The organism is Iningainema tapete BLCC-T55 (genome assembly GCF_014698965.1).
Classification (GTDB): domain Bacteria; phylum Cyanobacteriota; class Cyanobacteriia; order Cyanobacteriales; family Nostocaceae; genus Iningainema; species Iningainema tapete.
This window is the reverse complement of sequence record NZ_JACXAE010000013.1, coordinates 168759-223310: the sequence shown is the minus strand read 5'-3', so window position 1 is coordinate 223310 and position 54552 is coordinate 168759. Positions and strand designations below refer to the sequence as shown.

General features: G+C 43.0%; 67 protein-coding genes and 1 tRNA gene (1 of these 68 cut by a window edge). 36 read left to right on the top strand and 32 right to left on the bottom strand.

Translation table 11 applies throughout. The features are described from left to right. Positions 1-76 precede the first annotated feature (76 nt). From ICL16_RS03720 to ICL16_RS03705, 4 genes are read right to left on the bottom strand one after another with little or no spacing between them, the layout of a single operon-like run. A complete protein-coding gene (locus ICL16_RS03720) occupies positions 77-349 on the bottom strand; it encodes a response regulator (protein ID WP_190825540.1) in 273 nt (90 codons plus the stop codon). Beyond that, positions 346-1374: a response regulator gene (locus tag ICL16_RS47125; protein ID WP_475578880.1), complete on the bottom strand. Its 1029-nt coding sequence runs from the start codon at positions 1372-1374 to the stop codon at positions 346-348. The genes ICL16_RS03720 and ICL16_RS47125 overlap by 4 nt, the downstream gene beginning before the upstream one ends. Continuing rightward, positions 1371-1823: an MHYT domain-containing protein gene (locus ICL16_RS03710; protein ID WP_190825588.1), complete on the bottom strand. Its 453-nt coding sequence runs from the start codon at positions 1821-1823 to the stop codon at positions 1371-1373. Before ICL16_RS03710 ends, ICL16_RS47125 begins: the two co-directional genes overlap by 4 nt. 3 nt (positions 1824-1826) lie before the next feature. Further along, on the bottom strand, positions 1827-3365 hold the full coding sequence (locus ICL16_RS03705; RefSeq protein ID WP_202895389.1) for an NACHT domain-containing protein: 1539 nt from the start codon (positions 3363-3365) through the stop codon (positions 1827-1829). A 1190-nt stretch (positions 3366-4555) separates the two neighbouring features. On the opposite strand from ICL16_RS03705, the gene ICL16_RS03700 reads away from it, so the two are divergent. The 6 genes from ICL16_RS03700 to ICL16_RS03675 all read left to right on the top strand — a co-directional run bounded on the left by ICL16_RS03700 (position 4556) and on the right by ICL16_RS03675 (position 10528). After that, positions 4556-5620, top strand: coding sequence for an NAD-dependent epimerase/dehydratase family protein (locus ICL16_RS03700; protein WP_190825539.1), 1065 nt, complete (start codon positions 4556-4558; stop codon positions 5618-5620). Next, positions 5581-6126: a dTDP-4-dehydrorhamnose 3,5-epimerase gene (gene rfbC, locus ICL16_RS03695; protein ID WP_190825538.1), complete on the top strand. Its 546-nt coding sequence runs from the start codon at positions 5581-5583 to the stop codon at positions 6124-6126. The genes ICL16_RS03700 and rfbC overlap by 40 nt, the downstream gene beginning before the upstream one ends. 6 nt (positions 6127-6132) lie before the next feature. Next, entirely contained in the window at positions 6133-7413 is a 1281-nt protein-coding gene (locus ICL16_RS03690; RefSeq protein WP_190825537.1) for a class I SAM-dependent methyltransferase, read from the top strand. Between the two features lie 118 nt (positions 7414-7531). Continuing rightward, on the top strand, positions 7532-8371 hold the full coding sequence (locus ICL16_RS03685) for a glucose-1-phosphate cytidylyltransferase (RefSeq protein ID WP_190825536.1): 840 nt from the start codon (positions 7532-7534) through the stop codon (positions 8369-8371). Between the two features lie 89 nt (positions 8372-8460). Continuing rightward, positions 8461-9114: a PIG-L deacetylase family protein gene (locus ICL16_RS03680; protein ID WP_190825535.1), complete on the top strand. Its 654-nt coding sequence runs from the start codon at positions 8461-8463 to the stop codon at positions 9112-9114. 94 nt (positions 9115-9208) lie between these two features. Continuing rightward, positions 9209-10528: a DUF4910 domain-containing protein gene (locus ICL16_RS03675; protein ID WP_337906897.1), complete on the top strand. Its 1320-nt coding sequence runs from the start codon at positions 9209-9211 to the stop codon at positions 10526-10528. Between the two features lie 77 nt (positions 10529-10605). Here ICL16_RS03675 and ICL16_RS03670 read toward each other — a convergent pair whose 3' ends face one another. Together ICL16_RS03670 and coaD are read right to left on the bottom strand one after the other, a co-directional pair. Further along, positions 10606-11265, bottom strand: a complete 660-nt coding sequence (locus tag ICL16_RS03670; protein WP_190825533.1) for a cell envelope integrity TolA family protein — start codon at positions 11263-11265, stop codon at positions 10606-10608. After that, positions 11157-11726 (bottom strand): pantetheine-phosphate adenylyltransferase, encoded by a 570-nt coding sequence (gene coaD, locus ICL16_RS03665; RefSeq protein ID WP_337906899.1) that lies wholly within the window; start codon positions 11724-11726, stop codon positions 11157-11159. The genes ICL16_RS03670 and coaD overlap by 109 nt, the downstream gene beginning before the upstream one ends. 188 nt (positions 11727-11914) lie before the next feature. On the opposite strand from coaD, the gene lgt reads away from it, so the two are divergent. The 4 genes from lgt (at position 11915) to ICL16_RS03645 (ending at position 15280) form a co-directional block, all read left to right on the top strand. Next, a complete protein-coding gene (gene lgt, locus ICL16_RS03660) occupies positions 11915-12787 on the top strand; it encodes a prolipoprotein diacylglyceryl transferase (RefSeq protein ID WP_190825531.1) in 873 nt (290 codons plus the stop codon). Positions 12788-12974: 187 nt separating this feature from the next. Further along, a complete protein-coding gene (gene cobM / locus ICL16_RS03655) occupies positions 12975-13772 on the top strand; it encodes a precorrin-4 C(11)-methyltransferase (RefSeq protein ID WP_238360579.1) in 798 nt (265 codons plus the stop codon). An 80-nt stretch (positions 13773-13852) separates the two neighbouring features. Next, on the top strand, positions 13853-14941 hold the full coding sequence (gene rlmN / locus ICL16_RS03650) for a dual-specificity RNA methyltransferase RlmN (RefSeq protein WP_190825530.1): 1089 nt from the start codon (positions 13853-13855) through the stop codon (positions 14939-14941). Positions 14942-15097: 156 nt separating this feature from the next. Continuing rightward, positions 15098-15280 carry a hypothetical protein gene (locus ICL16_RS03645; protein WP_190825529.1) on the top strand — a complete coding sequence of 61 codons (183 nt, stop codon included), beginning with the start codon at positions 15098-15100 and terminating at the stop codon, positions 15278-15280. A 141-nt stretch (positions 15281-15421) separates the two neighbouring features. Here ICL16_RS03645 and ICL16_RS03640 read toward each other — a convergent pair whose 3' ends face one another. After that, complete coding sequence (locus ICL16_RS03640; protein ID WP_190825528.1) at positions 15422-15601, bottom strand: replication restart DNA helicase PriA; 180 nt, start codon at positions 15599-15601, stop codon at positions 15422-15424. Positions 15602-16419: 818 nt separating this feature from the next. Here ICL16_RS03640 and ICL16_RS03635 point away from each other — a divergent pair. Then, a complete protein-coding gene (locus ICL16_RS03635; RefSeq protein ID WP_190825527.1) occupies positions 16420-16917 on the top strand; it encodes a DUF4168 domain-containing protein in 498 nt (165 codons plus the stop codon). Positions 16918-17003: 86 nt separating this feature from the next. Here the strand turns inward: ICL16_RS03635 and ICL16_RS03630 are convergent, their stop codons facing one another. The 4 genes from ICL16_RS03630 to uvrC form a co-directional block, all read right to left on the bottom strand. Beyond that, positions 17004-17291: a hypothetical protein gene (locus ICL16_RS03630; RefSeq protein ID WP_190825526.1), complete on the bottom strand. Its 288-nt coding sequence runs from the start codon at positions 17289-17291 to the stop codon at positions 17004-17006. Positions 17292-17361: 70 nt separating this feature from the next. Beyond that, positions 17362-18324 carry a 50S ribosomal protein L11 methyltransferase gene (locus ICL16_RS03625; protein WP_190825525.1) on the bottom strand — a complete coding sequence of 321 codons (963 nt, stop codon included), beginning with the start codon at positions 18322-18324 and terminating at the stop codon, positions 17362-17364. A gap of 40 nt (positions 18325-18364) precedes the next feature. Then, on the bottom strand, positions 18365-19312 hold the full coding sequence (locus ICL16_RS03620) for a glycosyltransferase family 2 protein (protein ID WP_190825524.1): 948 nt from the start codon (positions 19310-19312) through the stop codon (positions 18365-18367). 41 nt (positions 19313-19353) lie between these two features. Further along, on the bottom strand, positions 19354-21267 hold the full coding sequence (gene uvrC / locus ICL16_RS03615; RefSeq protein WP_190825523.1) for an excinuclease ABC subunit UvrC: 1914 nt from the start codon (positions 21265-21267) through the stop codon (positions 19354-19356). A 407-nt stretch (positions 21268-21674) separates the two neighbouring features. On the opposite strand from uvrC, the gene ICL16_RS03610 reads away from it, so the two are divergent. Further along, the gene (locus ICL16_RS03610; protein WP_190825522.1) at positions 21675-21854 is read left to right on the top strand and encodes a hypothetical protein; all 180 of its coding nucleotides are present in this window, start codon (positions 21675-21677) and stop codon (positions 21852-21854) included. A gap of 21 nt (positions 21855-21875) precedes the next feature. Here the strand turns inward: ICL16_RS03610 and ICL16_RS03605 are convergent, their stop codons facing one another. The 8 genes from ICL16_RS03605 to ICL16_RS03570 all read right to left on the bottom strand — a co-directional run bounded on the left by ICL16_RS03605 (position 21876) and on the right by ICL16_RS03570 (position 28912). Next, positions 21876-22295: a response regulator gene (locus tag ICL16_RS03605; protein ID WP_190825521.1), complete on the bottom strand. Its 420-nt coding sequence runs from the start codon at positions 22293-22295 to the stop codon at positions 21876-21878. Positions 22296-22601: 306 nt separating this feature from the next. Continuing rightward, positions 22602-23510: an NF038130 family PEP-CTERM protein gene (locus ICL16_RS03600; protein WP_238360578.1), complete on the bottom strand. Its 909-nt coding sequence runs from the start codon at positions 23508-23510 to the stop codon at positions 22602-22604. A 267-nt stretch (positions 23511-23777) separates the two neighbouring features. Continuing rightward, entirely contained in the window at positions 23778-24185 is a 408-nt protein-coding gene (locus ICL16_RS03595; protein ID WP_190825519.1) for a hypothetical protein, read from the bottom strand. A gap of 129 nt (positions 24186-24314) precedes the next feature. After that, complete coding sequence (locus tag ICL16_RS03590; protein ID WP_190825586.1) at positions 24315-25517, bottom strand: LL-diaminopimelate aminotransferase; 1203 nt, start codon at positions 25515-25517, stop codon at positions 24315-24317. Between the two features lie 73 nt (positions 25518-25590). Then, on the bottom strand, positions 25591-25926 hold the full coding sequence (locus ICL16_RS03585) for a thioredoxin family protein (RefSeq protein WP_190825518.1): 336 nt from the start codon (positions 25924-25926) through the stop codon (positions 25591-25593). Positions 25927-26057: 131 nt separating this feature from the next. Next, complete coding sequence (locus ICL16_RS03580; protein WP_190825517.1) at positions 26058-26828, bottom strand: PspA/IM30 family protein; 771 nt, start codon at positions 26826-26828, stop codon at positions 26058-26060. Between the two features lie 176 nt (positions 26829-27004). Beyond that, positions 27005-27685 (bottom strand): PspA/IM30 family protein, encoded by a 681-nt coding sequence (locus tag ICL16_RS03575; protein ID WP_190825516.1) that lies wholly within the window; start codon positions 27683-27685, stop codon positions 27005-27007. A 102-nt stretch (positions 27686-27787) separates the two neighbouring features. Next, positions 27788-28912: a hypothetical protein gene (locus tag ICL16_RS03570; protein ID WP_190825515.1), complete on the bottom strand. Its 1125-nt coding sequence runs from the start codon at positions 28910-28912 to the stop codon at positions 27788-27790. Between the two features lie 123 nt (positions 28913-29035). On the opposite strand from ICL16_RS03570, the gene ICL16_RS03565 reads away from it, so the two are divergent. Then, positions 29036-29587 carry a DciA family protein gene (locus ICL16_RS03565; RefSeq protein WP_190825514.1) on the top strand — a complete coding sequence of 184 codons (552 nt, stop codon included), beginning with the start codon at positions 29036-29038 and terminating at the stop codon, positions 29585-29587. A gap of 41 nt (positions 29588-29628) precedes the next feature. On the opposite strand, the gene ICL16_RS03560 is transcribed toward ICL16_RS03565, so the two are convergent. From ICL16_RS03560 to ICL16_RS03550, 3 genes are all read right to left on the bottom strand, one after another. Beyond that, on the bottom strand, positions 29629-31245 hold the full coding sequence (locus ICL16_RS03560) for a tetratricopeptide repeat protein (RefSeq protein ID WP_190825513.1): 1617 nt from the start codon (positions 31243-31245) through the stop codon (positions 29629-29631). A gap of 109 nt (positions 31246-31354) precedes the next feature. After that, the gene (locus ICL16_RS03555; protein ID WP_420485249.1) at positions 31355-32659 is read right to left on the bottom strand and encodes a glutamate-5-semialdehyde dehydrogenase; all 1305 of its coding nucleotides are present in this window, start codon (positions 32657-32659) and stop codon (positions 31355-31357) included. A 19-nt stretch (positions 32660-32678) separates the two neighbouring features. After that, complete coding sequence (locus ICL16_RS03550; RefSeq protein WP_190825511.1) at positions 32679-32942, bottom strand: DUF433 domain-containing protein; 264 nt, start codon at positions 32940-32942, stop codon at positions 32679-32681. A 208-nt stretch (positions 32943-33150) separates the two neighbouring features. On the opposite strand from ICL16_RS03550, the gene ICL16_RS45265 reads away from it, so the two are divergent. Beyond that, the gene (locus tag ICL16_RS45265) at positions 33151-33660 is read left to right on the top strand and encodes a tetratricopeptide repeat protein (protein ID WP_238360577.1); all 510 of its coding nucleotides are present in this window, start codon (positions 33151-33153) and stop codon (positions 33658-33660) included. Between the two features lie 5 nt (positions 33661-33665). Further along, positions 33666-34049: a hypothetical protein gene (locus tag ICL16_RS45260; protein ID WP_238360576.1), complete on the top strand. Its 384-nt coding sequence runs from the start codon at positions 33666-33668 to the stop codon at positions 34047-34049. Between the two features lie 51 nt (positions 34050-34100). Here ICL16_RS45260 and ICL16_RS03540 read toward each other — a convergent pair whose 3' ends face one another. From ICL16_RS03540 to ICL16_RS03530, 3 genes are read right to left on the bottom strand one after another with little or no spacing between them, the layout of a single operon-like run. After that, positions 34101-34295 (bottom strand): hypothetical protein, encoded by a 195-nt coding sequence (locus ICL16_RS03540; RefSeq protein ID WP_190825510.1) that lies wholly within the window; start codon positions 34293-34295, stop codon positions 34101-34103. 14 nt (positions 34296-34309) lie between these two features. Next, positions 34310-35116 carry a nucleoside triphosphate pyrophosphohydrolase gene (gene mazG, locus ICL16_RS03535; protein ID WP_420485248.1) on the bottom strand — a complete coding sequence of 269 codons (807 nt, stop codon included), beginning with the start codon at positions 35114-35116 and terminating at the stop codon, positions 34310-34312. A gap of 15 nt (positions 35117-35131) precedes the next feature. After that, positions 35132-35734, bottom strand: coding sequence for a metal-binding protein (locus ICL16_RS03530; RefSeq protein ID WP_190825508.1), 603 nt, complete (start codon positions 35732-35734; stop codon positions 35132-35134). Positions 35735-35838: 104 nt separating this feature from the next. Between ICL16_RS03530 and ICL16_RS03525 the strand changes: the two genes are divergently transcribed. Both ICL16_RS03525 and ICL16_RS03520 read left to right on the top strand, forming a co-directional pair. Continuing rightward, a tRNA-Val gene (locus ICL16_RS03525) sits at positions 35839-35911 on the top strand. A 152-nt stretch (positions 35912-36063) separates the two neighbouring features. Then, a complete protein-coding gene (locus tag ICL16_RS03520; protein ID WP_190825507.1) occupies positions 36064-37152 on the top strand; it encodes a site-specific integrase in 1089 nt (362 codons plus the stop codon). Between the two features lie 287 nt (positions 37153-37439). Here the strand turns inward: ICL16_RS03520 and ICL16_RS03515 are convergent, their stop codons facing one another. The 6 genes from ICL16_RS03515 to ICL16_RS47120 all read right to left on the bottom strand — a co-directional run bounded on the left by ICL16_RS03515 (position 37440) and on the right by ICL16_RS47120 (position 41779). After that, entirely contained in the window at positions 37440-37760 is a 321-nt protein-coding gene (locus ICL16_RS03515) for a sigma-70 region 4 domain-containing protein (protein ID WP_190825506.1), read from the bottom strand. A gap of 3 nt (positions 37761-37763) precedes the next feature. After that, positions 37764-38081 (bottom strand): helix-turn-helix domain-containing protein, encoded by a 318-nt coding sequence (locus ICL16_RS03510; RefSeq protein WP_190825505.1) that lies wholly within the window; start codon positions 38079-38081, stop codon positions 37764-37766. Between the two features lie 83 nt (positions 38082-38164). Then, positions 38165-38827, bottom strand: coding sequence for a hypothetical protein (locus tag ICL16_RS03505; protein WP_190825504.1), 663 nt, complete (start codon positions 38825-38827; stop codon positions 38165-38167). Beyond that, complete coding sequence (locus tag ICL16_RS03500; protein ID WP_190825503.1) at positions 38824-39774, bottom strand: hypothetical protein; 951 nt, start codon at positions 39772-39774, stop codon at positions 38824-38826. Before ICL16_RS03500 ends, ICL16_RS03505 begins: the two co-directional genes overlap by 4 nt. Continuing rightward, positions 39771-40415, bottom strand: coding sequence for a diguanylate cyclase domain-containing protein (locus ICL16_RS03495; protein WP_190825502.1), 645 nt, complete (start codon positions 40413-40415; stop codon positions 39771-39773). Before ICL16_RS03495 ends, ICL16_RS03500 begins: the two co-directional genes overlap by 4 nt. Further along, the gene (locus ICL16_RS47120; RefSeq protein WP_190825501.1) at positions 40364-41779 is read right to left on the bottom strand and encodes a hypothetical protein; all 1416 of its coding nucleotides are present in this window, start codon (positions 41777-41779) and stop codon (positions 40364-40366) included. Before ICL16_RS47120 ends, ICL16_RS03495 begins: the two co-directional genes overlap by 52 nt. A gap of 288 nt (positions 41780-42067) precedes the next feature. On the opposite strand from ICL16_RS47120, the gene ICL16_RS03485 reads away from it, so the two are divergent. From ICL16_RS03485 to ICL16_RS03445, 8 genes are all read left to right on the top strand, one after another. After that, entirely contained in the window at positions 42068-42382 is a 315-nt protein-coding gene (locus ICL16_RS03485; RefSeq protein WP_190825500.1) for a hypothetical protein, read from the top strand. Between the two features lie 314 nt (positions 42383-42696). Next, the gene (locus ICL16_RS03475) at positions 42697-43020 is read left to right on the top strand and encodes a hypothetical protein (RefSeq protein ID WP_190825498.1); all 324 of its coding nucleotides are present in this window, start codon (positions 42697-42699) and stop codon (positions 43018-43020) included. A gap of 396 nt (positions 43021-43416) precedes the next feature. Continuing rightward, positions 43417-43671, top strand: a complete 255-nt coding sequence (locus tag ICL16_RS03470; protein ID WP_190825497.1) for a hypothetical protein — start codon at positions 43417-43419, stop codon at positions 43669-43671. 309 nt (positions 43672-43980) lie between these two features. Next, positions 43981-44310, top strand: coding sequence for a hypothetical protein (locus ICL16_RS03465; RefSeq protein ID WP_238360575.1), 330 nt, complete (start codon positions 43981-43983; stop codon positions 44308-44310). 170 nt (positions 44311-44480) lie between these two features. Beyond that, complete coding sequence (locus ICL16_RS03460; protein WP_190825495.1) at positions 44481-45800, top strand: RNA-guided endonuclease InsQ/TnpB family protein; 1320 nt, start codon at positions 44481-44483, stop codon at positions 45798-45800. A 78-nt stretch (positions 45801-45878) separates the two neighbouring features. Next, a complete protein-coding gene (locus tag ICL16_RS03455) occupies positions 45879-46064 on the top strand; it encodes a hypothetical protein (RefSeq protein ID WP_190825494.1) in 186 nt (61 codons plus the stop codon). A gap of 92 nt (positions 46065-46156) precedes the next feature. Continuing rightward, positions 46157-46735 (top strand): alpha-ketoglutarate-dependent dioxygenase AlkB family protein, encoded by a 579-nt coding sequence (locus ICL16_RS03450; RefSeq protein WP_238360574.1) that lies wholly within the window; start codon positions 46157-46159, stop codon positions 46733-46735. A gap of 212 nt (positions 46736-46947) precedes the next feature. Then, positions 46948-47145 carry a hypothetical protein gene (locus ICL16_RS03445; RefSeq protein WP_190825492.1) on the top strand — a complete coding sequence of 66 codons (198 nt, stop codon included), beginning with the start codon at positions 46948-46950 and terminating at the stop codon, positions 47143-47145. Here ICL16_RS03445 and ICL16_RS03440 read toward each other — a convergent pair. Further along, positions 47134-47499 carry a hypothetical protein gene (locus tag ICL16_RS03440; RefSeq protein ID WP_190825491.1) on the bottom strand — a complete coding sequence of 122 codons (366 nt, stop codon included), beginning with the start codon at positions 47497-47499 and terminating at the stop codon, positions 47134-47136. The two genes, ICL16_RS03445 and ICL16_RS03440, sit on opposite strands and share 12 nt — an antisense overlap. Positions 47500-47628: 129 nt before the next feature. Here ICL16_RS03440 and ICL16_RS03435 point away from each other — a divergent pair, with 129 nt between their 5' ends. From ICL16_RS03435 to ICL16_RS03385, 11 genes are all read left to right on the top strand, one after another. Continuing rightward, complete coding sequence (locus ICL16_RS03435) at positions 47629-47874, top strand: hypothetical protein (protein WP_190825490.1); 246 nt, start codon at positions 47629-47631, stop codon at positions 47872-47874. 2 nt (positions 47875-47876) lie between these two features. Beyond that, a complete protein-coding gene (locus ICL16_RS03430) occupies positions 47877-48149 on the top strand; it encodes a hypothetical protein (RefSeq protein WP_190825489.1) in 273 nt (90 codons plus the stop codon). A gap of 90 nt (positions 48150-48239) precedes the next feature. After that, positions 48240-49679 carry a ParB/RepB/Spo0J family partition protein gene (locus tag ICL16_RS03425; protein WP_190825488.1) on the top strand — a complete coding sequence of 480 codons (1440 nt, stop codon included), beginning with the start codon at positions 48240-48242 and terminating at the stop codon, positions 49677-49679. After that, positions 49676-50266 carry a hypothetical protein gene (locus ICL16_RS03420; protein ID WP_190825487.1) on the top strand — a complete coding sequence of 197 codons (591 nt, stop codon included), beginning with the start codon at positions 49676-49678 and terminating at the stop codon, positions 50264-50266. The genes ICL16_RS03425 and ICL16_RS03420 overlap by 4 nt, the downstream gene beginning before the upstream one ends. Then, entirely contained in the window at positions 50253-50471 is a 219-nt protein-coding gene (locus ICL16_RS03415; protein ID WP_190825486.1) for a hypothetical protein, read from the top strand. Before ICL16_RS03420 ends, ICL16_RS03415 begins: the two co-directional genes overlap by 14 nt. A gap of 130 nt (positions 50472-50601) precedes the next feature. Continuing rightward, positions 50602-51255, top strand: a complete 654-nt coding sequence (locus ICL16_RS03410) for a BRO family protein (RefSeq protein WP_190825485.1) — start codon at positions 50602-50604, stop codon at positions 51253-51255. Further along, positions 51245-52312, top strand: coding sequence for a Rossmann-fold NAD(P)-binding domain-containing protein (locus ICL16_RS03405; protein WP_190825484.1), 1068 nt, complete (start codon positions 51245-51247; stop codon positions 52310-52312). Before ICL16_RS03410 ends, ICL16_RS03405 begins: the two co-directional genes overlap by 11 nt. After that, positions 52309-52503, top strand: coding sequence for a hypothetical protein (locus ICL16_RS03400; RefSeq protein WP_190825483.1), 195 nt, complete (start codon positions 52309-52311; stop codon positions 52501-52503). The genes ICL16_RS03405 and ICL16_RS03400 overlap by 4 nt, the downstream gene beginning before the upstream one ends. Then, positions 52500-52991 carry an ASCH domain-containing protein gene (locus ICL16_RS03395; RefSeq protein WP_190825482.1) on the top strand — a complete coding sequence of 164 codons (492 nt, stop codon included), beginning with the start codon at positions 52500-52502 and terminating at the stop codon, positions 52989-52991. Before ICL16_RS03400 ends, ICL16_RS03395 begins: the two co-directional genes overlap by 4 nt. A 48-nt stretch (positions 52992-53039) precedes the next feature. Further along, positions 53040-53423 (top strand): hypothetical protein, encoded by a 384-nt coding sequence (locus tag ICL16_RS03390; RefSeq protein WP_190825481.1) that lies wholly within the window; start codon positions 53040-53042, stop codon positions 53421-53423. Continuing rightward, positions 53420-54552 carry the 5' portion of a hypothetical protein gene (locus ICL16_RS03385; RefSeq protein WP_190825480.1) on the top strand. The gene runs 160 nt beyond the window's last position, so 1133 of the gene's 1293 nt are visible here — the first part of the coding sequence; its start codon is at positions 53420-53422; the stop codon falls past the right edge of the window. Before ICL16_RS03390 ends, ICL16_RS03385 begins: the two co-directional genes overlap by 4 nt.

The following is a 54552-nucleotide window of genomic DNA, read 5'->3' as shown; positions in this document are numbered from 1 at the left end:
ATCCTATCTTGAATCACTCGGATGAGCCAAAAGCAGCCTTCAAGTATTGCAGCAGCACGAGGTTTTTAACACGTAGTTACACTTGAGCGAAGACAGTGCAACTACGTACCTTTACGCTATGATTTATTTTTAGCTTCATAATCAGGTCCATCCCAGGCATTACAGCATCTAGCAAGATCGCGTCGGGTAAGTGATTTTCATAGGCGGCAAGAGCAGCTGCACCATCTTGCGCTTCCAGCACTTGGTAGCCTTCTTGTTCGAGTGCTACACGCAGCAGCAACCGCATGGACTTGTCGTCATCGACAACAAAAATTAAAGGGGAGTTTTCCTTTTTAGGATTGGTAGTCATGTGTAAACCCGGTGTAGTTCAATTTGCAAGGCTGCTTTGACTGTTTTGTATGCCGCCTCAATTTGCAACACACCAGCTAGTGCCCCTTTTGTGTTACCAGTGTTACCCATGACTTCCACAGCCTGACAACGCTTAGATAGAGCTAGAGCACCCAAAGAAGCACTTGCCGATCTGAGCTTGTGAGCCGCCTGTTGCAGTGCTGCTGCATCTTGTGTTGCAACAGCGGTATGCATTGCTTGTAATAGTTGCGGCGCTTCTGCTAAATAATTATTAATAATTTGCGCCAGAACTTCATTGGCTCTAGCACCTGCCATCTTGCGTAAAGATTGCAGCGTCTTAGCGTCAAGAGGAGGTGATTGACACTGCTTCATAGCCTCAACAAGTTTTTCGATTTGAATCGGTTTAATGATATAATCATCCATACCCGCTTCTAAACACTGCCGCCAAATATCCTCAGTGGCATAAGCTGTCATGGCAATAATCCGGGGACGCTGCTGTTGTGACCATTCCTGGCAGATTCGACGGGTGGCAGTTAATCCATCCATTTCGGGCATTTGTACGTCCATCAACACCACGTCATAAGGCTGATGGCGCAGCGCTTGCAATACCTCTATTCCATTATCGACTGCATCAGCTTGATACCCAAGCTGCGCCAAGATCAGCAAGGCAACTTCCTGGTTCACTTGATTGTCTTCGGCTAACAAAATCCGTAGAGGTAACGTGAGCGCGATTTGAGGTATTGCAAGTCTTGACTCCAGCGAATAGGTATCCAATTGGATGGAACTAGATTGGGCAACTATCGTGAAATAAAAAGTGGAACCCAAACCCTGGGTACTCTCCACCGAGATGCGTCCGGACATGATTTCCGTTAACTGTTTACAGATGGCAAGTCCCAGCCCCGTTCCTCCATAGCGACGGCTGATTGAAGCATCGACTTGGGTAAACGACTCGAACAGATGCTCGATCTGCTCTTGGGGAATACCGATGCCTGTGTCTTTAACAGCAAATTGAACTTCGTAATCTATGCAAAGATTGCAATTACAATAGACAGAGCAACAAGCTTTGGATCGTACCTTGCTTTCGCCTGTAGTTGCATCGCCGCCATAGCTGTGTAGTGCATAGCAGCAATTCCTAATCCCATGACAATCCCCCCAAAGAGCAACCCAAGCGTACCTAGTTGCTGGCGGCTGACGATGTAGAGCGTTCCTCCTGAGGTAACAATTGCCACCCCCATTGAGACTAAAACCATTGAGATGTCGTGGGTTATGGGGATCGGCAGCTTATAAGCTAACATACCGATGAAGTGCATCGACCAGATGCCAATTCCCATGACAATCGCGCCTAGCAAGAGCCACTTACGCCCACGCCCAGAGGCTACCTTCACCGCTCCTGCCAGATCCAGTGCAGTGTAACAGGCGATCAATGCCATCGCCACCGAAAATACAACAAGGGGTACATCATAATGTGCTTCCATAACTTATACACAACAACCCATGTGGCTTTCTATACATTTTACAGGTTCTGATATTCTCGTAATGGGTAACAACAACGTTTCCTCAATGTGCGATCGCACACTGGGAGTTACTTCACAACCGCTTTTGAGGCAATCCACTAGCAACTGGTTGGCAGTGTAGTACTGTAGTAGTAATTCCTTTTGCTTGTCGTTGAACTGCCATTGATGACCGATATTGCGACACCGAAGCAACAAAGACCTCAATTTCTCAACCCAGATTTTACCGTTAGTGTTCCACCATTTATTCAATTTTTCCTTACCGCGCTCTAGGGTAGGTAGTTGTTTTTTGAGTTGTTGCAGCAAGCGTTGAAAGTCACAGTCACAGACAACATCCGCGTCATAAGTAAGGGCAAAACTCAGAGCCAGGATTCGCTCCATCGGATCGCAATTGGCTTCACTTAGGGATAGCGCACGGTTAAGAGCTAGATCTACGGTAAAATCAGTGGCAAGATTACCAGCAAGGCGAGGATCGATGGCAAGGCATAGAGCCAAATCGCGGGACAAGTTAAGATCGCGGGGAAGGACAAGTGTCAGGTAAAAGGCACGAATAGCTGCTGCTTTGTAAGGAGACTTGACGGAAAGAGACTTTTGGTTGAGCCAGATGAGGAACTGCTGCAATTGCTCATCAAAAGCCACGATCCCATCAATGTGTTGCTTCATTAACACTAGCAGGTCAGCGAACCACTTATGCACAAAAGCTTCAATTTGGCAAGAGTCAAAATCGGCAATCTCAATCTCGGTGAATCCCTCAAATTGATACTGCTGGGTTCCAATCCGACAGGTAATAATAAACTGATTTTTGTAATACTCAGATGACAACTTGCGAATTTTTTTGACGATTTCAGCACAATTGTCTTCGGGAATTTCATCTAAACCATCTAGTAGAAATAATACTCTGCCATGAGCGAGTATGGTTTGGATTTGCTCGGACGTTATGCCGTAGGCAAGCTCTTGACTGATATAGTTCAATAAATTGAAATTCCCCGTTTCTGTTGCATCCTCGGCAAAGTTGTTTAGTTTAATAAAAAGCGGAATTCGCTCTGGTTGTAACTTGCCTTGATTACATTGCGTGGCGATATGTTGCAAAAATGTGGTTTTTCCAGAGCCTGGTTTACCTAGCACCATCAGCTTGGGATAGGTTGCAACTGCTTGCATTGCTGGCACTCGTTCGTGACCGATTAGATTTGAATCAAAGCGGTTGAATTTTTCTGAAACCTCGCCTTGCAATTCAAAGATATCTAACCATGCCTGACTTGTAATATTATTCAGAATATCGACACTGACATAAATGTCTTCTAGCCCAATTGGTTGAGCAATATCTAACAACTGTACAGTGGCACACTGGGCTTGAATCTTATCACCCCTTTGCTTTCGCACTCTTTCTACCAAGGCATCGATATCTTGGCAGTTGTTTACATCCTGCTCATCTTCCTTTGGTAGTATTTCAGATGGTAGCTCGGCAATCTCTTGCCAATCCAATCCGAGTTGAAAACAAATCTCCATGAAGCTGTGACGCTCAATCGGCTTGCCTGTAAAAAACTTCTAAATTGGCTGGCGAGTTTCCAGCCCTACCTCACTAGCTAGATATTCTTGCGTCCATTCCCTGACTTTAAAAGCCCTTTTTGCTTTCTCTATCCCTAGAGTAGATGCTTTGAGCGATCATCGTGCCATAATCCAAAAATTGAACCTCCAAAATTGTCAACTTAAGGCAGCAAGGAGAAAATTAAGGACAATAACTCTGTCTTCGCGTACCCGTCTTGACTTGTTTTGTATTTTTATTTAGAAAAAAAATATTTTTTTATTACTTACAAATAATACATTGAATTTGATTACATTTTATTTTTTTTTACCGATTTTAGTAAACAGTATGACAATGATTATTTTTCCTACATTTTTTATGTTTTGTAATCTCAAAATAATTATAGTTAATGTTTTTTATTTTTTATTTTTTAGTACCTATTAGTATCATCTAGCAGTTATTTGAATGTTAGTTTAAGGTTACTAAGAAAGCAGATTTTTAGGCATTAATAAGTAATGCAAGGTAAAACTTCCCTCACACCCGTTGCAGTATGAATTCCTGACGGGTGATGAGACTATCGTAGCTGCCTGTATTTTGTTGAATGGCTATTTATTAACTTGATGCTTGTATTTATGTAAATTAAACTACTATTGTTTACCTCAACTTCTATCTTTAGACTGACTTAATGTTTTGTTAACCTATAATTTTAATTAACAAAAAGCCTATGGTGAAGTACTGTATAAATTTCCATATTTTCAGATTGTTTCTTGTTGATCATGAATTTCAGAAGACATATATTTACTAATGAATAAATTGATGATATGGTTGAAATATTTAAATTATTTAACTAACACAATAAATGACATAGCAAGATTGGATCGGGATCTAGAAAGTTAGTTGCAAAGTAGGAACCCGAGTAGCAATGTGCTGAGTGGGAAGTATCAAGCTGTGCAAATTGGTGCAGTAAGCCTATTGCCCAGCAGAGGTATAAACGTACCTAAATTATACATCTCATACATTAAATCATACATTTTCCTAGACGCGATCGCAATCAAGTTAGTTGCACATTGTTACTTGAGCGAGGATTGCGCCTTGATGGCAACAGGGGTAAACAGTCAAAGCACTCTTTTGAAACGATTTTGCCGAACAGCCGTGCATATAGGATTTGACACCTATGAAAATACTGGTAACTGGAACAGAAGGTTATATTGGCTCGTTATTAGCACCAATCTTGATCCAACTTGGACATGAAGTCATCGGGGTTGACACAGGATTTTATAAAGTAGGTTGGCTATATAATGGTACTGAATCAACAGCCAATACCCTGAACAAAGACATCCGTTACATTACCGCGCTTGATTTACAAGGTGTCGAGGCAGTAGTTCATCTGGCTGAACTTTCCAACGATCCTGCAGGGCAGCTATCTCCCAAAGTTACTTATGATATTAACCATCAAGGTTCGCTTCACCTTGCCAAACTAGCTAAAGAAGTGGGTGTGCGGCGCTTTGTCTACACTTCTTCGTGCAGTGTCTACGGCGTTGCGAGTGAAGACTATGTTACCGAAGAGTCACTCGTCAATCCGCAAACAGCTTATGCAGAATGTAAAACTTTGGTAGAGCGAGATGTCAAGTTACTAGCAAGTGATAGTTTCTCTCCCACCTTTTTGCGCAATGCTACAGCTTATGGTGCATCTCCCAGAATGCGTTTTGATATAGTTTTAAATAACCTGGCTGGGCTAGCGTGGACTACTAAAGAAATCAAGATGACAAGCGATGGTACTCCGTGGCGTCCATTAGTTCATCTGCTTGACATATGTAAGGCAATTGTATGTACACTTGAAGCAGAGCGCAGTATTGTTCACAACCAAATTTTCAACGTAGGTGACACGAACAGCAACTATCAAGTTAAAGAAATTGCCCAGATAGTAGCTTCCGTTTTTACCGGATGCCAGCTTTCCTTCGGTGACAGTGGTGGAGACAACCGTAGCTACCGGGTTTCCTTTGAGAAAATTAACACTACACTACCAGGATTTAAGTGTGAGTGGAATGCTGCTGATGGTGCCAAACAGCTTTTTGACGTGTTTACTTCTATTGATATGTCAGAATCCACTTTTTTATTTAGAGGATTCACTCGCTTAAAGCAGTTGGAGTATCTGATTCGTACTCAGCAAATTGACCAAAATTTCTTCTGGAATAAGTCATGCTATTCACAGAAACCTCTCTCCAAGGCGCATTCCTGATTGACTTAGAGCCAAGGCAAGATATTCGGGGCTTTTTTGCTCGTACTTTCTGCCAACAGGAATTTTTGGCTCACGGCTTAAAGCCAACAGTTGCACAATGTAACGTGGCTTTTAATTACAAAAAGGGTACTCTGCGGGGGATGCACTATCAAGTTGCGTCGGCAACCGAAGTAAAGTTGGTTCGCTGCACTCAAGGTGCCATATACGATGTTATCATCGACTTGCGTGCTGAATCTCCTACGTACAAGTTACACATTGGTGTTGAGTTAACGGCTCAAAACCGTAGGGCGTTGTACGTACCTGAGATGTTCGCTCATGGCTACCAAACACTAACTGATGAGGCTGAGGTTGTGTATCAGATGAGTGAATTTTACGCGCCAGAGCAAGGGCGTGGTTTACGTTACGACGATCCAGCCTTTGCAATTGAATGGCCTCTACCTGTGAGTGAAATATCCGAGAAAGATACCTGTTGGCAGTTGTTTGAATCTGTTGTATTATCACTTTAAGCATAAATGAATAAAACAACTTTAGATCCATTATTACAGAATAGCACAACGGTGAATCGTGGTAAATGTCGATTCTGTGGCACAAAATTGCAGCACACTTTTGTTGACTTGGGAATGTCTCCGCTGTGTGAAAGCTACGTAACATCCGAGCAGTTAAACCAGATGGAGCCGTTTTATCCACTGCATGTTTACGTGTGCTCGCGCTGTAAACTTGTGCAACTTCAAGAATATGTTAGCCCACAAGAAATATTCAGCGAGTATGCCTACTTTTCATCTTACTCTGACTCTTGGCTAAAACACGCTCTTAATTATACCGAAAAAGTAATAGATCGGTTTGAATTAAACTCTTCTACTCACGTAGTGGAAATAGCCAGTAATGACGGTTACCTATTACAATACTTTGCTTCAAAAAGCATACCAGTTTTAGGCATAGAACCAGCAGCTAACGTTGCTGAAGTCGCCATCAAAAAAGGCATTCCTACAGTTGTCAAATTTTTTGGCATCAACACAGCTACCGAATTAGTTGCGCAAGGGCAGCAAGCAGATTTATTAGTAGCTAACAACGTACTTGCTCACGTACCTGACATCAATGATTTTGTCGGCGGCTGCCAAATTATCCTCAAAACAGGAGGCATCATTACTATGGAGTTTCCGCATTTAATGCGACTAATAGAAGGAAACCAATTTGACACCATATATCACGAACACTTCTCCTACTTATCATTGCTAGCAGTCGAGCAGATATTTGCTGCTCACAATTTAACCATCTTTGACGTAGAAGAAGTATCAACCCATGGTGGCTCACTGAGAATATATGCAAAGCATAAAGAAGATAAGTCTAAACCGACAACTCAACGAGTAAAAGAACTCAGAGCTAGAGAAGAAGCAGCAGGATTTAACGAATTAAAAAACTATTTTACATTTGGTGAAAAAGTCAAGCAAACCAAATTCCAACTTTTAGAATTTTTAATTTCCGCCAAACGACAAGGAAAAACAATAGCTGGTTACGGAGCTCCAGGTAAAGGCAACACCCTGCTCAATTATTGTGGCATAAGAGAAGACTTCATTGATTATACAGTAGATCGCAACCCATACAAACAAGGTAAATTCTTACCCGGAACTCACATCCCCATCTTTGCACCCGACAAAATTCAACAAACAAAACCCGACTATTTATTAATCTTACCTTGGAACTTAAAAAACGAAATCATCTCCCAGATGTCATACATACGTGATTGGGGCGGCAAATTTGTCGTACCCATCCCTGAAGTCTCAGTCTATACTTGAGGCGCGATTGAACTTTCTCTTTCTTTACTTGGCGCTCTTCTCCTGGCGGAGACGCTGCGCGTTGGCGAAGCCTCTCGAAGAGAAGGCGGTTCATTTTCTCCTAATCAAAGAAATTACCATGAAAGTAGTATTATTCTGCGGCGGTTTAGGCACAAGACTAAGAGACTCTTTTGCCAACATTCCCAAACCAATGGTAACCATTGGCTACCGACCAATATTGTGGCATGTGATGAAATATTACGCCAACTACGGACACAAAGATTTTATTTTGTGTCTAGGTTATAGAGCCGACGTAGTTAAAAATTATTTTCTCAATTATGACGAATGTGTCTCCAATAACTTCACCTTACAAAACGGAGGGAAAAAGATTCAACTTTTAAATAGTGATATCGAAGATTGGAAAATTACCTTTGTTGATACAGGCTTGCATTCAAATATTGGACAAAGATTCAAAGCTATAGAAGAATACTTAGAAGGAGAGGAAGTATTTTTAGCTAACTACAGTGATGGTTTGACAGATTTACACCTACCCAACTTAATTGAGAACTTTCATAGACATAACAAAATTGCCAGTTTTTTGTGCGTCAAACCCTCCCAAAGTTTCCATTTAGTTTCAACGCAAGAAAATGGTTTAGTAACTCACATTCAAAGTGTCAAAGAAGCTGGTATTCGGATCAATGGAGGTTTTTTTATCTTCAAAAAAGATATCTTTAAGTATATTGAACCAGGAGAGGAATTGGTACTCGAACCATTTCAAAGATTAATTAATTTACAACAGCTAGTTGCTTATAACTACAATGGCTTTTGGGCTTGTATGGATACCTTCAAAGAGCAACAGCAGTTAGATGATATGTATTGTCAAGGTAATGCTCCTTGGGCGGTGTGGAATCATGAAAGAAAGGTTAAATCTTTGGAATACAGTCCAAATCACCATATTTCTCATGCTTCTGTAGGGTAAGTTAACGCAGTGTAACGCAATGTAGAGACGTTACATGTAACGTCTCTACATTAGATTTAGATGTGGTTTTCAATTCAACAATATAGGGTATGCTTAAACTCAATTTTGCTCCTGAAAATGACTCGACTTACAAAGTTTTATGTTTGGGTGCTCATTGTGATGATATAGAGATTGGTTGTGGAGGCACAATTTTAAGATTAATAGAGACTTACCCGGATATTGTGTTTTATTGGGTTGTATTTAGTTCTAACTTAGAAAGGGAAAAGGAAGCTTATAATAGCGCTTGCAAGTTTTTAGAAAATGCTCAAGATAAAAATATAGTTATTCAACAATTTCAAGATGGTTTTTTCCCTTATATTGGAGGAGAAATTAAACATTTTTTTGAGCAATTGAAGAAATCTTTTCATCCTGATTTAATTTTAACTCATTATCGTCACGATTTACATCAGGATCATCGTTTGATTTCGGATTTTACTTGGAATACTTTTAGAAATCATTTGATTTGGGAGTATGAGATACCTAAGTATGATGGAGATTTAGGTAATCCTAATTTTTTTGTGCATTTGGATGAGCAGATTTGTCAAGATAAGGTTAAATATATTGTTGATAGTTTTTCTTCACAACGTGGTAAGCAATGGTTTACAGAAGATACTTTTTTATCAATTCTTAGATTGCGCGGTGTTGAGTCTAATGCGCCAAACAAGTATGCTGAGGCTTTTTATTGTCGTAAGTTAGTTTTTTAGCTGGATTATTTGATTTTTAAACCGCATAGCCAGGGGTTTAAACCCCTCTTAAACGCAGAGGAAGAGAGATATAATTTTACCAACACGAGCAAAGGTGAATACGGTGAAGATAAGTGATTTGAAGTCAGGGCTTAATTTGGATGAAGTTAGCCAAGAGGTGTATGGGTTAATATCAGATTTATATCCGATCTGTCGTAGTATTACTGGTGAGGGTTTTAGGGAAAGTTTGCGGTTGATTAAGCAACATATTGCCTTAATTCAGCATGAAGTTCCCTCTGGTACTCAAGTTTTTGATTGGACGATTCCTAAGGAGTGGAATATTCAGGATGCTTATGTGAAAAATTCTCAAGGAAAAAAAATTATAGACTTTAATAAATCTAATCTGCATGTTGTTAATTATAGTGTGCCTGTTAAGCAAAAGATACCTTTAGATGAATTAAAGCAGCATTTGTTTACGTTACCAGAATATCCTGACTGGATTCCCTATCGAACTTCTTATTACAAAGAAAGTTGGGGCTTTTGTCTCAGTCACAATCAATTTTTGGCGTTAGAGTCGGATGAGTATGAGGTGTGCATTAATTCTTCGTTAGAGGACGGTTATCTAACCTATGGCGAGTATTATCTCAAAGGAGAGAAACCAGACGAAGTGCTAATCTCGTGCCATACTTGTCATCCCTCACTTTGTAATGATAATCTCTCTGGTGTGGCGCTGGCAACTTTTTTGGCAAAATATCTCAGTCTTCTTCAGCTTGAGTATTCTTATAGATTTATTTTTATTCCGGGAACTATCGGTGCGATCGCTTGGCTGTGTTTAAATCAAAATCATGTTCACAATATTAAACACGGTTTGGTTTTAAGTTGTTTGGGTGATGCGGGTAAGTCTACTTATAAAAAAAGTCGTCGTGGTGATGCTCAAATCGATCAAGTTGTTACTTATGTTTTGAAGAATTCTGGTACAGATTTTGAAATTACCGATTTCCAACCTTATGGCTATGATGAAAGGCAGTTTTGTTCTCCTGGGTTTAATTTACCTGTGGGTTGTTTGATGAGAACTCCAAACGGTTGTTTTCCAGAATATCACACATCAGCAGATAATCTTGAGCTTGTCAAACCTCAATACCTTGCAGATTCATTATCCAAAATTTTATCTGTGTTACAAATTATTGAGAATAATAAAAAATATTTGAACCAAAACCCCTTTTGCGAACCACAGTTAGGTAAACGAGGGTTATATAGTGCAATTGGTGGACAAACTAATACAAAAATGAATGAACTAGCAATGTTATGGGTTTTAAATTTGTCAGATGGTAACTACTCTTTGCTAGATATTGCCGAAAAATCAGGTTTAGGATTTGATTTGATTATGAAAACAGCAGATACGTTGTTGCAGTTCAATTTGTTGAAAGAATGGTAGAGACGTTCCGCCGGAACGTCTGTTATTGAGTCAACGCTGCAAAATACTTTGCTCATCGTAGTATGGCATGAGAGATTTTACTTGATATGTTTATTTGGGTGCAATTGTTGGCGTCCATTGCGGACAATGCGCATCATATCTTGTAGCTGCTGCTCAATATTTTCTAAGACATTATCTGCGTATTCATCTGCTCCTTGTTCAATGGCTTGAGCTTGTGCGAGCGCATCCTTTCGCATCTGCTCCAACTCCTGCTGACATTGACGCCGCCGATGATCGATTTCCTCCAGAGTTTCTTGCATCATCGCCTCGCACTCTTGTTGTACTTTCTGCTGGATACTTGCTGCTTCTTGTTCTGCTTCTCTAATTATTTCGCTTTCATCCAAAATTTGTGCTCTTTTGGCTTGAGCTGCGTCAACAATTTGCTGTCCATAATCTTCTGCCTGTAGGAAGATTTCTTCCTTTTGTTCAATAATTGCTACAGCTTCCCCAAAAGCTGCAGGTAAAGAAAGCCGGATGAAATCAAGCTGCTCTAACAGCTTTTCTTCGTCTACCAAGGTGCGCCCAACTAGGGGAATACGGAAGCTGGAGAGAATCAGCTCCTCCAGGCGATTGAGTTCCTGCTGAATATCTACGTTTGTTGTTCGCGCTTCTGTGTAGGAGACTCCATCGGCATCTTCAGGATTGGGATTGCCTCCATTGTGGTTGGGTTCGATACTGGATGGTTTTGAGCGTAGCATTGATAAATTTCCAGGGCAACGTGTGGGGGAACAAGATGATCTACAGAGCCACCAAATCTAGCAACTTCTTTTACCACACTACTACTTAAAAAGCTATACTCGTTCGATGTTGCCAAGAAAACCGTTTCTATTTGGGTAGAAAGGGTTTTATTTGTATGCGCCATCTGAAGCTCTACTTCAAAGTCTGAAATTGCTCTTAGCCCCCGCAGCAGAACTTGCGCTCCCCGCATGTGGGCATAATTAACAGTCAAACCATCAAAAGCGTCTACTTCTACATTGGGTAAATGCGCAGTAGCTCGACGAATTTGTTTTAGCCTTTGTTGCACGGTAAACAGTGGCGTCTTGTTGGGATTGCGCAAAACAGCGACAATTACCTGCTCGAATAAGCGGCTACCACGTTCGATGATATCGAGGTGTCCCAAAGTGACGGGGTCAAAGCTACCTGGATAAATAGCAATCACAATATGAGAGATCTCAAGCTTGTTTACGTGATTATATCGAAACTCGGTCATAGCTAACAGCAATTTTTGATGTAGAAATCAAGAATTTTTATCTACTGCACACACTCTCCTTTTTTACCCATCACGACTTAAAATCAATGCAGTCGCCGCCCTCGTTCACAATACTCAAGCCTTCTAGGTACTTTTGTATGTCATTGAATCAAACCGCCTTGCCTTTGGCGTTTCAATTTACTTCACCAGGACCTATCCTGGTGAAACTAGGACCACTAACGATCCGTTGGTATGGCTTTTTAATTGCCTCCGCTGTATTAATTGGCGTTAGCCTTTCACAGTACCTGGCAAGACGCCGTCATGTTAATCCTGATTTGCTCAGCGATTTGTCAATTTGGCTAGTAATTGGGGCAATACCAGCAGCACGACTATATTACGTTTTATTTCAATGGTCGGAATATGTCCAGAACCCAGAACGCATCATTGCTATTTGGCAAGGAGGAATTGCAATTCATGGCGCGATTATCGGTGGTGTTACAGCAGCGTTAATCTTTGCTAAACTCAAACGGGTTTCTTTCTGGCAACTAGCAGACTTGGTGGCTCCTTCACTAATTTTGGGACAAGCGATTGGACGTTGGGGCAATTTCTTTAACTCTGAAGCTTTTGGTGATCCAACAAATTTACCTTGGAAGTTATATATTCCATTAGAACGTCGTCCCCCAGGGCTAGCTAATTTTGAGTACTTTCATCCCACCTTTCTGTATGAATCTGTGTGGAATTTGATGGTGTTCGCTTTGCTATTAACCTTATTTTTTCGGGGGTTGCAAAATAAGCCACACATTAAAGTGGGTACTTTATCTTTAGTTTACCTTGCCACCTACAGCTTGGGGCGTTTGTGGATTGAAGGTCTACGTACTGATAGCTTAATGTTAGGTCCTCTGCGCATCGCACAAGTAGTCAGTTTAGTCGGAATTACTTTCGGCTTAGGTGGTTTGGCGTGGCTGTATTTGAGTCAACGCCCTTTACCTGATGTAGTCTCTACCCCTGAAAATGGGGAAGTGCGGGAGTAGGAGAGTGGGGCATAAAAAATGCCCCAGAGTTTTCTCTAGGGCTTAACCAGGGTGCATCTACCATTCACATCTACTAGTTAAAGAGGGTCAATCCGGAAAGATACTGAAGAAAATGCCAAAAAAATTTTTTTTCTCAATTACTGAGAGCAAAATCATCGTAAATATACTAATTTAAATTGTATTTATTATGACAAATAAAATGTTATACCCGGCAGTATATATTGTCGGTGCAGGCCCAGGAGATCCTGAATTATTGACTGTTAAGGCGCAAAAACTGCTAGCTGCTGCTGATGTAATTTTATTTGCCGACTCTTTAGTACCTCAACAAATACTAGAATTTTGCCGAGTAGATGCAGAAATTATTCAAACTGCCCATCAGACTCTAGAAGATATATTACCAATTATGATTGAACGAGTGCGATCGCACAAATCTGTCGTTCGTCTCCATTCCGGCGATCCCAGTCTTTACAGTGCCACCAGCGAACAAATGCAACTTTTGGCAGCAGCGCAAATTCCCTTTGAAGTCATACCGGGGATCAGCGCTTTTCAAGCCGCAGCCGCCAAACTTAAAGTAGAACTCACTGTACCTGGATTAGTCCAAACAATTATACTAACTCGGATCAGCGGACGCACAGAAGTTCCCACCAGCGAAGAATTAACATCCTTAGCAGCCCATCAAGCTAGCTTGTGCTTGTATCTTAGTGCGCGTCACGTCGAAGACGCTCAAGCTAAACTTCTGCAACACTACCCACCAGAAACACCAGTCGCGATTTGCTTTCGGCTCGGATGGAGCGATGAAAAAATCAGGGTTGTCTCTCTTGACAAAATGGCAGATTGTACTCACTTTGAAAAGTTGATGCGCACCACACTTTACGTAATCAGCCCTGCATTATCGCAAACAACAGGGCGTTTGCGTAGCATGGGCGAAGCCCGTTCGCGTTTATATCACCCCGAACACAATCATTTATTTCGCCCTACAACGTAGAGACGCTCTGATAGAGCGTCTCCCAGTACAGTAGTAGAAAATTGAAATCGCTATAATAAATTTAGATAGCAAAAATTATTATGTCTGTAAGTGTAGTTTCAACTCCTGACCTTGGTATTGTCCCGCAAATAGCTGTTCCACCACTATTGGGAGGAAGCGAATCAGAGTTGACTGCTTGGGTGCAGCAGCAGGGACAACCAGCATACAGAGGAAAGCAATTGCACGATTGGGTATATCATAAGGGAGTGCGATCGCTTGCTGAGATCTCGGTATTCCCTAAACAATGGCGTCAGGAAGTAGCATCAATTGCGATCGGGCGTTCAACTTTACATTACCGCTCGGTTGCACCTGATGAAACTGTCAAGTATCTTTTAAAATTAGCTGATGGTCAAATTATTGAAACAGTTGGCATCCCAACAGAAAAACGCTTAACTGTTTGCGTCTCTTCCCAAGTCGGTTGTCCGATGGCTTGTGATTTTTGTGCCACAGGTAAAGGAGGCTTTAAGCGTAACTTGGGGCGGCACGAAATTGTCGATCAGGTGTTGACGGTTCAAGAAGATTTTGGGCGGCGGGTTAGCAATGTGGTATTTATGGGTATGGGCGAACCGTTGTTGAACGTGGATCATGTTGTCGGGGCAATCAAATCTCTAAATATTGATGTAGGAATTGGACAGCGATTGATGACAGTCTCAACAGTGGGGATAAGCTCGCGCATACGTCAGCTTGCACAACATAATTTACAGGTAACTCTTGCCGTTAGCCTTCACGCACCGAACCAAGCACTGCGCGAACAACTTATTCCTAGCGCCCACCCCTACAAAATCGAAGATTTGCTTGCTGAATGTCGTGAATATGTGGAAATTACGGGACGGCGTGTTACATTTGAATATATACTCCTAGCTGGGGTGAATGATTTGCCAGAACACGCGATGGAACTAGCACACCGTTTGCGAGGATTCCAAAGTCATGTCAACTTAATTCCTTACAATCCTATACAAGAAGCTGACTACAAACGCCCTAGTCCCCATCGGATTCAAGCCTTCGTCAAAGTCCTTGAGCAGCAAAAAATTGCGGTTAGCGTGCGCTACTCTCGTGGTTTAGAAGCTGATGCGGCTTGCGGACAACTGCGGAGTAGCAAAATAGCAGATATAGGTATAAAAGTCAACTAATTTTTAAACTTCCCAAACTTCTCTAGAGACTTTGCCGGCAACGTCTCTACACAAGGATATAGATTTGCATGAATTTCTGTGATAACAATAAAATAGACCCCTAAAATGCTGAGTGTTTAGCCAATGTATTGCCCAATGGATCTCGACTGTAGGACAATGACTGGGGTAATCTATCAATGCCCCAATGTAGCAGAATGCTTGCGCCATTCTCGCCTCAATAAAATTGAAGCACTAATGCTCTATTTCTTAAATCAAGGGGTCAAACCTGAAGATATGAACATAGACGAACAATCATTACCGATTCGAGAGGCTCTCAACCAATCAAGTCAAATCAGCTAATAGACATCGACCGAATTAAAACGTGCATTCTTCAAAATCCTTGTAGAGACGTTCCATGGAATGTCTCTACATTATTTTTCTCATTATGGTTATTAACTGTATAAATATTGACAGTTAACAACCAAGATAAACATTACTTAATCAGCGACGTGCATGAATACCAGGAGCATAAGCTTCGATAACTTTGCCTGTACGAGTACAATTTACCATCAAGTAGTCGCAAATTGGACATTGAGTTCGAGTTAATTGATTAAGACAATTATAATGTCTTTCTCCTTCGCTACCACAATTTGGGCAGCGAATTTTTTGTACAACATGCATTGTTAAACTCCTAAATGTTATCTTTTTTTAAATTACGATTCCACAACAAGTAAACCTTTATGGTTTACAGAATTAAACAAGCAACAGTATCTAATTGCGTAACTTGATATAAAGTAAAGCGACTAACTTGTTTAGATTTTATTATGCTCTTTGTAATGCATAATCAGCATCTTACCTCAGATACATACTTTAAATTATTATCAATAATTCTGATCCCCAATGCTTAGTTCTTGAGATTAGATAGCTTAAGTATATATAGTTATAGCTTAATGTTGTATCTCCGGCTAGTTTTACTTTTATAAATAAAGAGGTTAAAGCTTAAGATTGTTTAAATTATTACGAGCAATATCAAAATAAAGTAGTCATTGATACAGAATTAATTGAGATGAGATGATATTTTTATTGACTCTGACTGTTTACAGTAATTAGGTTAATTGAACCACAAATTTTCACTTCAGATCTTGCACCCTAATTTTTAACGCCCAAAAAATAAATTTCTTAGCTGAAAGCTCAAGTTTGCGAGGTAAATATTTCACTTAGCGTAACTCTAACTGAAGCTATTAGCCCTTACCTTCGTCAAGGCGTACTTGTTTGTAGTGTATGCACAAAAGATACACCTGTAGATAGAACTTACTTTTGGTAAATATGCACTAATCTGTTCCAAAATAGTGTATACCAGAAGTAACCAACAATTGTTGGCTATTTTCATGCGGCTTTAGCACATGCTATCAGGCATTTACAAAAGCCGATAATCAATAGAAAAAAAGTTCAGTACCTTCGCCATAAGTGGGATAGGTAATTCTAAGGAGGAACTAAAAGTGCTCAAGCGACTTCTGACAGGTAGTTGTGTTTTTGTTATGTTGTTTGTCGGCACCCTGTCGGCTCAAGCACAAGCACCACAACCCTCTCCAAACAAAAAAACTCAAGCACCAGCTGCATCTGCCAAAGTTAGCCAAGAGGAACTCAAGAAATTTGCGCAAACTATGAAACAGCTGCAACCGATTGTAAATAGTCGAAATCAGGAGATGAAGCAAGTAGTCAGTCAATCAGGACTTTCCGAAGAAAGATTTTTAGAAATCTATCAATCGCAAAGAGATGCCTCAGCTAAGCCAACCAAAGCGATTACTCCCCAAGAAAAGCAGCAATACGAGAAAGCCTTACCAAGACTTTCACAGATTCAGGAACAAGCCCAGGTAAAGATGCAGCAGGTATTTCAAAAGGAAGGACTAGAACCTGCACGCTTTAATCAAATTTTAGCAGCAGTAAGACAAGACCCAGCACTTCAGCAAACAGTGCAGAAGATGATTCAAAGTTAATTGCAAAACAATAGCAAAAGAGTTAATGGTGTATTTTCACAGCCATAAACAGAGCAACGCTCTGTGGCTGTGACAATAAGTGCCATTCAACTCCAAGGTGATGGAATAGCAGTCACAGAAAGTATCTTCGCCACCAGTAACTTAACTGCTACCCTGCCACAATGAGGACAAGTTACCTTGAGTTCTTGTTGTGGCTGTGGTTCTCTTTGATGCTCAATCAAAACGCCTTCTTTACAATGCCAGCACTCACATATCACCCGTCCTTGCGGTTTGTCAAGATCTAACATGCGAATGTGCTGCGCAACAGGTTCCGGTAATGGCTCTGGTTGTAATCGTGGTTTAGGAAGGGGTTTGACAGATTCTTCATTAGTCATAATTAAAAAACGCCACAAGTTTTTAGGTAAATTTCAATTCTTCTGATGTTAGCAAGAAGATGCACTATGATTAACTAACTTGCACTTGATGTTTCAAACGATAAGCTTGGGCTACCCATTCGTCTAATCGTTCACAATCTACAGCTTCAAATCCAACATCTGTTAAGGCTGCAGCAACTGCATCCTCATAATCTGTAGTAAAACCAGCTAAAATTAGAACTCCTCCGTTACTATAATTACGCTGCAAGCTCAACCGAAAATCAGCGGCAAGGGCAATATGCATTCTGGCGAGAATATTTGCCACAATTAAGTCAAAGGTTTCTGTTACCTTAATTGTTGGTGCATTGTCTGAAGTTTCTAAACCCATCCAATGTCCCAATTCGCTACCCTGCCCCAAACTCCCTTTCATCACCCTGACTTTCTGCTCTACCCCATTACGACGTACAGCATCTTGGGTTGATTCTACAGCAATACTGTCGTTATCAACAGCTAAAACGTTTGCCCCCAGCTTAGCGCACGCCACACTCAAAATTCCCGATCCCGATCCGAGATCGAGAATATTCATTTGTGGTACAATGTAGCGCTCAAGTAGTTGAAGGCATAGATTGGTAGCTGGATGTAAACCACTACCAAAAGCGAGAGTGTTCTTCAGTCGGATAATTACTTCGTTTGATGAAAATTCATCAGGTAAATCGTTTGTCAGCACCACAAACCGTTTGCCAATCCGATGAACCAGAGGGCTTTTTTCTTCTGTTTGTGTAATCTCTTCAACCACCGCCGTCCTTAAATTATTACATAGCCCTGTTCGCTGCAAAGGTAAAAGCAAATTAGCAATTTTTTCGATACTTGCATTTGTTTGAACATTTTGAGCTAGATATAAAAATATAGTGAACGTCCATTGGTTGTCTACAGTATCCTCATCAAAATATTCCCGAATGTGAACTTCTCCTGTGTAATTAGTCCCACTTAGTAGTGTACAAACCCAATCTATAGCCTCGTTGGTTGTATCGAGGCTCAATTCTATCCACGACATAAATTAATTTTTTGATGGTAAAACTCCCATCTCTGTAATTTTACAAATCTATTGGAGGTTTACCAAGTAATTTCAGCAGTATAGTAGCTTGATTTTTTCCCATTAGAGCTAAAGCTATTCCTGCTAATTTGGGCCAAGTCGGGCGAAATCTAGGTTCTAACTGATACAACCGATGCAAGTTGTCTTTGAACATCTGCTCATTAACTATAAATAGAGAGCGAGCTGTCATGTCGTAAACCTGAATTAATGCACGAATCCGACTTTTTGTCAATCCACCATTGTGTTGCCAAAATGCTTCTACCTGACAAGCATTGCGATAGATATCTTGGAAAAATTCCGGGCGGTTACGTCGAGATAAACTATTAGATTTATGTACTCGATATTGGCACCCCCCTCCCGGTACATAGACAAACTTAGCCCCCATCAACGCTGCATCCAATAAAAAACGAGCATCTTGAATAATCGGCAGCGTTTCATTCCATCCCCCAATTGCTTGGACAATTTCACGAGAGTAGAGAATAGCAGCTGGTGGTGCCCAAAAGTCGGTGAAAAGAGCAATTTGCGGCTCAGGATGCACATCTTCTATTTTCCTTGATATGACAGCACCTGGTTGAAATTCACTCTTTTTCTCTTCCAATCTTTGCCAATCTGAGTAAGCTACATCAGCTTTTTCACTTTGTAATGCATTCACTCTACTAGCAAGAGCATCTGGCATCAACAAATCATCAGCATCAACATACTGAATAAACTTGCCTTGTGCTAACTGTGTACCGCGATTTCGCGCTGCACTTGCTCCTTTGTTAACACCAAACTCAGATCTTACCCTATCACCAAAGGACTTGATTACTTCTGCCGTACCATCCGTTGAACCATCATCAATCAAAATAATTTCGTAATCTGTGAAAGTTTGTCGTAATACACTCTCAACAGTTTCAGCCAGAAACCGTTCGGCATTGTAGCAGGGAATAACAACAGAAATTAGCGGCATAATTAGGAATTGTAGAGACGCCCGGCCGGGGCGTCTCTACATTAGGATGGATGAAAATAATTGTATATTTCTTGGGCTAAACGAGGACCAATTCCGGAAACTTCGCCAAGTTGGGCGGGTGTGGCTTGGCGAATATAATCAACCGAACGAAAATGTGCTAGAAGCTGCTTTTGACGGTGATGCCCTAAACCAGGAATTTCATCTAAACGCGATCGCCTTAATTTATCACTACGTTGTTGGCGGTGAAAAGTTACAGCAAATCTATGGGCTTCATCTCGCAATCGGCGTAACAGTTGCACTCCTGGTTGCTCTGCGTCTGTTTCTAATGATTGAGATTCTCCTGGTAAAAAAATCTCTTCTTGTCGCTTGGCAAGACTAACAACGCGCAACTCCTCTAACAAATTCATTTCTTGCAAAACAGCGACAACTGCCGATAGTTGTCCCTTACCGCCATCAATCATAACTAAGTCAGGCCAATCAGGATTACCTGCTCGTGGTAATTGTGGATCTTCAGCATATTTACGAAAGCGACGCCCAATCACTTCGGCGAGGCTGGCAAAATCATCTGAATGCCCTGTAGTCACTGTAGGATTTTTAATTTTGTAGTGGCGATAGTGCTGCTTGGCTGGGTTAGCGTCGATAAACACAACTTGCGAAGCTACGGCATTCGATCCCTGAATGTGGGAGATGTCATAACCTTCAATTCGGTGGGGTAAGTCGCTTATGTCGAGAATGTCAGCTAAATCTTGCATCGCTTGTTGATTGCGATCGCCTAATTTTTCCATTCTCTGTAATTCATACTGAGCATTGCGCTCCACCATTTCAATTAATTCTGCTTTAGTGGAACGTTGTGGAGTCAAAATTGACACTTTTCTACCTTTACGCCCAGTTAATACATCCGCTAAGATTTCCCCATCTGGTAACTCATGCTGTACGAGGATTTCTGTGGGTATTTCCACTGAGTCTGCTGTTTGATAATGTTCTTCCAGCACTCGTTGTAAGATCGCGCCCATGAACCCCCCCTCGTTCCCCCCCGTTGATGGGGGGGATGAAAGGGGGGGTACGGCAACAAAAGCCAAACGTCCCACCAGTTGCCCTGCACGAATTTGGAACAATTGAATACACGCATGTTGTTCGTTGGCTGCAAGTGCGATCGCATCCCGTGAAACTGTATCATCGGGAAGGGACACTTTTTGATCTGCCGTGAGTGACTTTAATCCAGCAATTTGATCACGAATCCTTGCTGCTGACTCAAAATTCAGCGCCTCGGCTGCAGCTTCCATTTGCGAGTTCAAGGTATCAATCAGTTCTTGAGTTCTACCTTGAAACACCATCGCCACCTTCTGCACTGTTTTGCGGTATTCTTCTGGTGAAGTCAACATTTGACATACACCAGGGCAACGTCCCATATCATAATTCAAACAAGGACGGTCTTTGAACAGTGGTTGAGGTCTTTGGCGGAGGGGAAAAATCCGCTTGCACAAGCGTAAGATCTCCCGCAATAGACGAGAATCAGTATAGGGACCGTAGAATTTATCTTTCTCTTTACCTATTTGACGTTTACGAGTAATAAATATACGTGGATAATCTTCTGACCAAGTAATACAAACGTATGGGTATTTTTTGTCGTCTTTGAGCAGCACGTTGAAGTATGGTTGGTGCTGCTTGATTAAGTTTGCTTCCAGAGCTAAAGCTTCGGCTTCAGTGTCGGTGACAATGAATTCAATGTCTGTCACCTGCTTTACCATCGTCGCAATGCGCTCGCTCAATCTTTGGGAGTCGCGGAAATAAGAACGAACACGCGATCGCAACGAGCGCGATTTGCCTATGTACATGATGCGATCGCTCGCATCCCGCATAAAGTAAACTCCAGGTTCTGGTGGAATTTCTTTGAGACGGTTTTCTAGACGTTCTGGCTCTTTCACCAGTGGTAATGCGGCAATAGATGATGTCATTACCAAATTATCAGCTATTTTATAAATCTACCTACTATATATTTTAAGTAAAATCACTGTTGTTTTACACTTCCAGTTCCCCGACTTCGTAAAAGTTGTCGGGGAACTGGAATTTCCTTCAAAATTTCATTTAACTTTTTATTTAAGCTTTATCAAACAGTCATAACTTCACGCTTCAATTCCGTCTTTATATATTCTTCTTAAAATTATGGTTACTTTCTTATTTATTTGCAGATCTGCTGAACTTATTTACCTTTTCAAGTTACTGTATAAATTTCGGATTAAATGATGAACATTTGATAATATTTACTTCAAGATTAAATTATATAAATTCAACGAATTTATATAATTAAGTTTATTGTTTATGATGATAATAGAAAAAAAGATATTTTAACTCGGCTAAAATTATGAGTATTGAAGAATTTGAGATGAGGTATCGTAACGCGATGGATGAAACATTGAACGAGTTGCAAACAGCAGTTTTGCTGTTTGCACAAGTACAAAACCAAATTACTAGAATTGGCAGTTCTTTACAAACTCTTAGTCATAGTGTTGAAGATTTCATTAGCCAGCAAAAAGCTGAATGAATGTACGCATCACACCAGAGGTTATAGGCTACAAGCAAGCTCTTGTTCAATAGCTATAGTTAACTCTCTTAAATTTATAGGTTTAACAAAGTAACGACAAGCACCTAATTTGGTAGCTCGTTCTCGATCTGATTTAAAAGCAAAGGCTGAGACTACAATGATGGGTATTTCACATACCCCTGGTTTACTTTGAATTTGTTCTAGCAGCGAATAACCATCAATTTCTGGGAGTTTTAAATCTAATAAAATTAGTTTGGGTTGAAATCTATCTATAGTTGTAAAAAAATCTGATGCCTTTGACAAGCTTTCAACCTCATATCCACAGTAACCTAGATAGTCGCTCAGCAACATCCTATTAATATCATGATCTTCAACTAGTAAAATACGCTTAGCTTGAGGTAGATGTAATTGTTGCTCTCTAGAAAGTAGTTGTGCACTCATTATCCCTTTCAACTTAGATCGATTGACCCTGATTGTCGAAATCAATAAAATTGAATTGCTAAATACATTTAATTTCTCTATAACATTTATCCATAGGCATAAAAACTTAATTTTGTATATCTAGTTACTAAGATATAATGATATTAACCCAAAATATAAACTTAAGAAAAAATTAATTTCTACTTAGTTAAATTTTAAAATATGTAGTATAATAGTTTCTGCTCAAGGAGTTAGCTATTGATTCCAAATAACCCGACTTCTTCTGGGAAATCGGGTTTGTGATGTTTCAATAATGATTTTTCACTTTTACTGTGCTTTCTTCAACTGACGTTGGGTAACGAATAGTGCAAAAACACCAACCAAACCAAGCATGACAGAGGGTTCAGGTACTGAAGCTACAGGAGGAGGAGCTATGCCTGCAAATTTAACTTCGTAGTTACCACTGTGGGATACACCATCACTTAGTTCAGTTAACCCAGTTTCTGTAGCCTTAAAGTTGTAGAGTAATTGAGATGGTCCACCATTGTAGGAAACTTTAACGATTTCACTCGCTTGTATTTGTGTGCTGCCCAGAGCTGTTTTTAATATCTTTGCTGTGAGATATTCAGAACTAAAAGGATTTAGACTAGCCATGTACCCATCAATAGACTGTGTTAGCAAACTGGTAGCATTCAAGTGACCGGCTAGTCCTATACTGATTTCTCCTGTTGTGTCATTCTGGTTAACGTAGGAGATGTTAGGATCGCTGAATCTTTGCATCCCGCCATAGTTGACAAAGATATTAGACAGGAAGCCAACTTGGTTGGTAAACTGACCGAAACCATTAGCGTTTAAAGCAGCAGTTAACCATGTGTTAACGAAGTTTGGAGTCCAGTCTGCCGCTGTTAAACTACTCAGGGTGATGTCTTTACCACCAATTTTACCATTTAAGGTAGTGTTCTTTGTGAAATCAAAACCAGCTTTTTCGCTGCTAGCTCTTAACTCGACGTTTCCTGTGGGATTGCTAGCATTACCATCTAAGACTGCTTGCACATTTGCTTGAGTTTTGGCTATTTCCTTGGTATTTTTGCCATCAACACCATAGACTAAGTAATCACTAGCTGCTGAACCGCCAATAGTCGCGTTGGTTAAACTTCCGGCAAATGCTGGGGTAGAGGCGATGGCACTTACGCTTGCTGCGATTGAGGCACCGATCAAAAGTTTTTTGAAAAGCATTTTCAAGTCTCCTTTGGTTTGAGGGCTTTTTATACAATCGCCCCTGTGAAAGTTTGGTTTTTTGAATCTTTGCTGGATACTTTAGTCACTTGGCTTTGTTCGCCTCGTTTCTGCTCCAACCTGTATTCAGTCTACGAAACCGGGAGACTTGATTGGGTAAAGCTACTATGGATTATGTATTAACTCTCACTAAAAAAATAATAAGTGCTTTGAGTTTTTTACCGTTTTTGTACGCAATATTATTTAATTTAGAAGTAATTTATTATACTAATTATGTCGTAAGCGTACAGCGGCAAGACATGCAGCAGCGATTAACCCTATTGCCAATGAGGGTTCTGGCACTTTTCTTCTTCGGGGAGTAGTTTGTCTATCGTTATATGAACCAGCGAATAATTCTGGTGGTACATCGCTGGAGTTGCTAGATCTATATATATAGAAGTTTGTACCGTCGTTCGTTACTTCGGTAACAGTGCTAGCTCGATCTATTTCGGCGATCTCGCTTTGAGCTTCTTGGAGTATACTACCCTCCAGATTAAATTCTTCATTTGTAGTGTTAGTAGCAGTTATTTGTTCGTCGTTGGTGGTATCTTGGACTAATGAGACTGCTTGTGCTGGAGTAGTGCTGATTGCACTAAGAACAGCGATCGCTAATGCATAGCCACTAACTTTCTTCATATAGGTCTTACCAAATATAAAATAACCGTAGGGGTGAAAAACTATTCACCCCCACCATTTGAAAATACTGTAAGTAAAAGCTAAAGTAATAAATTTATCTTTAAGCTTAAGTAAAGAATAGATAAATTTTTACATAAATTCAGCAATTCTCTGCACAGCACTTTGTAGGATATGTGGCTCATGTACTAAGGCAAAACGAACATAACCTTCCCCAGATTTGCCAAAACCAGCACCCGGAGAAGCCGCTACCCCAGTTTTTTCGACTAATTTAGTACAAAAGGCTACAGAATCATGACTCCAAGGTTGGGGCAATTTTGCCCAGACATACATTGTTGCCTTGGGGGTAGAAACGTGCCAACCTATGTTGTGTAAAGCGCCAATAAAGGCATCACGGCGTTGACGGAAAATCGCCACATTAGCTTCCACCCCAGCCTGTGAACCTGTAAGAGCTGCTATTGCTCCATTCAAAATTCCTTGATACTGATTAAAATCGACTGCTGCTTTCACCAAGCGTAAAGCTTCAATTAACTGAGCATTGCCGATCGCAAAGCCAATGCGGAAGCCTCCCATATTATAGGACTTGGAGAGAGTAAAAAATTCTATGGATACACTTTTATCAGGATCAGCTTGGAGAATAGAAGGGACGAGAGATTGTTGAATGTTAACTGTTGATTGTTGATTGTTGAGTCTTTGTTCAAATACTAAATCTACGTAGGGGAAATCGTGAACCAGGACAAGATTGTGTTGTTGACAGAAAGCTACAGCTTCTTGAAAAAAGGAATTTGGTGCGATCGCTGCTGTAGGATTGTGTGGATAACTTAACACCATCATCCGCGACTGTGCTAAGACTGGGGCGGGAATATCTGAGAATACTGGCAAAAAACTGTTTTCTGCTAGTATAGGCATAGGGTATATTTGACCTGAAGCGAGGTACACTCCGCCCATATGAGAGGGGTAGCCTGGGTCGAGTAGCAGAGCAAAATCTCCAGGATTAAGCACTGCTAGGGGTAAATGCGCTGTGCCTTCTTGGGAACCAATTAAAGGTAGTACCTCAGTTTCTGGATTGATAGATATACCAAATTTTTGCTCGTACCAATTTGCTGCTCCCAGGCGAAAAGCTTGAGTACCGTGAAACAGCAAGTAACCGTGGGTACTTTGATCTTCTAGAGATTGTGCTATTGCTTTAATAACATGAGGTTCTACAGGTAAATCAGATGAACCCAGTGATAAATCTATTAACTGTTGTCCACAAGCCTTAGCTTTTGCCTTGGCTTTGTCCATTTCTGCAAATACATTAAATTGTAGAGGTTGTAAACGCTGAGCTAATTGCATCATTGTGAGGAGACAGGAGACAGGAGATAGGGGTTACGTAGAGACGTTCCGGCGGAACGTCTCTACATTTAAATTAATTATTATTTAGATGTGTCTCTAAAATTTCCAGTATTTTTTCTTTGCCGATCACTCCTTCGGTAGATGCTAAGACATGAGCTTTTTGGATTAGCCTCAAAGCGGGTACACCTTCGACTTGGTAATCTTTCACAGTGACAGGATTGGGATCGACTTCCATTTTAACGACTTTGAGGCGATCGCTGTAAGTAGTAGCGGCTTGATTTATCAGTGGCGACATTAATTGACAAGGTCCACACCAAGTAGCCCAAAAGTAAACCAATACTGGCAGTTCAGATTGTAACACTTCTGTTTCAAACTCAGCATCAGTTATGGATATTACACCCTTATTCATCACAAGTCTCCGTGTTTGTGGCATTGAGGAAAGTGGGCATACAAAATACTCTATCTTAGAATGAGCAACTTGAATGCAAAATCCCACAACCTGCAGGCGTGGGACTAGAACAAAGAAATTTGAGAAATATTTTACATTTGATCGAGTTGCTTGCGTAAAGACTCCAATTCAGCGTCAACCACTTCATTGGATTTAGGTGCTGAGGTTTGTTGTGGCAGTTTGGGTTGACTGGCTGAGCCACCGGGTAGGGACATTTGTGCTTTCAAAGCTGCCAATTCATCATCTACATCACTACCAGATTCCAACTTAGCAAATTGAGTTTCTAAGTCTTGCCCTGCCAATTCCCCCAGCGACTGAGCGCGAGCTTCTTGGAGCATGACTTTTTCTTCCATCCGCTCAAAAGCCGCCATAGCACTGCTGGTATTCATCCCCCGCACCATGCCTTGGAGTTGCTCTTGAGCTTTAGCTGCGGTAATCCGAGCTTTAAGCATTTCTTTCTTCGTCTTGGCTTCAGAAATTTTGCTCTCCAGTTGGATTAAGTTGCGCTTGAGGGTTTCTACCTGAGTAGTTTGTTGATCTAAACTACCTTTGAGAGCATTTTCCGTGTCAGTAAAAGTCTTTTTGCGTTCCAGTGCTTGTCGTGCTAGGTTTTCATCACCTTTTTGCAGCGCCAACTGAGCATTACGTTGCCACTTGTTGATTTCATTTTGAGCATCATTGTACTGTTTCTCAGTACGTTTTTGAGCAGCGATCGCCTGAGCAACTCCCTGACGCAGTTGTACCAAATCTTCCTGCATTTCCAGAATAGCTTGTTCGAGCATTTTTTCTGGATCTTCAGCTTTGCTAACTAGATCGTTGAGGTTAGCGCCTACTACTCTTCTGATACGGTCAAATAATCCCATAACTTTGTTTTTCCTTTTGTGATTTACGCGCCTAATTGGGCAGGATCGCTTGAATACTGTTTATCGGCTACCTATTTCAATTTAATCTTTCCTGTTAGATAAAGTCCAACTCAAAAACCCCTATACCTAACATATGCTGCAAAACATGGTATTGCCCAATAGGAGCGCTATTTTACTTAATGAGCGGGTTTAAGATTTTCTTTAATTCCCTCCACGTGCTCTGGTTTGATTGCTGCTACATCAACATCACTATTAAATTCTAGCGAGGCAAAAGATGAATGCTGTTGCTCGGTGTCAGCCAGAGCGATGACTTCTGATTGTGCCTCCAGAAGCACAACTTTTTCTTCCATCCGGGCAAAAGTCTGGTTACTTACGCTACCTGTATAACTAAGCATCTCACGTAATTTATAAGAAGCTTCCGCAGAGCGGGCGCGGGCGATGTACATATCTTTTTGATTTTTTGCCTCACCAACTTTTAATTCTAAAGTACGCATATCTGTTTTCAGCTTAGCTACTAGCGTATTTTGCTCCTCCATTTGATGAGAAAGCTCTGTAGCTGTTTGTTGGTAAGCGCGACGTTTAGTCAAAGCATCCCTTGCCAGAGTTTCATTGCCGCTTTGCAGTGCTATTTGGGCGCGGCGATACCATTCTTCGGCTGTAGATTGGGCTTGAGCTATTTGCCGCTCTGTGCGTTTTTGCATCGCGATGGCTTGAGCTACCAGTTGTCGTAATTGCACCAAATCATCTTGCATCTGGTAAACTACACCTATGAGAATCTTCTCTGGGTCTTCCGCACTCCTCATAAAACTATTCAGGTTGGCACGAAATAAGCTTCCGACACGATCAATTAGTCCCATCTTTTCCACCCCTATACTTATAACTACTCACGCAAAAATGATCGCACAAAATTTTCTCCTGACTCCTGACTCCTGACTCCTGACTCCTGACTCCTGCCTTGATTATGGCTGATGAATGCGTGCCTGAATTCCTTGTGCTTGCAAATCTTGTAGCAATTGCTGTGCTTTTTCTTTATTTTTAACTGCACCAAGAAAAATCAATTTGCCATCTGCTGACAAATAAGCATCACTAACCACCTTTTGTGCCTTAGCAAAGGCGTATTCACTTTTATTTTCGGTAACTATATGGTAAAATCCATCGCTTGATGGTTTAATTTGTGCATTAGCTACTACTGGTTTTGGTTTTGGTGGTGCGGGAGTGTTAGTGGTTAATGGCGCAACTGAACTTTCAGGTGTCTGTTGTGGTGGTACAGCATTAACTGGTGTAGGTTTCGCTTTGGGTTGTAAGCCGACTACATCATTTGGATCTTTGACTTCAGGTAATTCGCTCTTAGCTAAATTAGGATATTTAGGTATGGGGGTAAGTTGTGGCTCTGCCACAGTTTTAGTGTTGCTTTGAATTTCTTTGGCATTGTCATCGCTTGCCACATTATTTGGTGTACGGTTGAATAACCAGCCAAAACTTAACTGCAAGGTTTTAGGATGGAAAGCTATATAGCCCAAGGAAAGACTTGCTAGTAAAAGTAGTAGCATTGAGCCGATGCCTAAGGGGGATAACAGACTATGACGAGAATTTGTTGGTGTTTTGTCTGTTTTAGGTTCTTCTGCTAAACTGCGCAACAGTGCTTCAGATGATTCTAGGTAATCATCTGGTTCTGGAGGAGTTGTTTGTGGCTGTGCATCACTCTTGCCATTGACGACGTTCCCAGGCACAATCTGAGTATTGGCGGATGGTTGAGAAATCTGTTCTTGCTGTTGCGTTTCTGGTGTTGAAATAATCTCCAGTGCCTTGGTTGGCTCAGCCTGTTGTGTGTTAATTTTGATTTCAGGATGTGATTGTCCTGTTGTGACGGCGATTGCCCCAGGGGCACAAGCATTGCTGAGCGCACTTAAGGGTTGTATTTTACTACTACCTTTGAGTGTTTTATACCCAGTTCTTGTGCGTCGATATCGGGCTAATTCTTGATCTAGTTGTACTTCTAAACTAGAGAGTGCTGCAGTTAAAGCAGGCTTTAACACTGTTTGAGAAGATTGTGTATTTGAATTTACTAGGGGGTTTTGACTCATTGCCGATTTGCCTCAAACTTAGACTGAGCGATCAATTAAAGATACATTTGGATCAAACTTCTACGCAAATTATCATAGATATATTGCATACCCAAGCTACAATTTTTACGCTTGTTTACCAGAATGTCGTTGAAATCCGTTAATGATATTTTAGGTGTTTTAGAAGCTCAGGCTAAATGGCAAGAGCAACCTTTACAACTGTTGCTCAAGTGTTGGTCTGAAGTTGTAGGATCTGTTGTAGCTGCTCATACTCAACCATTATCCATCGAACGTGGTGTTTTGCGAGTAGCCACCTCTAGCGCTGTTTGGTCACAAAATTTAACATTTGAACGTCAGCGTTTGCTGTTAAAGTTGAATGAAAAACAGCCTACGACCTTGGTAGATATTCGCTTTTCTACTGCGGGATGGCGTCCCAAGGGTAAACAGACGCAAAAACAGGCAGCGATACAACCGCATCCCAGTTACATAGGTGAGCTTCCCAAGTCTATGGAAAATGTAACGCCTGTGAGCAAAAATGCCCATGCGGCTTTTGATCATTGGGCTAAGACAGTAAAAGCACGCAGTCTTCGCTTACCTCTTTGTCCTCAGTGTCAATGTCCCACTCCTAGTGGCGAACTTCAACGTTGGGGCGTTTGTTCTCTTTGTGCAGCCAAGCAGTTATCTAATCGGGTTTAAGTTGCATGCGCGAAAGGGCTGAAGCCCTTACTACGAAAGTTTTAATTATCTGCACTTGGTAATATGGGAGACTGAGTTGCTGATTTTGACCATACTCTTTTATAGTCCTCAATAGCGCCTTTGTAGTCCTTAAGCTTAGAACGGGCATTACCTCTGCTAATGTATGCTTTACTATGATTGGGATTGAGTCGCAGAAATTGAGTATAATCTTCAATAGCGCCTTTGTAATCTTTGAGCTTAGAACGAGCATTTGCTCGACTCAAATAAGCTTCCATTTGATGAGGACTAATCCGTAATGATTGGGTATAATCTTCTACTGCGCCGCTATAATCTTCAAGCTCATAGCGAGCCTGCGCTCTGCTCAGATAAACTTTGCAGTCGTTAGGATTGAGTCGGATAAATTGGCTGTAATCTTCTACAGCTTCATAGTAATCTTTCAACTTTAAGCGAGCATTTGCTCGGCTCAGATAAGCTTCCGTTTGATGAGGATTAATCCGTAAGGATTCGGTATAGTCTTCTACCGCTCCTGAGTAATCTTCTAGTTCATAGCGGGCTTGCGCTCGATGAAAATAAGCTTGAGCATCATTAAGAATAATTTGCTGAGATTGAGATTGGTTATAATGCTCAATTGCTCCGTTACCATTTTCGACTTCATAGTAACCATTACCCTGAATCAAATAAGCTTCAGTTTCCTTGACGTTAGACCAGTCAGATGGAGGGGTATAATTTACAATGGCTTCCGAAGTTACAACTTCAGGAGTGACAAATCCTAAATCTGTAGGAAAAGCATAGTCAGGATTGATCTCCATTGCTTTGCTATAGTCGGCGATCGCTCCTTTGTAGTCTCCTAGTTGAAAGCGCAGCAGTCCTCGGTTACAATGAGCCTCAGCATCTGTTGGATTGATTCTCAAATAAATATCAAAGTCTGCTATTGCTCCTTTGTAGTCTCCTATCTGACGACGAGCAATGCCTCGCTGATTGTACGCCTTCCCACCATTGGGATTGAGCTGGATATACTGGTTAAAGTCGGCGATCGCTCCTCTTAAGTTACCTTTTTTTGCCTTCTCTATCCCCTGATGATAATATACTTCAATATAATCTTGCTGACGCAGAAGCTGGGCTGCGTTTTCCTGCTTCTGTAAAATAGCTTGTGATAATGTTATGGCATTGCGCCGTAGCTCTAATTGTGATATAATTTGACCGCTTAATACTCGCAGAGATTCTTCCTGCTCTGCACTCAAATCCCGTGGTATTGTATCAATCACGCAAAGTGTTCCAATTGCATATCCTTCGGGTGTAATTAGAGGCGCACCAGCGTAAAATCGAATATTGGGATCGGAAGTTACCAAAGCATTGGTGGCAAATCGATCATCTGCTAGGGCATTCCTAACAATTAATGGTCTTTGTTGCAAGATTGTATAAGCACAAAATGCTAAATCCCGGCTAGTTTCACTTGCCTCCAAACCCACTTTGGATTTAAACCACTGTCGATTTCCATCAAGTAGGCTAATCAGAGCAATGGGTGTGTTGCAAATTTGTGCTGCCAAGAAGGTAAAATCGTCAAATACTTTTTCCCCTGGCGTATCCAGAATTTGATATTGACGAAGTGCATTAAGTCTAGCTATTTCATTATTTGGCAGAGGCGGTCGTAAATCCATCTTGATTGACCCACAATATTTGTAGCAACTGATACATTTTTATACTATTACACTGAAAAAAACGCATCTACTAACAGACAGAGTTTGTCAGATTTGAAACGATTTTACATCATTTCAAATCTTTGTGTATAAAAGACTTGGCATTTGCACCTGTATAACTAGCGACAATATGACCATCGCCAGTCAATTGATACTTATATGTTACCAAACCTTCTAAACCAACGGGACCACGGGGAGGCATTTGTTGGGTACTAATTCCAACTTCTGCACCAAAACCGTAGCGGAAGCCATCAGCAAAGCGAGTGGAGCAGTTGTGGTAAACTCCTGCTGCATTCACTAAAGCGAGGAAAGTTTGGGCAGCTTCTGTATCTTCTGTGACGATCGCATCGGTGTGCTTAGAACCGTATTCGTTGATGTGAGTGATCGCTTCTTCTACTCCATCTACAATTTTAACCGATAAAATTAGATCGCTATATTCTGTCTGCCAATCTTGTTCTTCTGCCACGGCAATTTCTGGTAAAATTTTCCGAGTACGTTCATCTCCTCGTAACTGTAAAGATGCGCCATAGCTAGTCTCTACAAATTTTGGTAAAAATGTTGCGGCAATATCAGAGTGAACTAACAACGTTTCAACAGCATTGCAAGCAGCCGGGTAGTTTGTTTTCCCGTCGATAGTAATGGCAATTGCTTTGTCAATATCTGCGGCTTTATCTATATAAAGATGACAAATTCCATCGGCATGTCCTAATACAGGAATGCGGGTATTTTCCTGCACAAATCTGACAAAAGAGTTAGAACCTCTAGGAATAATTAAATCTACATATTTATCTAATTGTAAAAGTTCGAGAGTTTCCTCTCTAGTTGTTAATAACTGCACCACATCTGGGTTAACTACAGTTTGAGATAATCCTTGTTTAATCGCCTTGACTATTGCTTCACACGAACGAATAGCTTCTTTTCCGCCTTTAAGGATCACGCCATTACCTGATTTGATGGCGAGGGAGACAATTTGAATTGCTGCTTCCGGGCGTGCTTCAAAAATTACGCCTAAAACGCCCAAAGGACAAGTGATGCGCTTGAGGATTAAGCCTGTGTCAAGTTCGCGCTGAATTTGCACTGCACCAACAGGATCGTTTAACTTACCTACATCCCGTACTCCGGCGATCGCATCTCTTAACTTATGTTCATCCAACTGTAAACGCTTGTAAAGAGGTTTAGGAATTACGTCGGCAGCAGCATGACAATCGGCGACATTTGCGCTTAGTATTTCTGCTTGTGCTGATTCTAAAGATTGGGCGATCGCTTCGATTGCTTGATTCTTCGCTTCCGTAGAGAGAACTGCTAACTTGAGAGCAGCTAATCGGGTTTTCTTGGCGATCGTAACTAGGGGAGAAAAATCATCAACGGATGCCATCATACATATGGAGTCAACGCTACTTGTAAGCCCCAGTGTAGCAAAATTCAGGCTGCTCCTCACATTGTACGCCGTAGTGAAGTTCTTCACAAGCAAGTTTCAGAAAAGTCACCGCATCTGCACGATTGACAGATGGGAAATTATCCAAAAACTCCTCTAAAGAAAATCCATCGTCTAAATACTCCAACAGCGATTGGGCTGGAACTCTTGTATTTCTAAATACTAACGTACAACCCATGACTTCGGGATCGGAACTGATGGGACTTTGGACTATGGTAATCATAATCTTTGATTTTGCCGTTTTTTCATTCAGTATATCTTTTTTATCTTGAATAATGTAATTCACACCAAGAACAGTGTTATTAAGTTTAAATACTAAATAAAAGAGTATATTTTGATTGTTGGATGAATTTTTCCGAAATGGTAGTGACGAAGACTGTATTTATTAAGTACAAATCGAGTATGTACAACTCCTCCAAAGGGGGGATCTTATGTCACTCCAATCTGGATTAGAAGCAGCTAAGCAAGGACGTTATCAAGAGGCAGTTCAGATACTTGAACAATTCTGCCGCAACTGCGCAGATTACAGTTCAAATGACTACCTCACAGCACAGATGTGGCTGGTGAAAGCGTATCAAGGCACAGGCGAAACCGAAAAAGCCACGATCCTGTGTCAAAAGTTAACCAATAGCGACAACCCACAGATACGTGATTGGGCAGAACAAACACGCCAAAACCTCACAAACGCTAAAGCACCTCGATCTAATGCCATCCAAAAAGCAGAGCGTGCGGCAACTACTGGTGTCAAGTTAGCAATGGGGGGTGTAGGAGGCAGTTTGGCACTGGCTTCTGGTGTTACAATGACATTGCTATTTGGCATGGTGTTGGTTCTTGGTTTGAGCCTAGTATTAATTGTAGGTAGCCAAGATCCATTAACAGGGTTAGCGATCGCCATTGCTATAACCCCGAATACAGTCAAGCACCTGAAACTGATGTTCTGACTCTCATGTCAGATCCTTATGCTAGTCCCCTACGTGGAAAACCTGCAAAAATAGAAGGTACACTAATTGGACGTGGTGACGCAGGTTATAAATTTGGCTCTGACTTAAAGATTCAAGATCGGAGTGGGATGCTTTATTTACATTATGCCTCACGCTTTGGTCCCATTGGTAATTTCTTGTTTGGGATGAAGCGAGTGGAAAGCTTACTTGGTTCCTCTGTTGGGGCAGTAGGTTGGTTCCGTCGAGGCGTTGCACCTTGGATGGATCTAATCCAGATTAAGAGTGAAAGTGGCACTATTGTTAATAGTCATCATCGCTTCTGGTCTTTTGTCTTGAGTGGTGGATTGATTATCCTGGGCATTGTCTTTGCGGTGGTGTTGAAAGCGTGAGCTTAGCTCACAAACCCGGCTTCTTTAAGAAACCGGGTTTGTTTGTATTTGTTAACCATCAAAACTTCGTCTTAGTGCTTGAACAGATGTAAAACCAAACATTCCAGCCACAAAAGACGCTACATTTCTAGCACCGCTAGGAGGAAAATTATTGATAACAAAAATTAGCATTATACTAGCTGCTACAAGTACTACACCCGACATCACAGCGTTACCTTTATTTTCATTACTTTCTCGCTCTTTCATAATTATTACTCGTGTCACTGAGCAAGTTGGGCTTTAGCTTGTTGCCAGAGTGCTTCTAACTCTGGTAAACTGTATTCTGATAAGGGGCGTTCGGCAAATTTTTCCATTTTTTGCAACCGCTGGATAAATCGCTGATTTGTTCCTTGTAAAGCTGCTTCTGGATCGAGGTTATACCATCGGGCAAGTTGGAGAAGAGAGAATATTACATCACCTAATTCAGATTGTTGTCTTTCTGGTGTTTCTTGTGCCAAAGCTTGTTTAAACTCTGTTAATTCCTCATCAAATTTGTCCCACACTCCATCAATATTTTCCCACTCAAATCCAACAGCAGCAGCTTTTTGGGAAATTTTCATCGTTGCCATCAATGGAGGAAGTTTGCGTGTATAGCCACTTAGTTTATAACTGAGTTTTTGACTATCTGGGGATGGTTCGCCTTTTTCTGCTGCTTTGATTTGTTCCCAGTTTTGCCGCACTTCATCTACACTTTGCACCGACACATCTCCAAATACATGAGGATGGCGACGAATTAACTTTTGTGAGATACCTTGGACTACTTCTTTCAAGGAAAATTGTCCGTATTCACTAGCGATTTGTGCTTGTAGAATAACTTGCAGGAGTAAGTCTCCTAGTTCTTCTTGGATCGCGTTTTTATCCCCACTATTAATTGCGTCTACTACTTCATAAGCTTCTTCGATTACATATGGTTTCAGTGTTTGCGGAGTTTGTGCCAAATCCCACGGGCAACCACCGTCAGGCGATCGCAATTTAGCCACCACATCTATTAATTCTTGTAACGCAGCTAGGGTGTCAGCATTTTTCATATCAGTCATTTTTTATCAGTCTCCGCTTTTGGTGCGTCTCTTACTTCCCGTTCGACGATTACCGCTACTTTTACGCTTCTTCATTTTCGCACGCGGCAGCAAACCACGAACTCCCTGTTTTTGCCAACGCTTGTAAGTAGAACCTCCCCAGTCGCTCAGAGAATGACTCATCGCACCAATTTCCAATCCTAAAAATAGGGCGAGTAACTCATTACTATAGAGCATCATGGATTGGGTAATCGTTTCACCCAACATCCGCCAACTCAATCCCAGGTTCCATAGCTTGTCTGCTACGAGCAAAACTACAATTAAGACGATTCCAAAAGCGCAAGCAAGATAAAGCACTCGTAGCGTTGTGCCGATGATTGGTCCATGTGATAAGAAAGACCGATGATGTAGACTTTTTTGATAAGGTAGCCAAATAAAACGCAAGAACCCCCAGCGTTGGAAGTGCCGCGAGTAGATATCCAAGTCTGGACCAAACATTAGCCCCCCAAACATGAAGCCACCAGAAACCAATAAAGTCAAGTTACCGCTTCTGGTTTGCCAGAATGTGACTAGAGTCACGAACGGCAAAGCCCATAGAGTAATGCGATCGTGCGTTTGACCAGAGGGCATAGTGAAATTTTCGAGTTTAGATTTTAAATTGGCAAAATATTTCTCAAAAATACTATCGCTTTTTGAAAAAGTATGTGCTAACATCAATAAAGTTGAAACAAAGCGGGTGGTTAGCTCAGTTGGTAGAGCGCCTGCCTTACAAGCAGGATGTCACTGGTTCGAGTCCAGTACTACCCATAATTTTAAAACCCTCTCTGGTAGAGGGTTTTGCTGTTTTTAGGAGAGACGATTCCCAAGAACCAGAGGTTATTTTTCATCCCTAAATCATTGATAATCGTGGATAATGTTTGATAATCTCTGAATTAATTTAGTGCAATTTTAGTGCAAAAATGCCCCAGCGAATTACCCTTGAAGCCGTTAATGAGAGACTAAAAGCAGCGAGAATTGGCGTGAGGGTTGACAAACGGGGCGATCGCCTATCACTTAGAGCGACATTTCCACCGAAGCCGGGGAGTGGGAAGCAGAAGCCGCACCAGCAACACTTATCGCTGGGGATTTATGCCAATCCCGCAGGGCTACAGCAAGCGGAAGCCGAGGCGAAGGTGGTAGGAGGATTATTGGCAGCGGGGAGATTTGATTGGAATAGATATCTAACCGTAGAGGAAAAAGCGGTATCGTCAAGCGTCTCAGAGTGGGAACCAATCAAGCTCAAATTTGAACAAAACTATTTCGCTACAAAAGGTGACACTGCCGCTACAAGATTGACCTGGAAGAACGATTACGAATCAGCTTTCAAACTTTTATCTGGGGACGCAACGCCTGAATCACTTCACACCGCAGCATCTGCCACACAAGCGAACACTCGCACCAGGAAGAGAACTGTAGAGAAATTGCAGGCGTGCGCGCAGTTTGCTGGCATCGAAATCGATCTTTCTCCTTACAAAGGTGAGTACGGGCGATCATCGCTCAAGGCAAGAGAAATTCCCAGCGACGAGCTGATTGTTGAAGTGCGTGAAATTCTACAAAACCCCGCATGGCAGTGGCTATACGGGGTAATGGCGTGCTATGGCTTGAGAGATCATGAAGCTTTCTTCTGCGAAGTCTCTCCCGTGTCACCCCACTCATGCAGAATTCTGCATGGGAAAACAGGAGAGAGAGTAGCGTATCCCCTACATCCTCAGTGGGCAATTGAGTGGGAATTGTGGCAGATCCAAAAACCAAACTGCAGTGGCAAAACTTACCGCGATTACGGGCAGCGGGTAAGCCATTATTTCAATCGTCGCAACCTTAGCTTTTGCCCTTACGATCTACGCCACGCCTATGCGATTCGGGGAACCACACAATACAAAATCCCCATCCCCACAATGGCTGTGTGGATGGGGCATTCACCCGTAGTTCATCTACAGACTTATCAGCGCTGGATCGATGCCGCTACTCACGAGAAAGTATTTTTTGAAGCGATCAACAATTTGATATAATTTCTCTAGCGCCACAAAAAAATCCCTCTCAGGGATTGAAACGAATACCCATGCACTTAATGGCGCAAGCTTTTTGAATCCCTATCAGGGTTTGATTTTCTTTATTCCTGCCGCATTGCCATACAGAATCAAATTCCCTTCGTCGTCCACCACTTCCACATAGCCGGATGGGTGAAAGTGGGGGTAAATATAGATCTGAATGGTTCCTTGTTTCTTGCAGGGAAGGCAGTTTGCGTCGTGTCCTACGAACTCTACGCGATCGCCGGATATGAGTTTCCTTTTAGCCATCACTCCATTCTCAATAATTTCCGGCTTCGTCCCCCTTTCGGGGACTGCCATTTTCCAGATTTATTAGACTTTAGATTCAGTCCACCGCTAGAAAGAGCGTACAATGTTTGCCGAACAGTACTGGCATGAGTACCAGTTTTGGCACTGATTTCCTCGTAGCTTAAGTACGCCCCCTGCATGGCTTCAAGAATGAGAATTGCTCTCTGCTCTGCTCTCCCCAAAAGGGGATAAAGCCACTTTTGTTCGTCTGGGTGCAATTCCAAAAAAGCGGCGAGAGATGGGGCAATTTCTGTCAGTTTGTCCGCTGTTACTTTGTCCATAAATTACCGCCTTGCCAGTTTACGCGATCGCCCACTGGGGGCATAAGCGCATTTTGCATCTAGTTGAATCGTCGTGCCGCCTTCAATTAAAGCATTTAAAACTTGACTTACGGTTTGTGAATTGCACCCGCATTCGTCCGCAATCTCCTCAAAACTGAGGGGGCAAGCACTAATTGCATCCAATATCTTGAGTGCCAGCAATGCTGACTTTCCTACGCTTAACAACTCATACAACCACTCTTGTTCACGCTCTTGTAGAGCGCGAAATTTCTCTATGGCTAGTGCACCACTTTTAAGTTTTTCAGATGTTAATTTGTTCATTTCACTCCCTCGTAGGGATAAAAATATTTTAGCAGGGCGCTCTGGAGAATGCCACACCCTGCGCCCAAGAGCAATCTTACTGCTCAAAACGGTATATCATCACCATCCTCACTCACATCAACCTTGATAGTGTCGGGCATCTCCAAAAACCCAACACCCTCGTAAATTGGTTCTGTTGGCTCTCTCAAGCACAAAACGTCACCGTTTGTAGGGTCAATTAGTTTGGCACGGCGTTGGAATATTTGCTTTGTAATCAAAATATCGTCGGTCAAGTAACGAATCACTCCCCACTTGTTCCCCTTCTGCCACAACTCCGGCGCAAGCTCCCCAGAACCAGACTTGCCGCGCCCAAGATTAGCTTGTACTAAATTCTCCAGTTTGTAACCGGATCTGGTTTTTCCGTAGGTGTAAGTTCGCGGCATTCCTGATGCCGACCAAACCTCACTTAACAGGTCATAGTCGGTTTTGATGTCGATGCCGTTGGCAGCGCACAAGTTATCGTCAAATGAAAGCGAATTAAATCCTACGATTAGCTGTGCTTGATTTACAGCTTTTTGAAACTCGCTAAACACTGCTTGTGTATAAATTCTGATGGAGTTGTCCCAACTTAACCATGCACCAATCACACTAATACCCATCCCTTTAAAGTCCGTCCACCCTTCGCAGTACTGGAATCCCGGCTTAAGATATCCGCTTCTATCAGGGATGCATTTGATAATTTCGCAGTCGTAAATTAAAATCTTCACGCCTTTACCTCCACCTTATGTCTTTCTAGCCAGTTTAAAGCCACGCTGGCAATACTTTGCCCAGTTCTTTTGCCAAATTCCAAAGCGCCTTGGATTGACGTGTTAGCTCCGTCCCTTTGGGGTATTGCACCACTAGACACCGCCCAATCAGCACACATGTCGGCAACAAGTTTTTCTAGCACGTCAGAGGGCATCATACCTGGGCGATCGCACTCGTAAAGCTTGCATTGGGCATAAATCCAATTGACATCGTGCCCTGTAACGCTGCGCACCTGCCTTACTACGAGGTTATTCTGTGGGTACAAGTCCTGCGTTGAATTTTTAGGTGAAGCCTGTGGGACAAAATCTTTTGTCCCGTGAGCTTCACGTTTTGAATCAGGTGCGGGAATGCCAGCAAGCGCGTGCAGCAGTCCGCCCTCTTCTTTTTGCTGTCTGATTGGGGGCTTTATAAATCCTTTGTCAATTTTGTATTGCTCGGATAGCCGCCTCACCTCGCCTGCCATTTGATCGTCAAGTTCCTTCATTCGCTCCCAGAGGTACTTGATTGTAAAAAGCTGATCGTCCAAATATCTCCCCACTCCCCACTGTTCGGCAGCGTTTTTGAGAGACTCAGCAGCCAGTCGATCAGCAGCCGAGCCGCGAGACATCTCATTGCCACCTTTACTGAGAATTGAGATTGGCACGGATGCGATCGCTTCTTTACGGATTCCTAATATTGTGATTGCAGCGCGGCATATGGCGTCATTGTTCAGATATTGGATTTCTGAATAATCAATAATCCATTCTGGGCATACATCATCTAGTCGCTCCCGAATTACCTGCCAGGACAGGAAAACCCACTTACGTCCGCCTCCTGGTAAATCTCTAATTTCGTGTAATTTGGCAGGAAAAGGTTTTTTTAGTTGGGACTGAATTCGCTTTAATTCTTCTCTAATTTCTGGCGTCATTGTTCGTTTTCTCCATTTACAATCACTCCTCTAATACCTTTATTTTTAGAAGTTTGAACCAGAGCGGAAGCCTTTTTAACCACGTCATATAGATATTCACCTTCTGCTTTTACTACACCAAAGGTAGCGCTAATTCCTTCGGCATTAAGTGCCGTTTTAAGGCGATTAGCGGCTTGCATCGCTTCGTATCTATTGATTAGCATTACAAGTTCGTCTCCTGAGTACCAGCGTCCTAGAGCCTCGTCCTTGCGAACCATTGAAAAAATTCGGTTCAATCTTCTATCCACTTCTTGATAGCCAAGATTGGAGTTTAATTGATGCATGTTATCGATGTCGAGAAAGACGAGAGACAAATTATCCTTGCGCTTAATTGACTGCCAGTAAGCGTCAATACCTTGACGGGTTAAACATCCAAAAGTTGGGCATTGATAGAGTTTTTTAATTGACCTACGCTGGTAGATTACAAGGGCAATTAGAGCGATATTGGATGACAAAAGAAGAATTTCTGTAAGGTGTGACATGGTTTTAATGACGTGATAATTTGATAATTTTAATGAAGAATAGTCCCCAGTACGTCTGGGGACTTGTATTAGGCTGCTTGCAACTCTAGTGTTGAGTAATAACGCTTCAAATGCTGCCATTCTTGAGATGTTAATTCGTCAACGGGTTTATCAAGCAAGCTGTCAACACTGTCAACGTCGTTTGGCGAGTCAGCTACAAGTAAGCCGTTTTTAGCAATAATTAGCAACTGCGCTTCAAGCTCTGTGTCGCAGTAGTAGCGTTCCGCCTCACCATCTATCTGCGCGATCCACTTTTTATCGCTAACGCCTTGGTAAAACGTTCCAAGCAAATTCATGCCACTCCACACCCGGTACAAGTCCCCAAAGTCGGGATCTGAGGTAGAGTCAATCTCAATTTCAGGAACTTCCGTGTCTTGCCATCCGTTGAAAGATGGATTAGGTTTGTTTTCTGCTATAGGTCTTGATAAATCATCGGATTTAGGTATTAGGCTGGCTGCTACGGGGGAGTCGGCTTTTTTGTTTAGCCCTGTGGAAAATTTTCCTTCGGGTAGCTCAAGCAGTAGTGCTGCGGCTTCGTAGGGCGACCTGTAGATGCCGTTAACACCTGTCACCTCCCACATCAGATCGGCATTCATGGCAATTTCGCCAATTTCTAAATTCCAGTGTTTGACCTCGTAGGTGGTGGCGGAGCCGCTCACTGGGGTGAAGAAAAGTTCACCCGACTGAAATGAAATTCTTGGTTCAGCGAGTGGTTGACTTTGAGTAACTTCCAGATCTGCTTGAGTTGTACCGTATCGCAGGTAATTTATCAGTTGCTGCTTTATCTCAAAAACATCAACTCCACACTTACCAAGGTAATCAATTGCGGCTTTAACAGCGTTTTCCAGTTTCTCAAAGCCGCCAGTTTTGTATTCACGTCCGCTCTGATTGTAGTAGTGGGGTGCTACCGCGTACCAGTAGGTAGTTCCGGTTTCGCTGCCGATTCGAGTCTTGAATTCGATGCCTTGGCTTATACAGAAGCCGTAGCCGGGAATTGGGCAAAACTCGCCACCGGGATACTCCCCGGTGGCAGACTTTGCGCTTTTTTCGGATTCTTGCTCTTCTATTAAGCGGGCTTGCTGCTTTTCAGTTTGCTCTTCAATCAAATGCAAGCAATCCTGGGTTTGTTGGTGATGATCTCTTGCCACTCGGTCGGAACCGCAACATAAACCGCGCCCCGTGCCGTCGTTAAACGGATGGAATAATGGGCAACTAGCACAAGTGTGTTGACCCTGTGGAAAGTTTTCCATAGGGGCATCTAAAGTTGATTCGCTGTCAGTTTCTGTTGCTACCACTTCGGCGACTAACGTTGGCTGACTGTTGAGGATTGCCTCCACGCACTTTACAGAAGCTGCGTACTTGGGTAGTCCTAGCTGAGAGCAAATTTCCCAGAGTTGGTTGCGCTTGAGGGTTTCGAGTTGAGTGCGGTCGTATTGTGTCATCATGGGTTTAGATCCTATTTATTGGTTAGGGTTCACGGAAGGTGTCTTGCTTCTTGGTCGGAGGGGACGCCTTCTTGTTTTTGGGTAGTAGTTTAGGCTCAGCATCTCGACTTACGCTTGCGCTGCGATCAAAGGCTTTACGCTACTTGTTTTTGTTTCTTGAATCTAATCTAGCAATTATTCTAGATTTTTGTCAATATTAAAATCAATATTTTTAAATCTATGTACAATAGGCTTTACAGACATCAATCTGGACAAAGAGTATATTGTTGATAGAACAAGTAAAAAAATATGCCTGCAAGCAAAAAACCCGAAGTGCAAGGGCGAACAGCACAACTGGGAATCAAGATAGATGCCGATCTCTACGATAAGTACAAGGCAAAATTAAAGGAGGATGGTATCTCAATTACGGATGCCATTGAAAACCACATGAGGGATTATGTGGGGGAAATGGTGATCACCAGCAACGTAATCGACATCGCAAAGCTACTCGAAGATGTGGAAAGACTGAAAAAGGATATGTCCCTAGTAGAGGATTTAAAGCAAGTCGTGGGGGAGTTACAACCGGACTGGCAACAGAGAATAAGCAGCTTAAAAGCCAGCTAGAAGCAATGTCCTCCCAAGTCGAGAACATGCTTAAAATAATGAAAACTTCACCCCCTCTTGACAGGGGGTGAAGCGTTTTTAATACGTGTGAGTTTATTCTAGATAATTTTCTTGATTTTTTGCTAGTCCGGTGTTAAGCTTTTAAGTGCGATGGCGATAGGTGTCATCGCATTTTCATTGCAGAGCGATCGCACAGCTAGTGACCTGCGATAGGTAAAAGCGCCTGCGATAGGTTGCGCGATCGCCCTCCAAATCAAAAACCGGAGTGTGCGAGTTATCAGCGAACACACTCCGGTTAATCACCAAAAACCAAGATGATTACTCACAACTTACCACAAACCAAACTATCCATCCCACTCCCACCCAACTGGGCGCCGCCGAAATACCAATTTGGGCAGTTAACCCAGCAAGGTTGGATTATTGGGATGCGGTTTTACCCAGAGTACTCTGCCCTCGGATACTCATATCGGAATTCCGGTTGGCAGTACGAGGTTATTCGTAGCTGGCTGGAAACAGATACCGAGATTATCTCAGAATCCAGTGTCCGGCTTTACGAGGATGAAGAAGCTAAAGCCGAACTCCAAGCAGAAATCAATCTGCTACAACGTCAAATCGAGGACATAGCACACGCACTTTAACTGGGGGTGGTGCGCTATTTCCCACACAAATCACCCCGAAAAGAAAGCAGCCCTAAACTGCCATCTTCGGACATAGACCTTGAGCAACAAAAACCTGCTGAGTAGCTGCGACGTTCGTCAAAGCATTACGTAAATGCCGCCTCGGTTCTGGAGATACTCAAGGTCAATAAATAAGTTTACTTTGCGTTATCTGCGTGCTTGGGCAGACCCAATTCGGAGCAAATTTCCCAGAGTTGGTTGCGCTTGAGGGTTTCGAGTTGAGTTCTAGGCAGTGGCGATCGCCTTTGTTTTGCCTGTTAACACAATGTTATACCGTGTTATACCTTGTGTCAACAATGTTGCACTAAAATAACAAAAAATCGGACAGAATAAGTTAGGAGCAATTTGTGCAACACTATGGCGAAACAAGAACTTTCAAAAGATGACCGATTGGTAGTCAGAATAGACAAGCAAACAAAAGACGAGTTCATGGCAAGAGTTGATGCTGAGGGCAAAAACGCTTCTGAAATAGTTCTTGCGTGGGTGCGAGAGTATCTTGCGCAAGAACCAAAGCGCATACCCGACATAACCCAGATGTATGCCGATCTGGAGCATCTCAAAAGTAAAATTGCCGTCTTAGAAGATGAAGTAACAAAAAAATCAGCAGCCTGAGAGAGGAGAACCATTCTCTCAGGCTGCTGCATAAACAAATAGCGCAAGCGATGAAGTCGCTTCCCGCACCCCCAAAAAGCCCGTCAGATACCTGACGGGTTTGGCTTTTATTAAGGGCAACAAGTTAAGTCAGAACTTGTTGCCACAAGTATACACATTGTGATACTAATAAAATAGCAATCTGCGTCACAGCTTACCCCAAGCCTCCGACTTTGGGGCAAGTTCTTGCGACATAGCCCAAAAACCAAATCAAAAACCTCCCGCGTGCGAATTACCAAACAAGCGCGGGAGGCAAACAAAAAATACATCATGCTCACCAATTTACCACAAACCAAACTATCCATCCCACTCCCACCCGGTTGGACACCGCCCAAATACCGCCTTGGGCGACTCACCCAGCAAGGGTGGATTGTGGGAATGACTTACCACCCCGGCTTCTCAGCCTTGGGACGCCGTTATACCGATGGCGCAGGCTGGCGGTACGAAGTTCTTGCCGACTGGCAGGATACCGAAACCGAGACAGTGAGGGAGGAAGATATTAAGCTGTTACCCAAACACGAGGAGGAAGCGGAAGTCAAAGCGGAGATCGCATTGCTGAAACAACAAATTTCAGCAATGGAAGAAGCTCTCAACGCTTAAGTTCGGAGTTCGGTTATCAACACTCCGAACATTACCAAGACATAGACTTTGAGCAAACAAAAACCTACTGGGTAGCCGAGCCGAAGGGCAAGGCATTACGTAAAGGTCGCCCCAGATCTGGAGATACTCAAAGAAAGTTACATTATCAACAATAAAAGAGGTAATTGCTGTTGACAGATATCATTCAAACTCAATTAATCAGAATTAATCTGCCAGAGTTCGAGACAAATATTTTAGAGTTTATTTGTCGGCGCTCAAATAGTCTTTGGAATCAAGCTATTTACTACACCCACAAGAATCACGAACTAACTCATCCTACAAGCTTTTCACCAAACGTTTCTTACGAGCAATTGGCTGGCGATTTAAAAGATGAGCAAAACTACAAGCTACTATATTCGCAAGTTGCGCAACAAACCTTGAAATCTGTGGCAGAAGGCTTTAAGAGTTTTAAAGAACTACTGCTCATGTGGCGTAAAGGGGAATTGCCGCATATGAATGGGGAACCAAGACCACCCAAATACCGTAAAAAAGGAGGGTTGTTTCAAGTTTCCTATCCTGCTCAAGCTTTAACTTTTGAACTAGATAGTCCGTTTGTGCGTGTCCCTCTAGGGCAAGAGCTTACAGCATTAGAAGGCGTTCAATACCTCTACCTCCCTTGCCCGTTCGGCATTCAACCAGAACAAATCTGCGAACTAACCATCATCCCCAGAAACAGAGAATTTTATGCTGTCTACTCGTACAAAAAACAACCGTTAATAGCCATCAATTTAGACAAGACTAAAGCACTGGGAATTGACCACGGACGTGATAACTGGCTAACATGCGTGTCAAATATTGGTACTTCATTCATCGTTGATGGATTAGAAATTAAGTCAATCAACCAGTGGCACAACAAACGAGTCGCCACTATTAAAGAGGGCAAGGAAGCGGACTTCTGGAATAACCGATTAGCTAAAATCACAGAAAAGCGTAATCGTCAGATGCGTGATGCAGTAAATAAAGCTGCTCGCTTAGTTATCGACCATTGTTTAGAAAACGGTATTAGTACAGTTGTTTTTGGTTGGAATCCAGGTCAGAAACAACGCACCGAAATGGGGAAAATAGGAAATCAATCTTTCGTACAAATTCCTACTGGAAGACTCAAAGAGCGCATCAAACAAATGTGCGATTTGCATGGTATCCAGTTTGTAGAAACTGAGGAGGCGTACACGTCCAAGTCATCATTCGTTGATGGAGATGAGTTGCCGAAACATGGTGAAAAACCCATAGGCTACAAACCATCTGGCAAAAGAGTGAAGCGAGGCTTGTTCCGTACCGGATTGAACTGGTACATTAACGCGGATTGCAACGGGGCTGCTAATTGCCTACGTAAAGTAAGCACAACGTTGGGACTCGTTCTTGACGGAGTGTCTAGGGGGTCTTTGGCGACCCCAGCTAGATTGCGGATTTGGAACGGCGCGAGTAAGCGTCCTCTACCAGGTCTTGCCTAGTACGAAAAGAATCCCCGACCGTTTACGGTGGGGAGGCGTCAAGACGCCCAAAAATTCACACAAAATCACAGATAAGCAATGAAAATTTCAGCCATTCAACGCCACGAATTAGAGCGAGAACTGGTAACGATTCTTGCTCAATACGAGGGATTCGAGGTAAATCCGAATACCATCCACACCAGTTCTAATCCACGGACAAAACGTTGGCTAGAACTGGCAAAACAACTGATTAATTCAGTAGAGCAGGTGATATGCGACAACTAACACTATTCAAAACCAGCCGTGACGAGCCGCCCGTGACTTACATGGCGAACTTCCTCTCCCAACAGAGGGCCGACGCGTTGCTAGAGCATTGCTTGAATCTGGACTGGCAGCAAAACCAAATCAAAATGCTGGACAAAACTTTACTCGTCCCCAGGAAGGAAACAATTTACGGCGATCCGGGTTGCGACTACCTGTACTCCGGCTCGGTTCATCTTTCGCCCAAGCCCTGGACCGAGGAGCTTCAGTTTCTCAAAGAGTTTATTGAATCGCTCACCGGGTATAAATTCCACATCGTCATCGGGAACCTGTATCGCGATGGACAGGACTCAATCGGTTGGCACTCCGATTCAGAACCTTCAATGGGACTCAATCCAGCGATCGCCTCCGTCACTCTTGGTGCAACACGCAAGTTTTCCATCCGCCAAAAAGTCAAAAGCGAGTACAGAACCAGAAAAACCGAACTGCATATCGAAAACTCCCACATGTGGAATCAGGGGAATCCACAACGCGATCGCCCAGAAGCAACTCACTACTGGCTCGAACACGGTTCGCTACTAATCATGCATCCGGGTTGCCAAGAGGGCTGGGTGCATCAAGTTCCCAAGACGAAAAAACCCGTTGGGCAGCGCATCAATTTGACTTTTCGTCCGCATCTCAAAGGAGAGCCATAAAAACACTTAACTTAGATGTAATTTTACCGATCTTCACTTGAAAGCCTATCCTCAGGCTTATACTTTCTTAACTACTTTTTGAAAAAATTAACGTCAAGACAAGTCGTGTTTCAACTGTAGTCATTGAAACAACAAGCAATTACATGCTTGTAGCATTATTCTTTTAAGGGTGCGCATTTAAGAAAAAAAAGATCGTCAGGAAGCAGCAGATAGTGGAAATCGTAGGACCCAAAACGCTTAAAGAGCAGCTAGATATCTGTATCGAAGAACACGGACTCGCCGAGGTACTGGATAGATTAACAGATCTGGCGCACGAGAGATGCAAGCGAAGCGAAAAACCTTGCGACTGCACCCGGATTACTAATTTACTAGAAGAGGCGACACGAGAAGCTCTAGTATCAGGTTTTTAGCCCTGCCAATCGAGCTATAATCATTTGCGCTAGCCTTGCCGCCTCGGTGGGCGGTAATTCCTCCACAGCGGGTAGTACATCTTCTGCTGTTTTGTAAGTTCGCACACGCGTGGGGGCATTGGAGCTTTGGCAAATAGCAATCAGTTCTTCAAGGCTGTAAGGAGTATGAGGAGCGAGTTTGGCTAGCGTAGAAATTTCTGGTTCTTTCACTTCTAGCTGGGCTATTCGCCGCAAAGTGGTATGGCTAATATCGATTTTGTCGCCAAAATCGCGGTAACTCATATGTCCTCGCGCTTGATTGACGATTTCTGCTAATTTTTGTAAACCTTCTAAAGTATATAAAGTTCGGCTCATAGTTCCATGAACCGTCTGTTTCATGGAACGTGTCAACTACGGAAAGTCGCTGGAACGAGTCAGTTATTACTTGTCAAAGTACTCGTTACAAGATATTCTTTGTATAACCTGTATCGACACCTTTGACAAATGAGTCGCATACGCAACAAAAACCGCCCTTTGCAAACTTCTTTTTGCACAACCTACGAACAGCGTAATTGTGCGAACATATTGGCTTCTTGTTTGGGTATCAGCCTTGCTGAATTCGTTCACAGAGCGATTTGTTCCTACAACCAGCAAATTCTCGACGACCAATGGAATGGCATTTCTCCAGAAGAGTTGCTTTCGGCTATGCGATCGCCTAAAGAACACTTGCAAACCAAGAAAACCGCATAGAGATGCCTGAACTACCAGATCTACCAAATTCTTTTTTAGGCATATCCGACGCCATGCCATTCATGGTGCAACTCGGCTACGGAAACGTTGAGCATATCCGATACGCGATTAGAAAGAACTTCTTTCGGTTGGGCATCGAGGTGATCGATGCCCGAATGCCCCAAAGCAACCGCCCAACTTACAGAGTGAACCCCCACCTGTGTTCTCTGCGCCTTCATGAGTCTCCCGCCAAACGCAATACTCGCAAACGGGGACGCCCTCCAAAGGCGGCATGATGCTACGGAATCTACCAAAAAAAATTGCGTCGAACCAACGACGCACGAGTATCGAAAAAGAATTCTAGAATTCACAAATAGAGCTTAATTATGACACAAACAATTTGTTTTGAAAGTAGTACAAACAACACTTCCAGTACCTCTTTAGACATAAATTTTTGTGATATTAAAAATATCAGCATCCCATTTCATTTAAGTGCTGATGAAGGTAATGTAAAAAAAATAATTACCGAATTCAACAAGGATGGGATAATACCCAAAATAATAATTACCAGTGACAAGGTATTAATTGATGGCATCGACGCCCTGGAAGCATCACGCAGGCTAGGACAAACTAGTGTGCTAGTTGCTGTCAAGCAGTCTACCGATGACAGGCAATTATTACAGCTAGTTCCGAGTTCATTACTATACATTCACCCTATAAATAGCTCTATCTACGGGGAAAGTGAGGACTTAAACGAACTAGAAAAATCAATTCAAAAAACGAATTGGATTGAACCATTAATTGTTACCTTTGACGGTGAAAGATACCGTATAGTTAGCGGAAATAGCAGGTATAAAGTCTCCCAAAAATTGGGAATAAAGCAGGTTCCCTGCGAAGTAAAGGTTTTTACTTCAGAGGCAGAGGAACTAAAATTCCTCCTCGCCGGCAATATCCAGAGGGAAAAGACAATTGAGCAAAAAGTCCGCGAGGGGTGGCTCTGGGAGGAGATTGAGCGAGAAGAAGCCAAGGCGCGGATGCTCAAAGGCTCGACTGCTCCTATGGAAAATTCTCCAGGGGGTGCAGTGCGCGATATTGTCGCCAAAAGAGTCGGGCTAGGCTCCGGCAAGACTTACGAACACGCCTCAGCGGCGGTGAAGGAGATGGATGATTCCAGGGACGCTGCGCCGGGGACAGTAAGAGGCGATCGCCATCGCCAACTCAAGGAGCTGCTATCCAAGCCCAGAGGCGTGGATGCGGCATATAAGCTAGTTAAGGAAAAGGAGGAACCAAAGCCAACGTCAACAAAACACAAACCCGCGCAGTCGGAGAAATGGATACCCAAAGAACTGGAAAGGATAAAAGTCACCGGGGGTGAGCATTCTGGGAAGGAGGCTACTGTTATGGTTGTTTTAAGTATGTGCGCTATAACGCACATCGACGGAAGTCCTGAATCCAAACGCGACCAAATCCCTTTCAATCAAATGCGCCCCTTGGAGCAGCCCTCCATTCCAACAGACAAATCCACCTCAGTTAAGGAGGAGATCCGGAAAAAACAGCAGGAGCTAGGGCTTGGGAGTGGCGAACAGGTTCTTCCCGACAAACAGCGAAACGAAGGTACCGCTCCGAGCGAACCAATTCAAGCGAGTGCTATCAACTTCAAAACCACTGGTGATGCGTTGGTGACTGAGGTAGCGATCGCGCTACTGCGGCTATCACCCAAGCAACTAAGTGAGGTAATGCGCTCGTGCGGTCCGGACTTCACTAGCACACAGATAGAAGCCATCTATCAAGGTTTAAAGCAACAAATAACTCACAAAGCAGCATGACTACCCAACTTTACGCATACCCAGGCACTCAAGCACAAGACTGTCAATTCTGTGGCGAATTTTTGATTCCCAAAACCTTTTACCAGGGAGAGCCAGTGTGCGCCCAATGCATAGCCCAGAAAGGGTTCGCAATTGTCTCGTCAACACAGCTTCAACCTACGCCCCTGCTTAGCCCAGAAGATGAGAAAGCTATCCTCGATTTGCTATCAGGTGGTCCAGCGACCACTGCCGAGGTGAGTCGCCACCTCAAAACCTACCGTGATAAAAGCCTGAAGCAAATGTGCTTTTTATTACAAGAAGGAAAAGTGTCTCGCTTTGGCGGCAGACCCGGAGGCTCTAGTTGGTGGGCGCTACCAGGCGACGACAGCAAAGTTCCTAAATTAGAAGGGAAGTGCTTCAGTGAGCAGATTCTGGAAATATTAGGCATCTACCAATGCCTGAGTATTGAGCAGATGAGGCTCAAGTTGGGCAAAAACCCAGGCAACATCAAAAGCGTAGCTTCCAGGTTGGAAGAAGTCGGGAAAGTGCGCTCTTACCACACCGGACCAATGCAATATTTCGAGGTAACAAAAAATGCTAACGCCTGAAAACAAAAATTATCCTATCCCCGATCCATCTTGGGACTATGCCGAAATCTGGCATCGACTACAAGAAAGCAGAATTCAATTGGAATGCTTGCTGATATACATGGCGGATCTTCAAGCCGCCGACGATTCATCGGATGAAACCGTCAAGACACGCATTACTGATATTACTAATCGACTGAGTGCTGCGAGGCGGTTGATGGGGTGATTAAAAAGCGATCGCCTCCATCGGGGGTGCGATCGCTAATCTTGATAGAAATCAAGATATTTCCAACAAATCGCGTCCCCAGACTAACGAAGACGCTTTGACCAATAGATAACTATGTGGTATTTGACTTATGACTACTATAGCAAAATTTGAAGGCTCAAGCCCATTCGACCAAATCAGGTTAGTTGACCAAGACGGCAATGAATACTGGCTTGCTCGACAACTACAGCTATTGCTAGGGTATAACCAGTGGCGACGTTTTGAAGAAACGATTGAACGAGCAAAACTTGCCTGTCGAAATTCGGGCTACACCGTTGAAAACCATTTTGCCGACGTTGGCAATGTGGTAGAACGTCCGCAGGGAGGAGGTTCCAAACAATCTGACTATAAATTATCACGATACGCTTGCTACCTCACAGCAATGAACGGCGATCCACGAAAACATGAAATCGCTTTAGCACAAAGCTATTTTGCGACTAAAACTCGTCAGACGGAACTTGAGTTAATCAATCAAGAAACACTGAAATCTGCCATTACGGAGGCTGTAGAGCGGAGCTTAGCACCCCTACTCCAAAGACTTGAACAAATGGAGAGAAGTATTCCACAAGCGCACCCATCACCTCCTCGGATACTGAGTGCGTCTACCCCACCAGATGAAGTTCCAGACGACTATCAACAACTGGATGATGAGCGCTGGATAAGCCCTGAATATTACGAGCGGACACGCCGCCAAGCTGAGCGCAGTTTATTTTGGGAAACAAGGAGGGCGAATCATGGCGAATAAAGTTTACAAGATTGTCTGCTACGCCAAAGACCTAATTCTCACAGGTTCCCGCTGCGCCGCCGAGCTACTCAATTTCTTTCGGAACCAGCGTGAAGGATGGTTCACTATCACAATTGACGAGTTAGTAGAAACATTTTTAGGGCAATGGGGACGCCACGCTATCCGCAAAGCCCTAGAACTTCTACACGAGTTGCGTTTAATCGACAGACGGCATCACCGATTAAACGCAAGAGCTTGGCAATATCAGTACCTCGGCTCGGAGCGTCAATCGCAAAGCTCGTGGGATGACGAACCGACGACCGTCGTTCACGAACCGACGACCGTCGTTCACGAACCGACGACCACTATATATATTGATCCAATCTTAGATCCAGTAAATCTTGATCCTCCACAACAACAGGTTGCTGTTGGAGAGGAAAAACTTTTGGAACAAGAACCGGATTGGGATGCCGTAGCACAGCAATCCCAAGAATGGGAGCAAGCCCAAAACACGGAGTTACCCGCACAAGAAAACCAATCCACGCCTACTCTCTCTGTTGAGGAAATAAGCCAAGATTCCTCGTTAGAAGAGTCAATTCCTCATGAGGAAAATTCTCCCGCCGTCGCGCCTGTTGCCGTAAACAAAATAAACGAAACAAGCGAAACAACCGAAAATTTGGAGCCAACAAAAGAACAAATAGACCAAGTTTGTCGTGAATTGCGAGAACTGCGAATCAATCTAGAAGTTGGGTTGTTGCGCAAAAACTGGGCGAATGTAGCAGGTGCGATCGCCTTTATTCGAGAAGAGATGAAGAACGGCGTTCAGCCTAAAAAATCATGGACTGCTTATTTTAGGTGGGCTTTAGTGATGGGTGTAAAGCCTGAAAAAATTCAAGCTCCAACTGACTTTGGTGAGTGGTATACGTGGGCATATAGGCAGGGCTTTGTCGAACGTTCGGAGCTTCGAGAAGATGGCGTGATGGGAGTTTGCTTGCGTGCAGAAGTGGCTGCCCACCTGGGCGTGCAACAGTGGGTGAGATTTGAGAAGGCAGTGGAGTTGTTGGGAGGTGCAAAATGATTAACCTCCGTACCTGGCAGCACATCACTCTTACCCCAGCACAATGGGACATGCTGTGTCGCACCGATGCTTGCCCCAATGGACACAAAATTACTATCCCTGGGCTTGATGCCAGTGCTTGCGACAAGTGCAAGGCTTGGTACGGGGTGATGACTCAGATTGAGACGAAGAAAAGGAGGAAGGCATCGTGAGAGCAATCACCTTGTGGGAACCCTACGCTTCCCTAATCGCCCAAGGAAGTAAGCGCGTGGAGACTCGTTCTTGGGCGACTAATTACCGTGGGCCTCTGCTTATCCACGCCGCTAAGCGTCCCCTGTCTCACGCACAAGAAGAGCTTCTCTCGTGTTTAAATGCGGACTACAGCATCGATTTGAAGAGATTCCATCCGGGGTGTATCGTGGCGAGTTGCAGCCTCGTAGATTGCGTCTTCATGTCCCCCTGTTCCATCAAATCTCAGTCACCCCTGGAGCTAGTGGTGGGTGATTGGCGAGTCGGCAGGGTAGCTTGGATTCTGTCGGATGTTAAGGCGATCTACCCGCCAGTTTCAGCAACTGGCAAGCAAGGGCTGTGGATTCCCTCGGCTAAAGTAATAAAGGCTTGTGGGCTTCAACCGATAACGAAGCGAGTGGCAAAGGGCAGACCTTCGCCGCAAGCCTTGCAATTGAGTCTATTTGAGTAAATGACTCCCTATGGAAAATTTTCCATAGGGTCTGACAAGGGAGAAGAAATGATTAATAGTTGGACGCCCTACGAAGAATCGCCGGATGGACACCGAAAAATCTGTATCTGGCATTCTCCAAAACACTCGCTTCCCTTACTGCACGCCATTTGTAAGCAACAAGAATTCAAGCTGTATGAGGAAGCGATTTTGTGGCTGATCGAGCAATACGAACACCGTCCCTGGACTTGGGAAGCGACGCATTGCCTGAAGCCAAGGTTCTGGTTTGGACAGCGCTTGCTATTCGTTCCTCAAAAAAAGGTTGGGATTGTTCGAGGTATTGAATGGCGGGAAAATTCTGGGCTTTTACAACACGGTTTTTGGTATCGGATGAAGTGGGATGGACGCGAGAGTTTGCAAGGCGTACATGAAAATAGTTTGGAGGCATTATGACTGCAATTGCACCCAATCTTGGTAAAGTTTTCTGTGGCACAGCCATACCCGCTACGGGAGAAGATATTGAAAACTTATTCAAGGGCGATTTGATAAAAGGTAGAGAAGATCAGTTTTGCTATAAATTCAAGTGCGTCCGCAATGGAGTGTTTATTGGCGAGTGGGAGGGCAAAGAATTTTTGATTCCAAGAGAATCGCTCATGATCTGCCATGAGTTACATGAGCCAGTAATCGTTCAAAAAGTTGAATACGTCAACTTTAATCTCCTGACTCCAGGGTCCGGGTTTTGGAGGCAGAAAGATAGCTTGATTCCAATCAATAGCTACGTAAAAGGCACGAATCGCGATTGGCATAATTCGTGCATCCGCTGTGATTTACTGCCTGTGGAGGAACAAATTATCTTATCCAAGCACTGCGAGAAAAAGCTTGCAGAAGAATTAGCAGATTTTCAGGAGAAACTAAAAACGGCTAAGGGGTACTGGGTAAAAAGCTGCACCGAACAAATCAACTACTGGAACAAGCTTCTCGAATTTGAATCGGAGTACCAAAGGGTAGTGCTTGCCAATTTAGATTCCGGCAAGCGAGTCCGCGTCGCCCAAGGCAAGCACAAGGGGAAGATGGGGGTAATTCAGTCCGCGCATTCTGGTACGATGTACGAGCCAAAAAGCCCGCGCCTTCAGTACTGGGTGAAGGTGGGTGGAGTGGATGAGCTTCTCAGGTTAGAGAGGGGCGAGTTTGATCTGTTGAAGGAGTTCGACAGGAAACTGGAAAATCCAAAGCCCAAGCGGGAGAAAAGGGAAAGATCCGCTTGGAAGATTGGCGATACCGTCGCACCTTCATGGTCGGCGGGCAGGAATAGGCGAGGGCAAATAATTGAAATCTTGAATAGGAGCCAGTTCCGGATTGCATGGGACAACGGCACGGAAGGCAAGGTTAGGGGTGACCAGTTGGCTTTGATTGAAGAAGATACGGGAGATACGACCGACTCCTGGAATCCCGCACACTTTGGAGATACGGCTCGTTTGTCCGAGCCGGACGGACAATTGACGATTTTCTGGGATAGCAGTGAAGAACCGCCAGACCCTGACGACTTTGGAACCGTGCAGGAATTTGAAAACGCTTGGAGGGA

Excerpts from the sequence above, each read along its gene's own strand:
- mazG (WP_420485248.1), bottom strand. The coding sequence starts at position 35,116 with ATGAAAAATGCTGACACCCTAGCTGCGTTACAAGAATTAATAGATGTG.
- ICL16_RS03565 (WP_190825514.1), top strand. The coding sequence starts at position 29,036 with ATGTCGTTGAAATCCGTTAATGATATTTTAGGTGTTTTAGAAGCTCAG.
- ICL16_RS03595 (WP_190825519.1), bottom strand. The coding sequence starts at position 24,185 with ATGAAGAAAGTTAGTGGCTATGCATTAGCGATCGCTGTTCTTAGTGCA.
- ICL16_RS03470 (WP_190825497.1), top strand. The coding sequence starts at position 43,417 with ATGGCGAAACAAGAACTTTCAAAAGATGACCGATTGGTAGTCAGAATA.
- ICL16_RS03710 (WP_190825588.1), bottom strand. The coding sequence starts at position 1,823 with ATGGAAGCACATTATGATGTACCCCTTGTTGTATTTTCGGTGGCGATG.
- rfbC (WP_190825538.1), top strand. The coding sequence starts at position 5,581 with ATGCTATTCACAGAAACCTCTCTCCAAGGCGCATTCCTGATTGACTTA.
- ICL16_RS03555 (WP_420485249.1), bottom strand. The coding sequence starts at position 32,659 with ATGGCATCCGTTGATGATTTTTCTCCCCTAGTTACGATCGCCAAGAAA.
- ICL16_RS03390 (WP_190825481.1), top strand. The coding sequence starts at position 53,040 with ATGATTAATAGTTGGACGCCCTACGAAGAATCGCCGGATGGACACCGA.
- ICL16_RS03610 (WP_190825522.1), top strand. The coding sequence starts at position 21,675 with ATGAGTATTGAAGAATTTGAGATGAGGTATCGTAACGCGATGGATGAA.
- ICL16_RS03645 (WP_190825529.1), top strand. The coding sequence starts at position 15,098 with ATGACTGGGGTAATCTATCAATGCCCCAATGTAGCAGAATGCTTGCGC.
- ICL16_RS47120 (WP_190825501.1), bottom strand. The coding sequence starts at position 41,779 with ATGATGACACAATACGACCGCACTCAACTCGAAACCCTCAAGCGCAAC.
- ICL16_RS03440 (WP_190825491.1), bottom strand. The coding sequence starts at position 47,499 with ATGAGCCGAACTTTATATACTTTAGAAGGTTTACAAAAATTAGCAGAA.
- ICL16_RS03720 (WP_190825540.1), bottom strand. The coding sequence starts at position 349 with ATGACTACCAATCCTAAAAAGGAAAACTCCCCTTTAATTTTTGTTGTC.
- ICL16_RS03400 (WP_190825483.1), top strand. The coding sequence starts at position 52,309 with ATGATTAACCTCCGTACCTGGCAGCACATCACTCTTACCCCAGCACAA.
- ICL16_RS03530 (WP_190825508.1), bottom strand. The coding sequence starts at position 35,734 with ATGCCCTCTGGTCAAACGCACGATCGCATTACTCTATGGGCTTTGCCG.
- ICL16_RS03585 (WP_190825518.1), bottom strand. The coding sequence starts at position 25,926 with ATGAATAAGGGTGTAATATCCATAACTGATGCTGAGTTTGAAACAGAA.
- ICL16_RS03425 (WP_190825488.1), top strand. The coding sequence starts at position 48,240 with ATGACACAAACAATTTGTTTTGAAAGTAGTACAAACAACACTTCCAGT.
- ICL16_RS03570 (WP_190825515.1), bottom strand. The coding sequence starts at position 28,912 with ATGAGTCAAAACCCCCTAGTAAATTCAAATACACAATCTTCTCAAACA.
- ICL16_RS03685 (WP_190825536.1), top strand. The coding sequence starts at position 7,532 with ATGAAAGTAGTATTATTCTGCGGCGGTTTAGGCACAAGACTAAGAGAC.
- ICL16_RS03580 (WP_190825517.1), bottom strand. The coding sequence starts at position 26,828 with ATGGGATTATTTGACCGTATCAGAAGAGTAGTAGGCGCTAACCTCAAC.
- ICL16_RS03600 (WP_238360578.1), bottom strand. The coding sequence starts at position 23,510 with ATGCTTTTCAAAAAACTTTTGATCGGTGCCTCAATCGCAGCAAGCGTA.
- ICL16_RS03415 (WP_190825486.1), top strand. The coding sequence starts at position 50,253 with ATGCTAACGCCTGAAAACAAAAATTATCCTATCCCCGATCCATCTTGG.
- cobM (WP_238360579.1), top strand. The coding sequence starts at position 12,975 with ATGACAAATAAAATGTTATACCCGGCAGTATATATTGTCGGTGCAGGC.
- ICL16_RS03680 (WP_190825535.1), top strand. The coding sequence starts at position 8,461 with ATGCTTAAACTCAATTTTGCTCCTGAAAATGACTCGACTTACAAAGTT.
- lgt (WP_190825531.1), top strand. The coding sequence starts at position 11,915 with ATGTCATTGAATCAAACCGCCTTGCCTTTGGCGTTTCAATTTACTTCA.
- ICL16_RS03455 (WP_190825494.1), top strand. The coding sequence starts at position 45,879 with ATGAAAATTTCAGCCATTCAACGCCACGAATTAGAGCGAGAACTGGTA.
- ICL16_RS03485 (WP_190825500.1), top strand. The coding sequence starts at position 42,068 with ATGCCTGCAAGCAAAAAACCCGAAGTGCAAGGGCGAACAGCACAACTG.
- ICL16_RS03620 (WP_190825524.1), bottom strand. The coding sequence starts at position 19,312 with ATGCCGCTAATTTCTGTTGTTATTCCCTGCTACAATGCCGAACGGTTT.
- ICL16_RS45265 (WP_238360577.1), top strand. The coding sequence starts at position 33,151 with ATGTCACTCCAATCTGGATTAGAAGCAGCTAAGCAAGGACGTTATCAA.
- ICL16_RS03420 (WP_190825487.1), top strand. The coding sequence starts at position 49,676 with ATGACTACCCAACTTTACGCATACCCAGGCACTCAAGCACAAGACTGT.
- ICL16_RS03410 (WP_190825485.1), top strand. The coding sequence starts at position 50,602 with ATGACTACTATAGCAAAATTTGAAGGCTCAAGCCCATTCGACCAAATC.
- ICL16_RS03690 (WP_190825537.1), top strand. The coding sequence starts at position 6,133 with ATGAATAAAACAACTTTAGATCCATTATTACAGAATAGCACAACGGTG.
- ICL16_RS03475 (WP_190825498.1), top strand. The coding sequence starts at position 42,697 with ATGATTACTCACAACTTACCACAAACCAAACTATCCATCCCACTCCCA.
- ICL16_RS03435 (WP_190825490.1), top strand. The coding sequence starts at position 47,629 with ATGAGTCGCATACGCAACAAAAACCGCCCTTTGCAAACTTCTTTTTGC.
- ICL16_RS03560 (WP_190825513.1), bottom strand. The coding sequence starts at position 31,245 with ATGGATTTACGACCGCCTCTGCCAAATAATGAAATAGCTAGACTTAAT.
- ICL16_RS03625 (WP_190825525.1), bottom strand. The coding sequence starts at position 18,324 with ATGTCGTGGATAGAATTGAGCCTCGATACAACCAACGAGGCTATAGAT.
- ICL16_RS03405 (WP_190825484.1), top strand. The coding sequence starts at position 51,245 with ATGGCGAATAAAGTTTACAAGATTGTCTGCTACGCCAAAGACCTAATT.
- ICL16_RS03515 (WP_190825506.1), bottom strand. The coding sequence starts at position 37,760 with ATGGACAAAGTAACAGCGGACAAACTGACAGAAATTGCCCCATCTCTC.
- ICL16_RS03550 (WP_190825511.1), bottom strand. The coding sequence starts at position 32,942 with ATGATTACCATAGTCCAAAGTCCCATCAGTTCCGATCCCGAAGTCATG.
- ICL16_RS03590 (WP_190825586.1), bottom strand. The coding sequence starts at position 25,517 with ATGCAATTAGCTCAGCGTTTACAACCTCTACAATTTAATGTATTTGCA.
- ICL16_RS03575 (WP_190825516.1), bottom strand. The coding sequence starts at position 27,685 with ATGGGACTAATTGATCGTGTCGGAAGCTTATTTCGTGCCAACCTGAAT.
- ICL16_RS03670 (WP_190825533.1), bottom strand. The coding sequence starts at position 11,265 with ATGCTACGCTCAAAACCATCCAGTATCGAACCCAACCACAATGGAGGC.
- ICL16_RS03700 (WP_190825539.1), top strand. The coding sequence starts at position 4,556 with ATGAAAATACTGGTAACTGGAACAGAAGGTTATATTGGCTCGTTATTA.
- ICL16_RS03630 (WP_190825526.1), bottom strand. The coding sequence starts at position 17,291 with ATGACTAATGAAGAATCTGTCAAACCCCTTCCTAAACCACGATTACAA.
- ICL16_RS03465 (WP_238360575.1), top strand. The coding sequence starts at position 43,981 with ATGCTCACCAATTTACCACAAACCAAACTATCCATCCCACTCCCACCC.
- ICL16_RS03540 (WP_190825510.1), bottom strand. The coding sequence starts at position 34,295 with ATGAAAGAGCGAGAAAGTAATGAAAATAAAGGTAACGCTGTGATGTCG.
- ICL16_RS03520 (WP_190825507.1), top strand. The coding sequence starts at position 36,064 with ATGCCCCAGCGAATTACCCTTGAAGCCGTTAATGAGAGACTAAAAGCA.
- ICL16_RS03495 (WP_190825502.1), bottom strand. The coding sequence starts at position 40,415 with ATGGCAGCATTTGAAGCGTTATTACTCAACACTAGAGTTGCAAGCAGC.
- ICL16_RS03605 (WP_190825521.1), bottom strand. The coding sequence starts at position 22,295 with ATGAGTGCACAACTACTTTCTAGAGAGCAACAATTACATCTACCTCAA.
- ICL16_RS03430 (WP_190825489.1), top strand. The coding sequence starts at position 47,877 with ATGCCTGAACTACCAGATCTACCAAATTCTTTTTTAGGCATATCCGAC.
- ICL16_RS45260 (WP_238360576.1), top strand. The coding sequence starts at position 33,666 with ATGTCAGATCCTTATGCTAGTCCCCTACGTGGAAAACCTGCAAAAATA.
- ICL16_RS03705 (WP_202895389.1), bottom strand. The coding sequence starts at position 3,365 with ATGGAGATTTGTTTTCAACTCGGATTGGATTGGCAAGAGATTGCCGAG.
- ICL16_RS03500 (WP_190825503.1), bottom strand. The coding sequence starts at position 39,774 with ATGACGCCAGAAATTAGAGAAGAATTAAAGCGAATTCAGTCCCAACTA.
- ICL16_RS03640 (WP_190825528.1), bottom strand. The coding sequence starts at position 15,601 with ATGCATGTTGTACAAAAAATTCGCTGCCCAAATTGTGGTAGCGAAGGA.
- uvrC (WP_190825523.1), bottom strand. The coding sequence starts at position 21,267 with ATGACATCATCTATTGCCGCATTACCACTGGTGAAAGAGCCAGAACGT.
- rlmN (WP_190825530.1), top strand. The coding sequence starts at position 13,853 with ATGTCTGTAAGTGTAGTTTCAACTCCTGACCTTGGTATTGTCCCGCAA.
- ICL16_RS03510 (WP_190825505.1), bottom strand. The coding sequence starts at position 38,081 with ATGAACAAATTAACATCTGAAAAACTTAAAAGTGGTGCACTAGCCATA.